Annotated in this window: 57 protein-coding genes (2 of these 57 running past the window's edge); 38 read left to right on the top strand and 19 right to left on the bottom strand. The window is 63.0% G+C overall.

Annotation, left to right across the window (positions count from 1 at the left end):
- From PCO31110_RS17040 to dut, 7 genes are all read left to right on the top strand, one after another.
- Positions 1-85, top strand: partial view of a bifunctional riboflavin kinase/FAD synthetase gene (locus PCO31110_RS17040; RefSeq protein ID WP_036663243.1) — the end only. The gene continues 908 nt to the left of window position 1, outside the view; only the last 85 of its 993 coding nucleotides appear in the window; its start codon lies beyond the left edge, outside the window; its stop codon occupies positions 83-85.
- A gap of 158 nt (positions 86-243) precedes the next feature.
- Complete coding sequence (ileS, locus tag PCO31110_RS17035) at positions 244-3081, top strand: isoleucine--tRNA ligase (protein ID WP_150690946.1); 2838 nt, start codon at positions 244-246, stop codon at positions 3079-3081.
- Entirely contained in the window at positions 3081-3623 is a 543-nt protein-coding gene (gene lspA / locus PCO31110_RS17030; protein WP_150690945.1) for a signal peptidase II, read from the top strand. The genes ileS and lspA overlap by 1 nt, the downstream gene beginning before the upstream one ends.
- Positions 3624-3758: 135 nt before the next feature.
- Entirely contained in the window at positions 3759-4970 is a 1212-nt protein-coding gene (gene coaBC, locus PCO31110_RS17025) for a bifunctional phosphopantothenoylcysteine decarboxylase/phosphopantothenate--cysteine ligase CoaBC (protein ID WP_150690944.1), read from the top strand.
- A 195-nt stretch (positions 4971-5165) separates the two neighbouring features.
- Entirely contained in the window at positions 5166-6386 is a 1221-nt protein-coding gene (locus tag PCO31110_RS17020) for an MFS transporter (protein WP_150690943.1), read from the top strand.
- 54 nt (positions 6387-6440) lie between these two features.
- Complete coding sequence (locus PCO31110_RS17015) at positions 6441-7481, top strand: LLM class flavin-dependent oxidoreductase (protein WP_010807115.1); 1041 nt, start codon at positions 6441-6443, stop codon at positions 7479-7481.
- Between the two features lie 71 nt (positions 7482-7552).
- Complete coding sequence (dut, locus tag PCO31110_RS17010; RefSeq protein WP_010807116.1) at positions 7553-7999, top strand: dUTP diphosphatase; 447 nt, start codon at positions 7553-7555, stop codon at positions 7997-7999.
- Positions 8000-8088: 89 nt separating this feature from the next.
- Here dut and clpA read toward each other — a convergent pair whose 3' ends face one another.
- Positions 8089-10386 (bottom strand): ATP-dependent Clp protease ATP-binding subunit ClpA, encoded by a 2298-nt coding sequence (gene clpA / locus PCO31110_RS17005; protein WP_150690942.1) that lies wholly within the window; start codon positions 10384-10386, stop codon positions 8089-8091.
- A complete protein-coding gene (gene clpS, locus PCO31110_RS17000) occupies positions 10383-10697 on the bottom strand; it encodes an ATP-dependent Clp protease adapter ClpS (RefSeq protein ID WP_010807118.1) in 315 nt (104 codons plus the stop codon). The genes clpA and clpS overlap by 4 nt, the downstream gene beginning before the upstream one ends.
- Before the next feature lie 441 nt (positions 10698-11138).
- On the opposite strand from clpS, the gene cspD reads away from it, so the two are divergent.
- A complete protein-coding gene (gene cspD, locus PCO31110_RS16995) occupies positions 11139-11345 on the top strand; it encodes a cold shock domain-containing protein CspD (RefSeq protein ID WP_010807119.1) in 207 nt (68 codons plus the stop codon).
- 578 nt (positions 11346-11923) lie between these two features.
- Here cspD and PCO31110_RS16990 read toward each other — a convergent pair.
- The 4 genes from PCO31110_RS16990 to PCO31110_RS16975 form a co-directional block, all read right to left on the bottom strand.
- Complete coding sequence (locus PCO31110_RS16990) at positions 11924-12238, bottom strand: non-heme iron oxygenase ferredoxin subunit (protein WP_010807120.1); 315 nt, start codon at positions 12236-12238, stop codon at positions 11924-11926.
- 13 nt (positions 12239-12251) lie between these two features.
- A complete protein-coding gene (locus PCO31110_RS16985; protein WP_150690941.1) occupies positions 12252-12725 on the bottom strand; it encodes an aromatic-ring-hydroxylating dioxygenase subunit beta in 474 nt (157 codons plus the stop codon).
- Between the two features lie 12 nt (positions 12726-12737).
- Complete coding sequence (locus tag PCO31110_RS16980; RefSeq protein ID WP_150691052.1) at positions 12738-13934, bottom strand: aromatic ring-hydroxylating dioxygenase subunit alpha; 1197 nt, start codon at positions 13932-13934, stop codon at positions 12738-12740.
- A 174-nt stretch (positions 13935-14108) separates the two neighbouring features.
- Positions 14109-15122: a 2Fe-2S iron-sulfur cluster-binding protein gene (locus tag PCO31110_RS16975; RefSeq protein ID WP_150690940.1), complete on the bottom strand. Its 1014-nt coding sequence runs from the start codon at positions 15120-15122 to the stop codon at positions 14109-14111.
- 162 nt (positions 15123-15284) lie between these two features.
- On the opposite strand from PCO31110_RS16975, the gene PCO31110_RS16970 reads away from it, so the two are divergent.
- Positions 15285-16196: a LysR family transcriptional regulator gene (locus PCO31110_RS16970; RefSeq protein ID WP_010807124.1), complete on the top strand. Its 912-nt coding sequence runs from the start codon at positions 15285-15287 to the stop codon at positions 16194-16196.
- A gap of 160 nt (positions 16197-16356) precedes the next feature.
- Entirely contained in the window at positions 16357-16785 is a 429-nt protein-coding gene (locus PCO31110_RS16965) for a hypothetical protein (protein ID WP_150690939.1), read from the top strand.
- Positions 16786-16886: 101 nt separating this feature from the next.
- On the opposite strand, the gene icd is transcribed toward PCO31110_RS16965, so the two are convergent.
- A complete protein-coding gene (gene icd / locus PCO31110_RS16960) occupies positions 16887-18140 on the bottom strand; it encodes an NADP-dependent isocitrate dehydrogenase (protein WP_150690938.1) in 1254 nt (417 codons plus the stop codon).
- A 277-nt stretch (positions 18141-18417) separates the two neighbouring features.
- Between icd and PCO31110_RS16955 the strand changes: the two genes are divergently transcribed.
- The 4 genes from PCO31110_RS16955 (at position 18418) to PCO31110_RS16940 (ending at position 20240) form a co-directional block, all read left to right on the top strand.
- Positions 18418-19008 carry a pseudouridine synthase gene (locus PCO31110_RS16955; protein ID WP_150690937.1) on the top strand — a complete coding sequence of 197 codons (591 nt, stop codon included), beginning with the start codon at positions 18418-18420 and terminating at the stop codon, positions 19006-19008.
- A gap of 52 nt (positions 19009-19060) precedes the next feature.
- Entirely contained in the window at positions 19061-19285 is a 225-nt protein-coding gene (locus PCO31110_RS16950; protein WP_150690936.1) for a hypothetical protein, read from the top strand.
- 127 nt (positions 19286-19412) lie between these two features.
- Positions 19413-19625, top strand: a complete 213-nt coding sequence (locus PCO31110_RS16945) for a hypothetical protein (protein WP_150690935.1) — start codon at positions 19413-19415, stop codon at positions 19623-19625.
- 204 nt (positions 19626-19829) lie between these two features.
- Positions 19830-20240, top strand: coding sequence for a DUF192 domain-containing protein (locus PCO31110_RS16940; protein WP_051126370.1), 411 nt, complete (start codon positions 19830-19832; stop codon positions 20238-20240).
- 24 nt (positions 20241-20264) lie between these two features.
- Here the strand turns inward: PCO31110_RS16940 and PCO31110_RS16935 are convergent, their stop codons facing one another.
- The 3 genes from PCO31110_RS16935 to xseA all read right to left on the bottom strand — a co-directional run bounded on the left by PCO31110_RS16935 (position 20265) and on the right by xseA (position 23393).
- Positions 20265-20996: an HD-GYP domain-containing protein gene (locus PCO31110_RS16935; protein WP_010807131.1), complete on the bottom strand. Its 732-nt coding sequence runs from the start codon at positions 20994-20996 to the stop codon at positions 20265-20267.
- Between the two features lie 241 nt (positions 20997-21237).
- Positions 21238-21816 carry a superoxide dismutase [Fe] gene (gene sodB / locus PCO31110_RS16930; protein WP_150690934.1) on the bottom strand — a complete coding sequence of 193 codons (579 nt, stop codon included), beginning with the start codon at positions 21814-21816 and terminating at the stop codon, positions 21238-21240.
- Between the two features lie 203 nt (positions 21817-22019).
- Positions 22020-23393 (bottom strand): exodeoxyribonuclease VII large subunit, encoded by a 1374-nt coding sequence (gene xseA / locus PCO31110_RS16925; protein WP_150690933.1) that lies wholly within the window; start codon positions 23391-23393, stop codon positions 22020-22022.
- 450 nt (positions 23394-23843) lie between these two features.
- Between xseA and PCO31110_RS16920 the strand changes: the two genes are divergently transcribed.
- From PCO31110_RS16920 to PCO31110_RS16885, 8 genes are all read left to right on the top strand, one after another.
- On the top strand, positions 23844-24458 hold the full coding sequence (locus PCO31110_RS16920; protein ID WP_010807134.1) for a MotA/TolQ/ExbB proton channel family protein: 615 nt from the start codon (positions 23844-23846) through the stop codon (positions 24456-24458).
- A gap of 15 nt (positions 24459-24473) precedes the next feature.
- Entirely contained in the window at positions 24474-24935 is a 462-nt protein-coding gene (locus PCO31110_RS16915; protein WP_010807135.1) for an ExbD/TolR family protein, read from the top strand.
- A 53-nt stretch (positions 24936-24988) separates the two neighbouring features.
- Positions 24989-26005 carry a tetraacyldisaccharide 4'-kinase gene (lpxK, locus tag PCO31110_RS16910; protein ID WP_150691051.1) on the top strand — a complete coding sequence of 339 codons (1017 nt, stop codon included), beginning with the start codon at positions 24989-24991 and terminating at the stop codon, positions 26003-26005.
- Positions 25986-26192, top strand: a complete 207-nt coding sequence (locus PCO31110_RS16905; protein ID WP_010807137.1) for a Trm112 family protein — start codon at positions 25986-25988, stop codon at positions 26190-26192. The genes lpxK and PCO31110_RS16905 overlap by 20 nt, the downstream gene beginning before the upstream one ends.
- On the top strand, positions 26189-26980 hold the full coding sequence (gene kdsB, locus PCO31110_RS16900) for a 3-deoxy-manno-octulosonate cytidylyltransferase (protein ID WP_150690932.1): 792 nt from the start codon (positions 26189-26191) through the stop codon (positions 26978-26980). Before PCO31110_RS16905 ends, kdsB begins: the two co-directional genes overlap by 4 nt.
- 305 nt (positions 26981-27285) lie before the next feature.
- Complete coding sequence (adk, locus tag PCO31110_RS16895) at positions 27286-27951, top strand: adenylate kinase (protein ID WP_010807139.1); 666 nt, start codon at positions 27286-27288, stop codon at positions 27949-27951.
- 130 nt (positions 27952-28081) lie between these two features.
- Complete coding sequence (locus PCO31110_RS16890; protein ID WP_010807140.1) at positions 28082-28840, top strand: SDR family NAD(P)-dependent oxidoreductase; 759 nt, start codon at positions 28082-28084, stop codon at positions 28838-28840.
- 169 nt (positions 28841-29009) lie between these two features.
- Positions 29010-29504, top strand: coding sequence for an Mpo1 family 2-hydroxy fatty acid dioxygenase (locus PCO31110_RS16885; protein WP_010807141.1), 495 nt, complete (start codon positions 29010-29012; stop codon positions 29502-29504).
- Between the two features lie 97 nt (positions 29505-29601).
- Here PCO31110_RS16885 and PCO31110_RS16880 read toward each other — a convergent pair whose 3' ends face one another.
- A complete protein-coding gene (locus PCO31110_RS16880; RefSeq protein WP_010807142.1) occupies positions 29602-30468 on the bottom strand; it encodes a SirB1 family protein in 867 nt (288 codons plus the stop codon).
- 46 nt (positions 30469-30514) lie between these two features.
- Positions 30515-32065: a murein biosynthesis integral membrane protein MurJ gene (murJ, locus tag PCO31110_RS16875; protein WP_150690931.1), complete on the bottom strand. Its 1551-nt coding sequence runs from the start codon at positions 32063-32065 to the stop codon at positions 30515-30517.
- A gap of 179 nt (positions 32066-32244) precedes the next feature.
- Here murJ and rpsT point away from each other — a divergent pair, with 179 nt between their 5' ends.
- Complete coding sequence (rpsT, locus tag PCO31110_RS16870) at positions 32245-32517, top strand: 30S ribosomal protein S20 (RefSeq protein WP_010807144.1); 273 nt, start codon at positions 32245-32247, stop codon at positions 32515-32517.
- 451 nt (positions 32518-32968) lie between these two features.
- On the opposite strand, the gene PCO31110_RS16865 is transcribed toward rpsT, so the two are convergent.
- Positions 32969-33283, bottom strand: coding sequence for a DUF3579 domain-containing protein (locus tag PCO31110_RS16865; protein ID WP_150559827.1), 315 nt, complete (start codon positions 33281-33283; stop codon positions 32969-32971).
- 352 nt (positions 33284-33635) lie between these two features.
- On the opposite strand from PCO31110_RS16865, the gene argF reads away from it, so the two are divergent.
- The 3 genes from argF (at position 33636) to PCO31110_RS16850 (ending at position 36705) form a co-directional block, all read left to right on the top strand.
- Positions 33636-34562, top strand: coding sequence for an ornithine carbamoyltransferase (gene argF / locus PCO31110_RS16860; RefSeq protein ID WP_010807146.1), 927 nt, complete (start codon positions 33636-33638; stop codon positions 34560-34562).
- Positions 34563-34941: 379 nt separating this feature from the next.
- The gene (gene ppnP, locus PCO31110_RS16855; RefSeq protein WP_010807147.1) at positions 34942-35265 is read left to right on the top strand and encodes a pyrimidine/purine nucleoside phosphorylase; all 324 of its coding nucleotides are present in this window, start codon (positions 34942-34944) and stop codon (positions 35263-35265) included.
- A gap of 87 nt (positions 35266-35352) precedes the next feature.
- A complete protein-coding gene (locus PCO31110_RS16850) occupies positions 35353-36705 on the top strand; it encodes a patatin-like phospholipase family protein (protein ID WP_144265844.1) in 1353 nt (450 codons plus the stop codon).
- Here the strand turns inward: PCO31110_RS16850 and murB are convergent.
- Positions 36695-37711, bottom strand: a complete 1017-nt coding sequence (gene murB / locus PCO31110_RS16845) for a UDP-N-acetylmuramate dehydrogenase (RefSeq protein WP_150690930.1) — start codon at positions 37709-37711, stop codon at positions 36695-36697. The genes PCO31110_RS16850 and murB overlap by 11 nt on opposite strands.
- Positions 37712-37944: 233 nt before the next feature.
- Between murB and PCO31110_RS16840 the strand changes: the two genes are divergently transcribed.
- A complete protein-coding gene (locus PCO31110_RS16840) occupies positions 37945-38430 on the top strand; it encodes a YajQ family cyclic di-GMP-binding protein (RefSeq protein ID WP_010807150.1) in 486 nt (161 codons plus the stop codon).
- Between the two features lie 87 nt (positions 38431-38517).
- Here the strand turns inward: PCO31110_RS16840 and plsY are convergent, their stop codons facing one another.
- Both plsY and ybaK read right to left on the bottom strand, forming a co-directional pair.
- Entirely contained in the window at positions 38518-39120 is a 603-nt protein-coding gene (gene plsY, locus PCO31110_RS16835; protein WP_150690929.1) for a glycerol-3-phosphate 1-O-acyltransferase PlsY, read from the bottom strand.
- Positions 39121-39257: 137 nt separating this feature from the next.
- The gene (gene ybaK, locus PCO31110_RS16830) at positions 39258-39752 is read right to left on the bottom strand and encodes a Cys-tRNA(Pro) deacylase (protein ID WP_150690928.1); all 495 of its coding nucleotides are present in this window, start codon (positions 39750-39752) and stop codon (positions 39258-39260) included.
- A gap of 114 nt (positions 39753-39866) precedes the next feature.
- On the opposite strand from ybaK, the gene PCO31110_RS16825 reads away from it, so the two are divergent.
- A complete protein-coding gene (locus tag PCO31110_RS16825) occupies positions 39867-41432 on the top strand; it encodes a class I adenylate-forming enzyme family protein (protein WP_150690927.1) in 1566 nt (521 codons plus the stop codon).
- Positions 41433-41459: 27 nt separating this feature from the next.
- Here PCO31110_RS16825 and xerD read toward each other — a convergent pair whose 3' ends face one another.
- Both xerD and queG read right to left on the bottom strand, forming a co-directional pair.
- The gene (gene xerD / locus PCO31110_RS16820; RefSeq protein WP_051126374.1) at positions 41460-42347 is read right to left on the bottom strand and encodes a site-specific tyrosine recombinase XerD; all 888 of its coding nucleotides are present in this window, start codon (positions 42345-42347) and stop codon (positions 41460-41462) included.
- A 200-nt stretch (positions 42348-42547) separates the two neighbouring features.
- Complete coding sequence (gene queG / locus PCO31110_RS16815) at positions 42548-43804, bottom strand: tRNA epoxyqueuosine(34) reductase QueG (protein ID WP_081636309.1); 1257 nt, start codon at positions 43802-43804, stop codon at positions 42548-42550.
- Positions 43805-43812: 8 nt separating this feature from the next.
- On the opposite strand from queG, the gene tsaE reads away from it, so the two are divergent.
- Positions 43813-44337 carry a tRNA (adenosine(37)-N6)-threonylcarbamoyltransferase complex ATPase subunit type 1 TsaE gene (gene tsaE / locus PCO31110_RS16810; RefSeq protein WP_010807156.1) on the top strand — a complete coding sequence of 175 codons (525 nt, stop codon included), beginning with the start codon at positions 43813-43815 and terminating at the stop codon, positions 44335-44337.
- On the top strand, positions 44319-45797 hold the full coding sequence (locus tag PCO31110_RS16805; RefSeq protein ID WP_150690926.1) for an N-acetylmuramoyl-L-alanine amidase: 1479 nt from the start codon (positions 44319-44321) through the stop codon (positions 45795-45797). The genes tsaE and PCO31110_RS16805 overlap by 19 nt, the downstream gene beginning before the upstream one ends.
- A gap of 86 nt (positions 45798-45883) precedes the next feature.
- Here the strand turns inward: PCO31110_RS16805 and PCO31110_RS16800 are convergent, their stop codons facing one another.
- Complete coding sequence (locus PCO31110_RS16800; RefSeq protein ID WP_150690925.1) at positions 45884-46552, bottom strand: VTT domain-containing protein; 669 nt, start codon at positions 46550-46552, stop codon at positions 45884-45886.
- A 241-nt stretch (positions 46553-46793) separates the two neighbouring features.
- On the opposite strand from PCO31110_RS16800, the gene mutL reads away from it, so the two are divergent.
- The 8 genes from mutL to PCO31110_RS16760 form a co-directional block, all read left to right on the top strand.
- Positions 46794-48863, top strand: a complete 2070-nt coding sequence (mutL, locus tag PCO31110_RS16795; RefSeq protein ID WP_370855836.1) for a DNA mismatch repair endonuclease MutL — start codon at positions 46794-46796, stop codon at positions 48861-48863.
- Positions 48864-48870: 7 nt separating this feature from the next.
- The gene (gene miaA / locus PCO31110_RS16790; RefSeq protein ID WP_150690924.1) at positions 48871-49818 is read left to right on the top strand and encodes a tRNA (adenosine(37)-N6)-dimethylallyltransferase MiaA; all 948 of its coding nucleotides are present in this window, start codon (positions 48871-48873) and stop codon (positions 49816-49818) included.
- Between the two features lie 253 nt (positions 49819-50071).
- The gene (locus PCO31110_RS16785) at positions 50072-50947 is read left to right on the top strand and encodes an ABC transporter permease (RefSeq protein ID WP_246189870.1); all 876 of its coding nucleotides are present in this window, start codon (positions 50072-50074) and stop codon (positions 50945-50947) included.
- A 1-nt stretch (position 50948) separates the two neighbouring features.
- Positions 50949-52001 (top strand): ABC transporter ATP-binding protein, encoded by a 1053-nt coding sequence (locus PCO31110_RS16780; protein ID WP_150690923.1) that lies wholly within the window; start codon positions 50949-50951, stop codon positions 51999-52001.
- A gap of 65 nt (positions 52002-52066) precedes the next feature.
- A complete protein-coding gene (locus PCO31110_RS16775; protein WP_150690922.1) occupies positions 52067-53131 on the top strand; it encodes an extracellular solute-binding protein in 1065 nt (354 codons plus the stop codon).
- A gap of 26 nt (positions 53132-53157) precedes the next feature.
- Positions 53158-54069: an ABC transporter permease gene (locus PCO31110_RS16770; RefSeq protein WP_246189869.1), complete on the top strand. Its 912-nt coding sequence runs from the start codon at positions 53158-53160 to the stop codon at positions 54067-54069.
- A gap of 121 nt (positions 54070-54190) precedes the next feature.
- A complete protein-coding gene (locus tag PCO31110_RS16765) occupies positions 54191-55387 on the top strand; it encodes a M24 family metallopeptidase (RefSeq protein WP_150690921.1) in 1197 nt (398 codons plus the stop codon).
- Positions 55388-55461: 74 nt separating this feature from the next.
- Positions 55462-56657, top strand: partial view of a metal-dependent hydrolase family protein gene (locus tag PCO31110_RS16760; protein WP_150690920.1) — the 5' portion only. Its footprint extends 46 nt past the window's final position; 1196 of the gene's 1242 nt are visible here — the first part of the coding sequence; its start codon is at positions 55462-55464; the stop codon falls past the right edge of the window.

Here is a 56657-nt window from a genome sequence, read left to right as displayed (position 1 = left end):
CGCCTACTTCGCACACGCCCTCGACGCCAATAGCCCGAGTGCCCGGCGCGACTTCGCCACCTCGGCGACCGACCGAATTAGTTGATCTTCGCCCGCGTGCGCCGGCGCCCAGCGCCTCGCGCGCGGCCCGCGTGCGCCACTGGCACCTGCCCGAGCGTTGCACTCCCGGCCCACAAGGCCTGACGTCGACGCCACCGGCGCGAGCGCCCTACACCCGACATTCCAAATTCCTAGCGACTCACCATGAGCGAAAAGAAAGCCCCGAGCAAATATCCTGTCAACCTGCTGGACACGCCGTTCCCGATGCGCGGCGATCTGCCCAAGCGCGAGCCTCAGTGGGTCAAGCAATGGCAGGACAAGAAGATCTACGACAAGATCCGCCGCGCAAGCAAAGGCCGTCCGAAGTTCATCCTGCATGACGGCCCGCCGTATGCCAACGGCGACATCCACCTCGGCCACGCGGTCAACAAGATCCTCAAGGACATGATCGTCAAGGCACGCAGCCTGGCGGGCTTCGACGCCGCCTATGTGCCGGGCTGGGATTGCCACGGCATGCCGATCGAAATCCAGATCGAAAAGCAGTTCGGCAAGCACCTGCCGGTGCGCGAAGTGCAGGAAAAGGCGCGCGCCTACGCGGCGGAACAGATCGAACGCCAGAAGCCCAACTTCAAGCGTCTGGGCGTGCTCGGCGACTGGGACAATCCGTACAAGACCATGAACTTCTCGAACGAAGCGAACGAGCTTCGTGCGCTCGCGAAGATCATGGAGAACGGCTACGTCTACCGTGGACTGAAGCCGGTGAACTGGTGCTTCGACTGCGGCTCGGCACTCGCCGAAGCGGAAGTCGAGTACAAGGACAAGACCGATCTGGCCATCGATGTCGGCTTTGCCTTCGCCGAGCCGGAGAAAGTCGCGAAGGCCTTTGGCCTGCCGAAGCTGCCGCACGAAGACGGCCACATCGTCATCTGGACGACCACCCCGTGGACGATCCCGTCGAACCAGGCGCTCAACGTTCATCCGGAAGTCGAATACGCGCTGGTCTCGACCGAGCGCGGTCTGCTGATTCTGGCAAGCGAACGCGTTGAAGACTGCCTGAAGACTTACGGCCTGCACGGCGACATCATCGCCCGCACGAAGGGCGAAGCGCTCTCGCTGATCCGCTTCCGTCATCCGTTGTCGACGGCCGACGCCGGCTACGAGCGCACCTCGCCGGTCTATCTCGGCGACTACGTGACGACCGAGACGGGTACGGGCATCGTCCACTCGGCCCCCGCCTATGGCGTGGAAGACTTCGTGTCGTGCAAGGCGCATGGCATGTCCGACGCGGATATCCGCATGCCGGTGCTGGGCGACGGACGCTATCAGGACAGCCTGCCGCTGTTCGGCGGCCAGTCGATCTGGGACGCCAACCCGCAGATCGTCGAAGCCCTGCGCGAAGCCGGTACGCTGTTCCACTCGTTCAAGTACACGCACAGCTACATGCACTGCTGGCGTCACAAGTCCCCGATCATCTACCGCGCCACCAACCAGTGGTTCGCCGGCATGGACGTGAAGCCGGCCGACGGCGCACCGGGTGAGGGACAGACCCTGCGCGAGATCGCGCTCGCCGGCATCGAGGCCACCGAGTTCTTCCCGGCGTGGGGCAAGCAGCGTCTGCACAACATGATCGCGCACCGCCCGGACTGGACGCTCTCCCGCCAGCGCCAATGGGGCGTGCCGATGGCCTTCTTCGTGCACAGGGAAACCGGTGCGCTGCACCCGCGCACCCCGGAACTGCTCGAAGCGGTGGCCAAGCGCGTGGAAACCGAAGGCATCGAAGCGTGGCAAACGCTCGACCCGGTGGAACTGCTCGGCGACGAGGCCAAGGATTACGTGAAGAACCGCGACACGCTCGACGTGTGGTTCGACTCGGGCACGACGCACTGGCACGTGCTGCGCGGCTCGCACGCGCATGAGCTGGGCTTCCCGGCCGATCTGTATCTGGAAGGCTCGGATCAGCACCGCGGCTGGTTCCATTCGTCGCTGCTCACGGCCTCGATGATCGATGGCCGCCCGCCGTACAAGGCGCTGCTCACGCACGGCTTCACGGTCGACGGTCAGGGCCGCAAGATGTCGAAATCGATCGGCAACACGATTCTGCCGCAAGACATCGCAGACAAGCTCGGCGCCGAAATCATCCGCCTGTGGGTGGCGTCGACCGATTACTCGGGCGAGCTGTCGATCTCGGATGAAATCCTCAAGCGCGTGACCGAAGGGTATCGCCGTATCCGCAACACGCTGCGCTTCCTGCTCTCGAATCTGGCCGATTACGACCACGCGAAGCACGCGCTGCCGGCCGACCAATGGCTGGAAATCGACCGCTACGCCGTGGCATTGGCGCAGTCGCTGCAAACCGAAGTGCTGAGCCACTACGACCGCTACGAATTCCACCCGGTCGTGGCCAAGCTCCAGACGTTCTGCTCGGAGGATCTCGGCGGCTTCTACCTCGACATCCTGAAGGATCGTCTGTACACGAGCGCACCGGACGCCCCGGCACGCCGCGCCGCCCAGAACGCGCTGTACCACATCACGCACGGCCTGCTCAAACTCATGGCGCCGTTCCTGTCGTTCACGGCGGAAGAAGCGTGGCAAGTGTTCCAGCCGGGCAACGACACGATCTTCACCGAGACGTACTACGCTTATCCGGAAGTCGCGGAAGGCACGCGCCTGCTCGAGAAGTGGTATCTGCTGCGCGCGGTGCGCGGCGACGTCACCAAGGCGCTCGAAGAGGCCCGCGCGGCCGAGCAGATCGGCTCGTCGCTGCAAGCGGAAGTGGACGTGCGCGTCTCGGGCCGCAAGTTCGAAGTGCTGGCGAGCCTCGGCGACGATCTGCGCTTCGTGCTGATCACGTCGGCGGCGGCCGTCACGCAGGTTGCCACCGAGGCCGAGGAAGGCGTGCTCGTCACGCCGTCGTCGCATCAGAAGTGCGAGCGTTGCTGGCACTATCGTGAAGACGTGGGGGCAGACGCCGCTCACCCGACCCTTTGCGGGCGCTGCGTGTCGAATCTCTTCGGCAGCGGCGAACACCGGAGCGCGGCATAATGGCAGGCAAAGCAGGCGCTCGTACGGGCGCACGACGTAGCAACAACGGTGGCGCCCGCGGGGGCGCCACGTACGGCCTGGCCCCGTGGCTCGGGATCGCGATCGTTGCAATCCTGCTCGATCAGGTCACCAAGCTCACCATTCTGAAGACGTTCCAGTACGGCGAATTCCGTCCTCTGACCTCGTTCTTCAATCTGGTGCTGGTGTACAACAAGGGCGCGGCGTTCAGCTTTCTGGCGGCCGCAGGCGGCTGGCAGCGCTGGTTCTTCACGCTGCTCGGCATCGTCGCGGCAACGGTCATCATCTGGCTGCTCAAGCGTCATAACGGCCAGAAGATGTTCTGTCTGTCGCTCTCGCTGATTCTCGGCGGCGCGCTGGGCAACGTGATCGATCGCGTGATTTATGGTCATGTGGTGGACTTTCTGGACTTTCACGTCGGCGGCTGGCACTGGCCGGCGTTCAACGTGGCCGACTCGGCCATTTGCGTGGGCGCAGTGCTGCTGGTGATCGACGAGTTGCGACGCGTGCGGCGCGGCAAGTAGTGCACACGGCATAGGCACCGCAGCGTCTGCGGTGCGATTCGCTCACGCTGCCACGGCACGTGTTGCGGATTCGAAGCAAACACCGTCGCGGCGCCCCGGAGGCGCCGCGCGGCACTTTGGAGGAGGCATTTCCCTATGGAACGCGGTGAACTTGCGGGCAAAACCATCGTTCTCGGCCTGACGGGCGGCATCGCCTGCTACAAGTCGGCCGAACTCACCCGGCTGCTCATCAAGGCCGGCGCAACGGTGCAGGTCGTCATGACCGAAGCCGCCACGCAATTCATCACGCCGCTCACGATGCAGGCGCTCTCGGGGCGCCCGGTCTTCACCAGCCAGTGGGACAACCGCGTCGATAACAACATGGCGCACATCGACCTCTCGCGCGAGGCCGACGCCATTATCGTCGCGCCCGCCTCCACCGACTTCCTCGCCAAGCTTGCGCACGGCATGGCCGACGATCTGCTCTCGACGCTGTGTGTGGCGCGCGACTGCCCGCTGCTGGTCGCGCCGGCGATGAATCGCCAGATGTGGGCCAACCCGGCAACCCAGCGCAATGCCGTGACCCTGCGCGGCGATGGCGTCACGATTCTCGGTCCCGGCAGCGGCGATCAGGCATGTGGCGAAATCGGCGACGGACGCATGCTCGAACCGGAAGACCTGTTCGAGGCACTCGCCGGTTTCTTTCAACCGAAACGCCTCGCCGGACGCCACGTGCTGATCACCGCCGGCCCGACCTTCGAACCCATCGATCCGGTGCGCGGCCTGACCAACCTGTCCAGCGGCAAGATGGGCTTCGCGCTCGCGCGTGCCGCCGCGCAGGCGGGCGCCGACGTGCATCTGATCGCCGGCCCGACCACGCTGGCGACGCCCTACGGTGTCACGCGCAGCAACGTGCAAACGGCGCAGCAGATGTACGACGCCGTGATGGCCGACGTGGCGCATCGCGACCTCTTCATCGCCGTGGCCGCCGTGGCCGACTGGCGTGTGCGCGAAGTGGCGCACGACAAGATCAAGAAGACTGGCGATGCCGATGTGCCGACGCTCGAATTCGTCCAGAACCCCGACATTCTCGCGGCGGTGGCGCAGTTGCCGAAGCCGCCGTATTGTGTGGGCTTCGCCGCCGAATCGGGCGATCTGGAAACGCACGGCGCGCAAAAGCGCAAACGCAAGCAGGTGCCGCTGCTCGTCGGCAATCTCGGTCCCGCCACGTTCGGGCAGGACGACAACGAAGTCATTCTCTTCGACGACGCCGGGCAGAAACGCCTGCCGCGCGCCGACAAGCAGTCGCTCGCGCGCAGCCTGATCGCCGAAATCGCCGCGCGCCTGCCCTCGCGCACGCCCGATTGACGCGCGCACCATCGCACCGCTCTCCCGCTTTTCCGTCTGTCATCGTCGTTGTCCGGCGACGCTGGCAGACTGCCGGGAACGTCCGGCTCACGGCTTTACCGAATCAGCGCATCACAGCACCACAGCATCACGGCATCGGGACCTGACGCCTTCAGCATTTCGGCCCTCGGGCCATTGCACACGATAACAATCAAAATGACGCAACCTCCTACGACCGCGCGGCCGGTTGTCAGTGTCTACGGAACACTGAGCATGCTCGCCGCGATCATGTTCTTCGGCTTCATGACGATCGGCATGCCGTTGCCCGTGCTGCCGGTCTACGTCCATGAAACGCTCGGCTACGGCTCGTTCGTTGTCGGTGTGACCATCGGCATTCAGTCGGTCGTCACGCTGCTGTTGCGCTCTTACGCCGGACGCACGGTCGACACCCGTGGCCCGCGCCGCGCGGTGCTCACCGGCCTGTGCGGGTGCGCCGCAGCGGGCGTGCTGTATCTCGTCGCATCGATCGTGCCGGACCCCGCGCTCGCGCTGGGCATCCTCATCGCCGGACGCGTGGTGCTGGGCTTCGGCGAGAGCCTGATCCTGACCGGTGGCATGTCGTGGGGCATCGGTCTGCTGGGCGCGGCTCACGCGAGCAAGGCCATTTCGTGGCAAGGGGTGTCGATGTACACGGCGCTCGCCATCGGCGCGCCGTTCGGGGCTTACCTGCTACAGGCGGCGGGCTTTACCGTGGTCTCTCTCGTGAATATCGCCCTGCCCGCCGTCGCGTTCCTCATCGCGCTGCGTCTGCCGGCCGCCGCCCCTGTCGGTGGGCACCGCCTGCCGTTCCTGCGCGTCGTGGGCCTCGTGTGGCGTCCGGGTCTGGCCATGACGCTGGGGAGTATCGGCTACGCTGTCATCGCCGCGTTCATCACGCTGTACTACGCGAGCCACGCTTGGTCCGGGGCCGCCTACGCGCTGACGCTCTACAGCGCCTGCTTTATCGGCATGCGCATTCTGCTAGCGCACGCGGTCGATCGCTTCGGCGGACGCCGCGTCGCCATGGGCTCGCTCGTGTTCAGTGCCATCGGCCAGTTCCTGCTGTGGGGTGCGGTGAGCCCGAATATGGCCCTCCTGGGGGCAGGGCTGACGGGGGTGGGCTTCTCGCTGGTCTTCCCCGCCTTGGGCGTGGAAGCCTTGCGACAGGTGCCGCCGCAAAATCGTGGTGCGGCGCTGGCGGCTTACTCGGCGTTCTTCGATCTGGCCCTCGGCCTGATCGGGCCGATGGCCGGCCTCGTCGCCAACTATTTCGGCTATGCCTCGATCTTCCTGTGCGGCGCACTCGGCGGGATCGTGGCGATTGTGATGATTGCGCGCCTGCCGCATGCAGGCCCCGGCACGGCACCGGTGGACGCGTCCGCCGGGAGCGGTCACTGATTTTCACGACTAGGTGTCGACGTGCGGGTGCCGTCGACCTGGAGCATCGAACTCATGACACCAACGACTTCTGCACGTATCAAGCTGTCGATCCTCGACCAGACACCTGTGATTCACGGCCATAGCGTGGCGGATGCCATCGCGGCGACCGTCGAACTGGCACAAGCCGCCGACGACCTCGGCTACACACGCTACTGGTGCGCCGAGCATCATGGCCTGCGCGGTGTTGCAAACCCGGCGCCGGAAGTCATGATCGCGCGGCTGGCCAGCGTGACGAAGCGCCTTCGGGTCGGCTCCGGCGGTGTCATGCTGCCGTACTACAGCCCGTTCAAGCTGGCCGAACAATTTCTGATGCTGGAGGCGCTGTTCCCGAATCGAATCGACCTGGGTGTAGGACGCGCGCCCGGTGGCGACATGCGCACGGCGCGCGCCGTCGCGAAAGGGCCTTACGATGCAGGCGAGAACTTCCCGCAACAGGTCGCCGAGCTGGCGGGCTTGTTCGGCGGCACACTGGCCGACGATCATCCTTACCGTGGGGTACTGCTGCAACCGGCGATAGAAACGCGCCCCGAGTTGTGGGTGCTCGGATCGAGCGAATTCGGCGGCCTGCTCGCCGCACAGCTTGGCCTGCGATACTGCTTCGCGCACTTCATCAACGCGCACTACGGCCATCGCGTGACGCAGGCGTATCGCGAACGCTTCACGCCGGGACAACTTGAAAAGCCCTACTGCTCAGTGGCGCTCTTTGTCATCTGCGCCGATACCGACGCAGAGGCCGAAGCACTGGAAGCCGGTGTCGATCTACGTCGCGTGCAGATGGCGTACGGCATGAACGAGCCGATTCCGAGCATCGAACAGGGTGCCGAAGCGAAACCGCAATATCGTGACCGGGAGTTGTCCGTCATCGCGCGTGAGAAGCCGCGTAGTATCATCGGCACCCCGGAGCGCGTCACCGCGCGCGTGATGGAATTGCAGGAACAGTTCGAGGCCGACGAGATCGTCGTGTTGACCGTGGCCGGCAGCTACCGTGCCCGCCTGCGTTCTCACGAATTACTCGCGCAAGCGTTCTCGCTGCGCGCGCCCGATGGCGATTGAGCGCCCTCTGAGCGCGCCGCCTCCCCGAACGAACTTTCGACCGATTACGCCTTTTCCAACGCCATAACGCCATGAAACTCGACGTCAAGATTCTCGACGAACGCCTGCGCTCGCAGTTGCCCGCCTATGCCACGCCGGGCAGCGCCGGGCTTGATCTGCGTGCCTGCCTCGACGCGCCGCTGACCATCGCCCCCGGACAGACCGTGCTCGTGCCCACCGGGCTGGCGATCCATCTGGCCGATTCGGGCTATGCGGCGCTGATTCTCCCTCGCTCGGGCCTCGGCCATAAGCATGGCATCGTGCTTGGCAATCTGGTCGGGCTGATCGACTCGGATTACCAAGGCCAGTTGATGGTCTCGACCTGGAACCGCGGCAACGAGCCCTTCGTGCTCAATCCGTTCGAGCGTCTGGCGCAACTCGTGATCGTGCCGGTCGTACAGGCCGAATTCAATATCGTGGATGAATTCCCCGAGAGCGATCGCGGTGCCGGTGGCTTCGGCAGCACCGGTAAGCACTGACGTCACGCCGCTGCGTCAACCGCACGCCGTCACAAAAAGAAAAGCGCCGCATAAAGCGGCGCTTTTTTTGCTGCAAATAGCGTTGAGGATTACTCGACTTCGGCAGCTTCCGGCTGTGCACGGGTGTTGCCGTCCTCGGGGAAGGACAGTTGCACCTGATCGTGCTCGTCCAGATCCACCGTGACCCGGCCACCGCTGGTCAGACGCCCGAACAACAACTCGTCGGCCAGTGCACGACGGATCGTGTCCTGAATCAGACGCTGCATCGGACGCGCCCCCATGAGCGGATCGAAGCCCTTCTTCGCGAGGAAAGCCCGCAGCTTGTCGCTGAAGACCACTTCGACCTTCTTCTCGTGCAGTTGGTCCTCCAACTGGATGAGGAACTTGTCGACCACGCGCAGGATGATCTGCTCATCGAGCGGCTTGAAGCTGATGATCGAGTCCAGACGGTTGCGGAACTCCGGCGTGAACATGCGCTTGATATCGGCCATTTCGTCGCCGGCCTGACGCTCGTTCGTGAAGCCGATGCTCGCCCGGTTGATCGTCTCGGCGCCCGCGTTGGTCGTCATGATGATGATGACGTTGCGGAAATCTGCCTTGCGACCATTGTTGTCCGTCAGCGTGCCGTGATCCATCACCTGAAGCAGCACGTTGAAGATGTCCGGATGCGCCTTCTCGATTTCGTCGAGCAACAGCACGCAGTGCGGCTTCTTCGTGATCGCCTCGGTCAGCAAGCCGCCCTGATCGAAACCGACATAGCCCGGCGGCGCGCCAATCAAACGGCTCACCGCGTGACGCTCCATGTACTCCGACATGTCGAAGCGAATCAGTTCGATGCCCAGCGTGAACGCGAGTTGCTTGGCGACTTCGGTCTTGCCCACACCGGTCGGGCCCGAGAACAGGAAGGCGCCGATCGGCTTATCCGTCTTGCCCAGCCCGGCACGCGACATCTTGATCGCGGCGGACAAGGCGTCGATGGCCGGGTCCTGACCGAACACCACGCTCTTCAGGTCGCGGTCGAGCGTCTGGAGCTTGCCGCGGTCATCCGCCGACACGCTCTGCGCCGGAATACGCGCAATCTTCGAGACGATCTCTTCGATCTCGCCCTTGCCGATCGTCTTCTTCTGCTTGGACTTCGGCAGAATGCGCTGAGCGGCACCGGCTTCGTCGATCACGTCGATGGCCTTGTCAGGCAGGTGACGGTCGGTAATGAACTTGGCGGACAACTCGGCAGCCGCCGAAAGCGCACTCGACGAGTACTTCACGCCGTGGTGCTCTTCGAAACGCGACTTCAGCCCACGCAGAATCTGCACGGTCTGTTCGACGGTCGGTTCGTTCACGTCGATCTTCTGGAAACGGCGCGACAGTGCCGCGTCCTTTTCGAAGATGCCGCGATATTCGGTAAAGGTCGTCGCACCGATGCACTTGAGCTGTCCGGACGACAACGCCGGCTTGAGCAGGTTCGAGGCATCGAGCGTGCCGCCCGATGCAGCGCCCGCACCGATCAGCGTGTGAATTTCGTCGATGAACAGGATCGCATTGTTGCGCTCCTTGAGTTCCTTGAGCACGGCCTTCAGGCGTTGCTCGAAGTCACCGCGATACTTGGTGCCGGCGAGCAGCGCGCCCATGTCCAGCGAGTAGACGGTGGCGTCCTGCAGAATCTCGGGCACTTCGCCGCGCGTCACGCGCCAGGCGAGGCCCTCGGCAATGGCCGTCTTGCCTACGCCGGCTTCGCCGACGAGCAGCGGATTATTCTTGCGGCGGCGGCACAGTACCTGCACCACGCGCTCGACTTCCGGTTCGCGCCCGATGAGCGGATCGATCTTGCCGTCGCGCGCCATCTGGTTAAGGTTCTGGGTGTACTGCGCGAGCGGGCTTTCCTTGGTGTTGGCACCCTCTTCACCCTCGGCACTCCCTTCGCCGGCTTTGGCCGACTCGCCGGACGCGCCGGTCTTGGTAATGCCGTGGGAGATGAAATTGACGACGTCCAGACGCGTCACGCCCTGCTGTTGCAGGTAGTAGACGGCATGGGAGTCCTTTTCACCGAAGATGGCGACCAGCACGTTCGCACCCGTGACTTCCTTCTTACCGTTGGAAGTGGATTGCACGTGCATGATGGCGCGTTGAATCACGCGCTGGAAACCAAGCGTGGGCTGTGTGTCGACCTCATCGCTACCCGGCACCGTCGGCGTATTGTCGGCGATGAAGTTGCGCAGGTTCTGCCGCAAATCGTCGAGATTTGCCGCGCAGGCGCGCAACACTTCGGCAGCGGTCGGGTTATCCAAGAGGGCAAGCAACAGGTGCTCGACCGTAATGAATTCGTGTCGTGCCTGGCGCGCTTCCATAAACGCCATGTGCAGGCTGACTTCCAATTCCTGGGCAATCATGCTTCCTCCATCACGCACTGCAGCGGGTGCCCGGACTGCCTTGCATGGCTAACAACTTGCTCAACTTTGGTCGCCGCGACGTCGCGCGTAAAGACCCCACAAACTCCCCTGCCCTCACGGTGAACCTTGAGCATGATCTGCGTTGCAGACTCCCGGTCCTTATTAAAATATTCCTGAATGACCATCACCACGAATTCCATCGGGGTGAAATCGTCATTCAACAGTACCACCTTGTACATCGATGGCGGCTTGAGCTGCTGCTCTTGCCGCTCCTGTACGGTGTCGTCATGCGTTGTCGGTAAGGTTGCCATACGTGGATTCTAAACAACTCCCGGGCGCAGGAAGCAATCGGAGCCCCTATTGCCGCCTGCCGTCCGGTAGTCCACCGGAATGCCAACACTCGCCGATCGGCGCGCGCGTTGTCCAGCAAGGCGCCGCAGCCCCGACCATCGGGGGTGCCACACCCATATGAGTCAGCTTAACCCAAATTTCAAGGGCGTGTCTCTGCACGCTATATACACGCCCAGGCATAAGGGTAAAACCTGATCGAACACAACTTCTATCGTTCAAAAAGGGCTTGACACTATTGGCAGTTAGCGAAAACAATCATCGTGGCGCTTTTCCTCTATAAGTGTTTTAAAAGAAAAGATGCCTGGGTGAGCCTAAGAAGCCGCCGCCAGCCGGCGGGTTTTTCAGATGTGCTCGTTGTTGCGGTGATATGTAGTAGTAGTAATTGTTTAGGGGAAGTTTGTATGGCAACCGGTACGGTCAAATGGTTTAACGATGCCAAGGGTTTTGGTTTCATCACGCCGGATGAGGGTGGCGAAGATTTGTTCGCTCACTTCTCGGCGATCCAGATGAATGGTTTCAAGACCCTCAAGGAAGGTCAGAAGGTGCAGTTCGAGGTCGTCCAAGGCCCGAAGGGCAAGCAGGCTTCGAACATCCAGGCGGCTGCCTGAGAGTAGCGCCGTTCGATGCATTAGAAACCCGGCTTCGGCCGGGTTTTTTATTGCATCGCAACAATGCACGCACCATGGTGAAACATTTTGGATCCGTTTTTGGATGCAAAATAGAACGCAACTTTCCGCTCCGCCCCCTGAACTTCTCGAAATTTAACTGCGCTTAATCTCTTATAAATTTTCATTAACCGCAATATTCCACTCCGTTATTAAAATAATGCCCGGCACTCCTGATTTGCGGAAATCAATTACGCAATTCGCCGAACCGACTAAGTATTCCTACGCAGTCGCATACTCAACCGGTTTCATGAAGTCATACACCGGGCACCGCGAAGAAATCGTCTTTATAACGACACCCAAAGCGAAACCGGCAGCGGCCGGGGGCACGGCAAGACTGACCATTTGTTTCACATATGACACAAATGATCCGGCCGAATCCTCCTGCCCGGACACACGCCAGGCCGCCCCCACAGACGGCCGCCTCCCGTCGTGCAAATGCGACGGGCCGCCCGCAGGCGCCCCGTTTGGACGGCTTCCACTAATGTGGACACGACGCCAGCCCAGCGACGGCAGTCCCGTCAGCCCAGATCGACGTAGACCTTGTCAGCCTCGATCCGAATCGGATAGGTTTTCACGGCCTCAGTGAGCGGCGCGCACATGGCTGCGCCGGTCCGCACGTCGAATTTCCCTTGATGCAGCGGGCACTCGATCTCATGCCCCTCCAGAAACCCATCGCACAGACGCGCGTTTCCGTGGGTACACACGTTATCGGTCGCGAACACTTCGCCGTCTACCCCGTACAGGGCAACGTCCCGACCCGCCACGATCACGCCGATCACATCGTCCTCGGGAATCGCGTCACGCGACGCCGCCTCGATCCAGTTACCGCTCATGATGTTCCTCGCTTCAAATGGGGTAGATCAGCGAGTTAGGAATCATCTCGCTGTCAAATATGCATTGGCGCGACGCGAACTTCCATCCGTCGCCGGTTCGTTTGACCACATCCAGATAGCGCCCGACCGACAGGATGTCGGTGAGTTGATCCGGCTTCGTGCGAAACACCGCGTAGTTGGCTTCGACGTGCAGCGTGTCGTCGTCAAGCTGCCGGATGGAGGGCAGTCCGATCACGTGACGCTGGTAGTACGGGTCGTGAAACAGCGTGTCGCGAATGCCGTAGATGCGATCGCGCAGCATCCCCTTGCTCTCGAACGACAGCGTGGCCAGCGGCAACCCCATGTCGAAGTTCTCGCGCGGCTGAATGCGGTACACGCAGTCGTCGAGGAAGAAGTCGGGCCAGGCATCCCATTGCTGCGCATCGAGCGCCGCCGCATAGGCGGCATTGAGTTCGATCACGGCCTGAAACGTTGCAAAGTCCACCATCGTGTCGCCTCCTCAAACGACCATGACGCGGCGCCAATAGGCGTACATGCCGCGAATCAGGGTTTCCGTGACCATGTGGTCGGTGTTCTCCACACCGGTGCCGCCCAATTCGGCGATCGTGCGATGCCATGGCTTTTGCGCGAAGCCCTCCTGCGAGCACTCGATCGCCTCGCCGTCGTCGGCCGACACGAAGCCGGCCGGCCCGAACAGATTTGCCTGACGCAAACGGCGCTGCGTCATTTCCTCGGTGTCGTCTTCGAAGCCGAAATGCGTCCAGACGAAATCGAATGCATCGGGTCCGCGCGGCTGGATATGACGCGTCGACACGGAGTTGACCTGCTGTTGCAGGATCACGCTGGGAAAGAGTGTCATGAGCACTGCCGTCGGCCCCTTCCACCAGTCTTCCTGCACGATGTCGAGAAAGCGCATGTCGTTGAGCGACATCGACGCCTTGAAGCTCGACACCCCCGATGTCACCTCGCCGCCACCACCCTGCCCGCGCGTGGAGATCATTGCGGCGTGCCGTCCGTGTTCGTCCATCACCAGACGCGACTTGTTATCCGCGCGCCACAAGCCGAACGTCACGAACCATGTGTGCAGAAGGCCCGGGTGATACGGATCTTTGATGTTCTCCTGCATCAGCTTCCAGTTCCCCGGAATTCGCTGCTTGTTGTAGCCGAGGAGTTTCAGCTTCCTGCCATCGAACAGACGGTCGAAGTACGCGCAGATATCCGGGCCGAGAAAATCTTCGAGCGATTCCACGTCGTGATCGAACGACGAGAAAATCACGCCACCGCGCGTGGCGACCTTCAGTTTGGTAAGGCCGTGATCTTCCGGCCTGAAGTCCTTCGGCATGCCGCCGTTGACCTTGCCGTCCTGCTTCACGCCGCGCCGGAACGGCACACCTTGCAGATTGCCCTTCAGGTCGTAGTTCCACTGGTGATATGGACAATGAAAGTCCGTGCGATTACCCCGTTTTTCGCGGCAGAACTTCATACCGCGATGCGCACAGACGTTTTCCACGACGTTGACCTCACCCGACGCGTCGCGCGTCACGATGACGGAGCGCTCGCCAATCACCGTGCGTTTGAAATCGCCCGGATTCGGCACTTCGGCTTCCAGAGCGACGTAGTTCCAGTGATTGCGATAGAAGCACTCGTCCAGCTCGCGCCGATAGAGTTGCGCGTCGGTATAGACGCGAAAGGGAATGCGGCTCGAGCCCTCGGCAGGCCAGAGATCCGAAGGCTCAGCGCCGGCGGACTGCGCCGGGTCGAACCCGGTCTGCGGTGTTGTACTCACGATCGTCTCCTGAGGGGGATGCGGGGAACGCGGGCAATACAAGGGAACGGGAGGCACATGAACCTGCGGGAAATGCCCGCTCCGTCATGCCGCCTTCGCGTAGAACGCGTCGGCGTAGATATGTGCACCATCGATGCCGCGCTCGCGCAGAAGCCGCGTGGCGGCGTCGACCATCGGTGGTGCACCGCAGAGGTACGCACGCCAGCCGGCCAGCGCATCGGGTGCGGTGTAGTCGGCCGCGAGCGCGTCGGTGACATGCCCCAGACGGAACGCGTGATCCGCTTGCCCCGGCGTACCGGTAGTCGTCACGACATGCAGACGAATGCCGTCGTGTTGCGACGCGAGTTCATGCAGCCACGCGAGGCCGTACACGTCTGCCAGCGAGCGCGCACCGACATAGATTTCGATGCGGTTGGTCATGCCACGCGCGAGCGCGCCACGCACGATCGACAGCACAGGCGCAAGCCCGGTGCCCCCGGCAACGCAGAGCATCGGGCCGTCGTGACGCGTACGCAGATACGAAGTCCCAAGCGGCCCCGACACCCGCACGGCATCGCCCACCTTGAGTTGCTCGTCGACGTAGCCGGTGACGGCACCGCCAGGCACCCGGCGAATGTGGAATTCGAGCGTGTCGTCGGCATCGAGTCCGGCCATCGAGTACGGGCGGATATGCGCGGGCGTGAATTGCAGCGTGGCGTACTGACCGGGCGAGAAGCTGAGCGGCTTCGCGGGCTTGAGCACCAGACGCCTGATGTCGTGCGTCAGCGGTTCGACGGCGAGCACCGTCGCCTTGAGGATCCTGGCGGGATGCACGACGACTTCGTCCACCTCCGGCAACTCGATCTCGCAATCGCCATGCAAGGTGGACTGACAAGCCAGCACATACCGCGCCGGGTCCGCATTGTCGTCGTGGTGACGGTATTCAACGCCTTTGGCTTCCTGCACGTCCCCCGAGATCACCCGGCAGCGGCAAGTGCCGCAGCGCCCGGACAGACAACTGTACGAAATCGGGATCTGACGATCGGTAAGCGCTTTCAGCAGGTTGTCGCCGGGCGCGACGTCAAGGCGCTCGCCAAGCGGCTGCACGTGGACTTGCATGGGGATTGTCTCCGTTATGACAGCGCTCGCCGGGCGCCGCATCTGGCGTTCAAACGCCGTTTTCAGGAAGCATCGCGCAACCCGCGATATAAACCAATAGAATCTCGTTTATATCGCCCATAAATTTCAGTGATTTCACTGCTCGCCGAGACATGTCGCCCCATGGACCTGCATTCCGTCGACCTGAACCTGCTGGTGGTCTTCCAGCATCTGTACAACGCGAGACGCGTTTCCCGCGTCGCGGAAGCCCTTGGCGTTACGCAACCTGCGGTCAGCAATTCGCTCGCGCGGCTACGCAAGTTGTTCAACGACGAGCTATTCATCCGCACTTCGCGGGGCATGCTGCCAACGCCAATGGCGATCGAACTGGCCGCTCCGGTGGCAACCGCGCTGGACGCGTTGCATGGTGTCTTCAACCGCCAGCCAGCCTTCGATCCGGCAACGAGTCAGCGCGCGTTTCAGATCGCCATGACGGACATCGGCGAAGTGCACTTTCTGCCGAAGCTCATGCACGCGCTCGGTGAGCGGGCGCCGGGCATCACGGTCAGCACGGTGCGCAACACGGCCGTCAATTTGCGCGAAGAGATGGCGGCAGGTCAGGTGGATCTCGCCGTGGGGCATCTGCCCGATCTCACGGCCGAGTTCTTCCAGCGGCGCCTGTTCCGGCAGAAGTATGTGTGTATGTTTCGTCCGGGGCATCCGCTCGACAAACCGAAGAGGACACGCATGGCGCGGGAGGATTTCGAGCGGGCGGAACAGGTCATGGTGATCGCCGCAGGTACGGGGCACGGGCAGGTCGACGACCTCATGGCGCGCGCCCACGTGCAACGCAACATCCGGCTGCGCGTGCCGCATTTCGTCGCGCTCGCCGACATCCTGCATGCCACGGATCTCATCGCGACCGTCACGGAAAAGTTCGCGCAGCGCAGCGCGCGGCACTTCGGCTTGCGTTACGTCGACCATCCGCTGGATTTGCCGGAAGTGCAGATCAACCTGCTCTGGCATGCACGCTATCACCAGGAACCGGCGAGTCAGTGGATGCGTACGCTGTTATTCGATCTGTTTTCGGAGTGACGTATGGAAAACACGCGAGAAGCCTGGCACGCTGACCTAGCGCATCCGCTCCTTGCGTTGCATGCACGCATGCACTGTAATAAAAGCGTCGTGCCGATGGTTGGTAGAGGCCAAGAGAAGAGGTCTACGTGTCGGCCGCAGAGGGGGCGGGAGGTCCACCATGGACACCACAGGAATGACGTTGCGCACGATGGCGTTCATCGCGTGCGTGTTGAGCGCGAGCGCGGTGCAGGCGCAAGCGGCATACCCTCCGCCAACCCTTGAGGTCAGCGTTGCCGTTGGCCAGAAGATCGCGATCTGGATACAGCCCAACTACAGCGTGCTGTGCCGCTCTCTTGGCCAGCCGACATTCCAACTCGATTCGACACCAACGCTCGGTGACGTCTTGCCGGAATGGGTCGACTACACGGTGCCCGACGGGCGGCGTTGCGAGACCATGCGTTTTCCCGGCCTGATCGTCTGGTATCAGGCTGGGCAGGTGCCAGGCACGGACGTCGTTGTCTGGACCGTCGGATTCCCGCGCGAACTCACCAGCCGTGTGCCCAGCTCGGGCGATCATCGCGTAACTACCACCATCGTCGTGCGATAGCGGGCAGCCCCTCTCAGGGCGACAATGAAAAAACCCCGGCAAGCATCGCTACACCGGGGTTTTCCGAGGGCTAACGCGTTAGGCACGAGGGCCGCAACGCGTCACATATTCTCGATCATCACGCTGCCAAAACCTGAGCACGACACTTGCGTCGCGCCTTCCATCAGGCGAGCGAAGTCGTAGGTCACCTTCTTCGACAGGATCGACTTTTCCATGGACGCGATGATCAGATCCGCCGCTTCCGTCCAGCCCATATGCCGCAGCATCATTTCTGCCGAGAGGATCTCCGACCCCGGATTCACGTAGTCCTTGCCCGCATACTTCGGCGCCGTGCCGTGCGTCGCTTCGAACATCGCGACCGAATCGGACAGATTCGCACCCGGTGCGATACCGATGCCACCCACCTGCGCCGCAAGTGCGTCGGAGATGTAGTCACCGTTCAGGTTGAGCGTGGCGATCACGTCGTACTCGGCCGGACGCAGCAGAATCTGTTGCAAGAAGGCGTCGGCAATCGAGTCCTTGATGACGATGTCTTTGCCCGTCTTGGTGTTTTTCACTTTGCACCACGGGCCACCGTCGATCTCCGTTGCACCGAATTCCTTTTTGGCAAGTGCGTAGCCCCAATCGCGGAACGCCCCTTCCGTGAACTTCATGATGTTGCCCTTGTGCACGAGCGTGACCGTGTCGCGATTGTTGTCGATCGCGTACTGAATGGCCTTGCGCACCAATCGTTCCGTGCCTTCGCGCGACACCGGCTTGATGCCGATGCCCGAGGTCTGCGGAAAGCGGATCTTGCTCACCCCCATTTCACTTTGCAGGAACGCGATCAGCTTCTTCGCCTCGGCCGACTCCGCTTCCCATTCGATTCCCGCATAGATGTCTTCGGAGTTCTCACGGAAGATCACCATGTTGATCTTCTCGGGGTGGCGCACCGGCGACGGCACCCCTTTGAAGTACTGCACAGGGCGCAGACACACGTACAGGTCGAGTTGCTGACGCATTGCCACGTTGAGCGAACGGATACCGCCCCCCACCGGCGTCGTCAGCGGCCCCTTGATCGACACGACATAGTCCTTCACGGCCTGAAGCGTCTCGTCGGGCAACCACACGTCCGGGCCATAGATACGCGTCGACTTTTCGCCCGCATAGATTTCCATCCAACTGATCTTGCGCTTGCCGCCGTATGCCTTCTCCACGGCGGCATCGACAACCTTGAGCATTACCGGCGTAATATCCACGCCCGTGCCGTCGCCCTCGATGTACGGGATGATCGGATTGTCCGGCACGTTCAGTGAGAAATCCTTGTTGACGGTGATCTTCTCGCCTGCCGGGACCTTGATGTGCTGATACGACATGGTGGGGCTCCAATTGATGGATCGGACTGCGCGCATCGAACCGGATGAGGAGTGACCGCTCGACGCATCTCCGCCCTATTGTAGTCATAGCGCCAGTGAATGCATGTGACGCAGATCAAGTCTTATATAAGATATAAGACTTATGTTTTCGATTATGCATTAACATGTCGGGGCTGACCAGAGGAGCGAGTCATCGCGTCATGCGTTCGGGTATTCGGAGACGCCATGCAATATCGCACATCGCTGTCTCGGCAATTTCCGATTTTCTTCCCCCGGTATGACACTTCTCGCGCTCAACAAACCCTTCGGTACGATTTGCCAGTTTTCGCCGCACCCGACGCGTCCCACGCTCGCCGAATGTGTGACACGTCCGGGGGTCTATCCGGCGGGACGCCTGGATGCCGACAGCGAAGGACTCCTGCTGCTCACCGACGATGGCCGCCTGCAAGCACGCATCGCCGAGCCGGAACGCAAGCTCCCGAAGACCTATTGGGCGCAGGTGGAAGGTGCGTACGACGAAGCGGCCGTTGCGCGGCTGCGTGGCGGTCTCGATCTGGGTGACTTCGTCACGCTGCCGTGCCAGGCGCGGGAAATCCCTGAGCCAGCCAGTCTATGGCCGCGTCATCCACCGATCCGCTATCGGGCAAACATCCCGACGCATTGGCTGGAGATCACGCTCGTGGAAGGCAAGAACCGTCAGGTCAGACGCATGACCGCCGCCGTCGGCAAACCGACCCTGCGGCTGGTCCGCGTCGCCATCGGTCCGGTCGACGTCTTTGCATTGAACCTCGCGCCGGGCCAATGGTGCGAACTACCGCAACAAATACTTACACTTTCCGGTCAACCTCGCAGTCGTTCATCTCGTTGAGGGAACAGGTGCGCAACATACGCACCACTAACTGAAACGAGGAAACCAAGTCATGAACAAACTGCTGCTCGCACTGACCGCCGGCCTGATTGTGTCCGGCGCCGCGATGGCCCAACAATCGGCGCCGGCTACGGCGCCTGTCGCCCCGGCGGCGCCTGCAGCAGCAGCGCCTGCTGATCAGGCTGCCCCGGCGAAGAAGGCCACACACAAGAAGCATCATCACAAGAAGTCGGGCAAGAAGGCGATGAGCCAGCCGCCCGTCGGTAACAAGCCGTAATACTAGCTTTTGAAAAAATCCGCAGGTGAGTTGTCAACCGATGTCCTGAACGGACGTTAAAGGAAATGACTCACTTCGCGGGTCAACGAGTACACCACCCCAACATCGAGCTTCAACGAGGAATGTCATGAAAAAACTGATCGCTGCCCTGGTCGCTGGCCTTTTCGCAACTGGCGTTTTCGCCCAAGCATCGGCTCCGGCTCCGGCCACTGACGCTGCTGCTGCTCCGGCCGCTGCTAGCAAGCCGGCTGCCAAGAAGAAGTCGTCGCACAAGAAGTCGACCAAGAAGTCGGCTAAGAAGGCTGCCGCTGCTGAAGCTCCGGCTGCTGCCAGCAAGTAAGTACCGCGCTGCGCGGCTTGCCGCGCAACGTACGGTAATAAGCAGGTTGCTTATGCAACCTGCTTTTTTTTCGTCCGGCGGCTACAATGATCCGCCACGTATCTGACGTTCCCCCGATCGTCCCAGGAGCCGTTTGTGATCCGGATTTCGCGTCAACTGGCCGCGCTCGCCGCCAGCGCCACGTTTGCCACCACCGCTGCCGTCATGGCACTCGCGCCAGTGAGCGCCGCCGCGCAAATCAAGCAGCCCGGGCAGTTCCCGACCGTTCAGCTCTCTGCCGGCATGTACCTCATCAAGGCCGAAGTCGCCGCCAATGAGGCAGACCGCGAACAAGGCCTGATGTATCGCACGACAATGCCCGCCAACGCCGGCATGCTGTTCGTGTTCGAACAACGCGCCGGTCATTGCTTCTGGATGAAAAATACCAATCTGCCGTTGTCCATCGCATTTCTTGCCGACGATGGCACGATCGTGAACATCGAAGACATGGCGCCACAGACCGAAGACAATCACTGCCCGCGTGCGGCGGTGCGCTATGCGCTGGAAATGAATCTGGGCTGGTTCAAGAGCAAGAATCTCGGCCCGGGCGCGAAGATTTCGGGCTTGCCGCGCTGACCCCGTGCATTCGACGGCGCGCGCTCAACGGGCGCCGCCCGATATCTCCAACGCGGACCCAAGCGAACGCTCGAGAAATCGATCCAGCAGCCACGGATCGAAGTGACGCCCCCGCTCGGCGAGCATCGCCGCAACAATCTGGGCCGGACGCAGTGCCGATCGATACGGCCGGTGACTCGCCAGCGCGTCGAATACGTCGACCAACGCGACGATCCGTCCTGCCAACGGAATACGATTCCCCGACAGACCATACGGATAACCGCCGCCGTCATAGCGTTCATGATGCGTGCGAGCGACGGTTGCCGCCAACGTGCATGCCGCACCGCCGATAGCGCCCAACATATCGGCCCCCAATTGCGGATGCATACGCATCACATCCATCTCATCGGGCGTCAGCCTGCCCGGCTTTTCCAGTATCGCGTTTGAAATGCAAAGCTTGCCGGTGTCGTGCAGCGCCGCTGCCAGCCCGAGGGCCTGCGCTTTAACGGCAGGCATGCCGAGCGCTTGCGCGAAACGCCAGGCCAGCGCGCCGACGCGCCACATATGCGTGGCAGTGCTACCTCGCTTTTGTTCGGCCAGACGGAAGAGTGTCCATGTGGCTGGCGGCAGGCTGCTCATGAGCCGGGCGTCGGCGAGCCAGTAGCGATGATGGGGATCGTTGTTACGGGATTCGGGGCGACAGGTGTCGCGCGAGGCGTCAGGGGCGAGCGAAAGAGTGGTGGCGCAGATGTCGCGCGCTGGCGCAGGGTCAGGCATACGTTGTCCGTTCTGTTTGAAGTGTTTACTCTAACGACGGCGACATACGCAAATCTTGATGGCGGTCAAGCAAAACGCACGAGACGGTAATCCTGTGACCGCTGAAAACAAAAAACCCACCGCAAGCGGTGGGTTTTCGTTTCGCCGCCAACGCCAGACGCTCGGGTTGGGCGCCTGACGTTCCCTTCAGCGAGTTTCACTGAAGTGGATTGTATCGGCCGGCAAAGTCCGGGAGGCTCGATTACGCGAAATTCTTCGCGGCGAAGTCCCAGTTGACCAGATTCCAGAATGCCTCGACAAACTTCGGACGGGCATTGCGGTAGTCGATGTAGTAGGCGTGTTCCCACACGTCGATGGTGATCAGCGGCTTGTCGGCGCCGGTCAGCGGTGTGGCGGCGTTGCTGGTGTTGACGATGTCGACCGAACCGTCGGCCTTCTTCACGAGCCACGTCCAGCCCGAACCGAAGTTGCCCACGGCCGACTTCGAGAAGGCTTCCTTGAAGGCGTCATACGAACCGAACTTGGCGTCGATGGCCTTGGCCAGATCGCCCGACGGTGCACCGCCGCCCTTGGGCGACAGGGTGTTCCAGAAGAAGGTGTGGTTCCACACCTGTGCTGCGTTGTTGAACACGCCGCCCGACGACTTCTTGATGATGTCTTCGAGGCTGGCGTTTTCGAACTCGGTGCCCTTGATCAGGTTGTTCAAGTTGGTCACATAGGCTTGGTGATGCTTGCCGTAGTGATACTCCATCGTTTCCTTGGAGATGGTCGGCGCCAGTGCATCGATGGCGTACGGCAGTTCAGGGAGCTTGTGTTCCATGGCAATTGTCCTTTGTGCTCTGAGGGGAACCCGATTTTGCATTATCCGGAGCCATCGATTCTAGGGCAGATGCGAAAACCCCGCAAACCGCACGGTTACTTGATTTACCCCACTATGCGATATCTCTGTGACGATTGTTTGCCAATCCCGGCTAATCGACGCACGATGGCTGCGATTTGTCAGTATTGTCGAACCGGGTCCCGCTAAAAAGTATCGTCTAGCCTGACCTGAACATCACCAATGCCGACGTCGGCGGCACCATCGGCCAAGTGCATCGTCACTTGCTGGCCCCGATGCAATTTTCTCGGATCGCGAACCGGCTGGCCCTTCCCATCGAGCACGGCGGCATAGCCGCGCTGTAGCGTGCGGCGCGGATTGAGTAACTCGAGCTGCGCTGTGGCATCGGCGAGTCGTTGGGCAGCGCGCTCTTCCCGGCGCGACATTGTGTTTTGCAGGCGCTGCAAGAGTAACGAGACACGCTCGTGCTGGGGCGCGACATCGGGTACCGCACGCGTCAGGCGAAGGCGCAACATCTCGAAACGGCCACGGCGCTGGGCCAGCGGACGTTCCAACGCGTGTCGCATCCGGTCGCTCAAGTGCGCCAGTTCGCCGCGCTGACGTGCCAGACGCTCACGAGGCGAAACCAGCCCGCGAGACAAACTGTCGAGCTGCTGGCCACGCTGTTCCAGCATGCGCCACATCGCCCGGGTCAGCCGCTGGCGTTCCCGGTCGATCTCGCGCAGGCATTCGTCACGGGCCGCACTAATCAGTTCGGCAGCCGCCGTCGGGGTTGGCGCACGCACGTCGGCCACGAAATCCGCGATCGTGAAATCGGTCTCGTGCCCCACACCGGAGACAACGGGTAGCTCGCTGCGCGCAATGGCGTGGGCGAGCACTTCCTCGTTGAACGCCCACAGGTCTTCGATGGAACCACCGCCACGGCACAGCAACAGGGCGTCGACCTCGCGGCGGGCGTTGGCCGTATCGAGCGCCGCCGCCAGCCGTGTCGCCGCATCCGCCCCTTGCACGGGCGCCGGATAGACCACCACCGCAACGTGGGGGGCACGCCGGGCGAGCGTCGTCAGCACGTCGCGCAACGCGGCGGCCTGCAACGACGTGACAACGCCTACCCGGCGGGCATACCTCGGCAAAGCACGCTTGCGCTGGGCGTCGAACAACCCTGCGGCGGCGAGCTTCTCCTTGAGTTTCAGAAACGCCTCATACAGATTGCCCTGCCCTGCGCGGCGGATCGCCTCGACATTGAGCTGGACCTCTCCGCGTGGCACGTACATGGAGAGCAGCGCACGAACCTCGACGCGATCGCCCTCTTTCGGCGAGAAGTCGGCGTGCTGCGCGCGGCCGCGGAACATCACACAGCGCATTTGCGCTTGCGCGTCCTTGATCGAGAAATACCAGTGGCCGCTCGCCGCACGCGTGAAGTTCGAAATTTCGCCGCTGACCCATGCCAGCGGAAAGCTCCGCTCCAGCACGCCGGCCACGGCTTTGTTCAAATCCGAAACACTTAGCACGCGATCCGCACCACTAATGGGCCGGGCGTCGTCGAAAGATGGGTTCATACGTATTCGCTGACAAAAAAGCTGTCCACAGGCCCGCTAATTTAAGGGTTTTCGCGCCCACATGCCCGATATTTCCTGCATCGCGACGCCAAACCCTTGATTTATCGGGCTGTGCGGTCGCCTTTACCGTGATGCCGTGAGGTCATTCCGGGAGGATCGCCAAGATATATGCTGAGGAGGCGACATGTGCACATAGTTATCCACAGGCTGCACGCCATTTCTTGGGAATCGTGAGCTTGCGGCAGTGTTCATTTCTGAAACAAATTGCTGCCCATTCTTTAATCACGAACTAAAAAGTACAGTCGGGTCAAAGAGTTGCCGAACGTATCCCAAGGTTGTCCACATCCTTGTGCTCGGATGATGTGGAAAACGGTGCTTGCCCATCCCCACCCTGCACGCTACAGTTCGGACTCGTTTGCCCCATCCCCCGCACCAAGCAAGAGGTCGTCTTTGTTCGCCGTTATCCAGGCCGCCGGCTGGCCCATCTGGCCACTTCTCATCGCTTCCGTCATCGCCCTTGCCCTGATCGTCGAGCGCGCCCTGTCGCTGCGCCGCGCGCGCGTACTGCCAAGCGGGGTGCTCGAAAACGCGATCACGCTTGCCCGCCGCGGTTCGGCCAAACAGGATGCCACCGAAGCGTTGGCGCGCGGCTCGATGCTCGGGCGCGTATTAGCCACCGGTGTTCGTTTCGTCGCACACAACCCGCAAGGGCCGCGCGAAAGCGCCAAGGAGGCGCTGGAAGAGACCGGGCGAGCAGTCGCGCATGAACTCGAACGCTTCCTGCCCGCGCTGGGCACCATTGCCTCGGTCGCACCTTTGATGGGGCTATTCGGCACGGTCATCGGCATGATCGAGATCTTCGGCGCGCAAGACGCCACGGGCACCGACCCGGCGCAACTGGCACACGGCATTTCGGTGGCCCTGTACAACACCGGCTTCGGTCTGATGATCGCGATTCCGGCGATGATCTTCTATCGTTACTACCGCACTCGCGTCGATGCGTTTCTGGTCGAACTCGAGACGCAAGCTGTCCATTTTCTCGATGCCACGCTGCCGCGGCACTGATCCGAGAGACACGCGATGAATTTCCGTCGAGGTCTCTCCACGCGCGACGAGCCGGAGATCAATCTGATCCCGCTCATCGATGTGCTGCTCGTCATCCTGATCTTCCTGATGGTCACTACGACCTATACGCGATACACGGCGCTCAAGGTCAATCTGCCGACAGCCGATGCAGAAAAGGCTGTCGTGCCGCCGCGTCAGATCGTGGTATCGATCGGTGCCGACGGCAGTTACGCCATCGACCGGCACCCGCTCGGGCAGCGCGATGTCGCCAGCCTCACGGCTGCGCTGCGCCAGGCGGCAGGCCCCGCGAATAGCAGTGCCGAATCACCGGTCATCATCATTAACGCCGACGCCAAGAGCACCCATCAGTCGGTCATCAACGTGATGGAAGCTGCCCGCGAGGCCGGTCTGTCGCGACTGACCTTCGCCGCGCGCTCGACTGCCGCCCGCGGCGAGGCACCCTCCCGCTCCCGATGACCACGCCGCTATCCCCCTCAGGCCAGACCAACGGCACGCGTTCGCGTGCATTGGTGCCGCGCCTGTCGGGCTCGCTTGTGCATTGGGTGAGCGCGCAATGGCAACGACGGGGACTTGTTGCCTGGCTATTGTGGCCCGTGTCGTGGGTTTTCGGCGCCATTGCGGCATGGCGGCGCCTGAGCTTTCGACAGGGCTGGAGGACGTCGACGCGGCTGCCCGTGCCTGTCGTCGTGGTCGGTAATCTGACCGTCGGCGGTACGGGCAAGACCCCGACCGTCATCGCGCTCGTCGGCGCGCTGCGTGCACACGGTTATACGCCGGGGATACTCTCTCGCGGATACGGGGCAACACTGTCTCATCCGACCGAAGTCGGCGTGACGGCACGGCCCGAAGACGTCGGCGACGAACCGCTGCTGATTGCCAAGCGCACCGGCGCACCCGTGTGGGTGTGGCCGTCGCGGGTCGAAGGCGGCCGTGCGTTGCTCGCCGCGCATCCGGCGTGTGATGTCATCGTTTGCGACGATGGCCTCCAGCATTACGCACTGGCACGCGACGTCGAGATCGCCGTCTTCGACCATCGCCTGGGCGGCAACGGTTTCCTGCTGCCCGCCGGGCCGCTGCGCGAACCGCTGTCGCGTCAGCGCGATGCCAATCTCATCAACGATCCCTACGGCCGAACGCTGCCCGAATGGCCGCACACGTGGCGCCTCACGCTCACGCTGGGCGACGCATGGTGTGTGAGCCAGCCTGGGCTCACCCGGGCGCTTTCGCACTTCGCAGGTAAACGCGTGCTGGCTACGGCCGGCATCGGCGCGCCTGAGCGCTTCTTCGCCGCGTTGCGGGCCGCCGGTCTGCAAATCGAGACGCTCGCGTTGCCCGATCATTACGATTTTGCGTCGAATCCGTTCGACGGCGTGGCCGCCGACGCCATCCTGATCACCGAAAAGGATGCAGTAAAATGCGTCACCTGGTCCGACCCGCGGGTGTGGGCCGTACCTGCCGAGGCCTCGCTCGATGCGCGCCTCGTATCACTGGTAGTGGAGAAATTGCGTGGACAACCGACTGTTTGAGATTCTCGTCTGCCCGTTGTGCAAGGGCCCCCTGGAGTACGACAAGAAAGCCCAGGAGCTGATTTGCCACGCAGACAAGCTCGCCTATCCGATTCGCGACGGCATTCCCGTCATGCTGGCCGATGAAGCACGCCAGTCAGTCGAGGGTACCCCCGTTCCCCTGAACGACGACAAGTCTGCATCGTGAGCGATTCGATCAACACCGTCGACTTCGTCGCTGTGGTGCCGGCGCGCCTCGCATCGACACGTCTGCCCAACAAACCGCTCGCGGATATTGGCGGCAAGCCGATGGTCGTGCGTGTGGCAGAGCGCGCGCGTGAGTCGGGCGCGTGCCAGGTCGTCGTCGCCACCGACGCTCAACGCGTGGTCGATGCCGTCTCGGCGCATGGCTTCGACGTGGTGCTGACGCGCGCTGATCACCCCACGGGAACCGATCGTCTTGCCGAGGTGGCCGTTCAGCAGGGGTGGTCCGACGACACCATCGTCGTCAACGTGCAGGGTGACGAGCCGCTCGTCGATCCGCGGCTGATTCATGCGGTGGCCGCGCATCTGGCGGAGCATCCGGAATGTGCGCTTTCGACCGCCGCGCACCCGATTACCGACAACGCGGAGATTTTCTCTCCGAACGTCGTCAAGGTCGTGCTCGACGTGCACGGCCGGGCACTCTACTTTTCTCGCGCGCCCATTCCCTGGTCGCGCGACGCATGGTCCGCCGGGCTTACCCATGCGGCAAGCCTGCCGGCGGCGACCACCCCCATCTTTCGTCACATCGGGCTTTACGCCTATCGCGCCAAGTTTCTGCGCAGCTATCCGAACCTGCCGCAAGCGCCGATCGAGACCGCCGAGTCGCTCGAGCAACTTCGGGCGCTCTGGCATGGCGAACGCATTGCGGTGCTCGTGACCGACGATGCGCCGCTACCGGGCGTCGACACCGCCGAAGATCTCGAACGCGTTCGCGCACTGCTGCAAAACTGAAGTCCGATCTCGTGCGAATTTCGGGGTTGCCGCACCGGCGCGAAACGCACGCAGGTGTCCCGGAAATCGCACCGGCAGGACTTCCACGACGCGGCAAAACGCCGACGGGCGGGCGCGTCGTGGCATAATCGCTCTAATTCTCGCGAGCAGACCCCCGGTCGCGCGCGCCGCGCCCCGCCGAGCGCGGCGTCTGCGCGCAGCGCGGCTGGCCGGTCACAGGACCCGCCACCGCCGCAGATCGCCGGAGACGCACCGGCCTGCCGCACGCACAGCATTCACAAATCACAAACTTTCAGGAGTCATCAATGCGTCTGATTTTGTTGGGGGCACCCGGGGCCGGCAAGGGCACCCAAGCAACATTCATCAAGGAAAAATTCGGCATTCCGCAAATCTCGACCGGCGACATGCTGCGCGCCGCGATCAAGGAAGGCACCCAACTCGGCCTCGAAGCCAAGCGCTTCATGGATGCAGGCGACCTCGTGCCGGATGGCGTCATCATCGGCATGGTGCGTGAGCGCCTGACTGCCGACGATTGCAAGAACGGCTATCTGTTCGACGGTTTCCCGCGCACGATCGCGCAGGCGGAAGCCATGAAGGAAGCCGGCGTCGCCATCGACTTCGTGCTTGAAATCGACGTGCCGTTCGACGAGATCATTACCCGCATGAGCGGCCGTCGTACGCACCCGGCATCGGGCCGCACGTATCACGTCACCTTCAACCCGCCCAAGGTGGAAGGCAAGGACGACGTGACCGGCGAACCGCTCGTGCAGCGCGAAGACGACAAGGAAGACACCGTCAAGAAGCGCCTCGCCGTCTACGAATCGCAAACCAAACCGCTCGTCGCCTACTATTCGGATTGGGCGAAGCATGGCAGCCCGGGCTCGATTGTCGAGGCACCGCAGTATCGCAAGATCTCGGGCCAGGGCAGCGTGGACGACATCCGCGCGCGCGTGTTCGATGCACTGAAGTAAGCACGTCGGCGCCGCCCCGCATGACCCGGTGCGACACTTGGCGCGCCCGGTCGGGTGAGCCTCAATGACGCTTTAGAAAAAGGCGGCCAGTTCACACTGCGCCGCCTTTTTTGCCAAAGGAGGATGACGCATGGAAATTCAGGGCAATGTGTTTCTGATCACCGGTGGCGCCTCGGGCCTGGGTGCGGCCGCCGCGCGCTGGCTTGCCGGACTCGGCGCAAAGGTCGTGCTCGCCGACGTGAACGTCGATGAGGGTGAAGCGCTCGCTGAGAAGCTCGGCGGCAAGTTCGTCAAATGCGATGTCACGCGCGAAGACGACGGCAAGGCGGCAGTGGCAGCAGCTAGCGCTCTCGGCACACTGCGCGGCCTCGTCAATTGCGCGGGTATCGCAATTGGCGGCAAGACCGTCGGCCGCGACGGCCCCCACCCGCTCGACACTTTCTCCCGCGTCATCCAGATCAACCTGATCGGCACGTTCAACATGATTCGGCTCGCCGCCACCGCGATGAGTCAGAGCGAACCGAACGGCGAAGGAGAACGCGGCGTGATCGTCAATACCGCCTCGGTCGCCGCTTTCGACGGTCAGATGGGGCAGGCCGCGTATGCGGCCTCCAAAGGTGGCGTGGCAAGCCTGACGTTGCCGGTGGCGCGCGATCTGTCGCGCAGCGGAATCCGTGTGATGACTATCGCACCGGGCATTTTCGAAACCCCCATGATGCTCGCCATGCCGGCCGAAGTGCAGGCGTCGCTCGGCCAAATGGTGCCGTTCCCGCCCCGGCTGGGCAAACCGGCAGAATACGCGATGCTCGTGGAGCAGATCGTGCGCAATCCGATGCTCAACGGCGAAGTCATTCGGCTCGACGGCGCGATCCGCATGCAGCCGAAATAGGATCGGAAATGCCGGCACGCGGCATCCGAGTCACTTTGCCGCGGCGCAGCAAAATATCGTTTCGACTGTGACTACAATGGAATGCCGACCGCATCTTGCGGTCGGCTTAGACGCCGGTTCCATCGCTGGCGCCCTTGCAGTGTCCCCGTCCCCGAGGCAGGAGGCTGGCATGAAATCACTGGCGCAACAGATGTCGTTTTATCAGCGCTATCACCGCAGTCCCAAGAATCGTCTTACCCATTTCTTCGGCGTTCCCATGATTATTCTTGCTGTGATGCAGGCGTTCTCGTGGGTGCCGCTCGGCCCGAGCGGCCTGAACGCCACGCATGTGATCGTGCTGGTGCTGCTGATGTATTACTTCCTGCTCGATGTCCCGCTGGCACTAGCCATGACCGCTTTTTTCGCCGTGCTGCTGGCGCTCACGCAACATCTGGCCCGACTGCCATGGCCTTGGGCGCTGACCGTCTTTGGCGTGCTGTTCGTCGGCGGCTGGATCATCCAACTGATCGGGCACCATTTCGAGGGCCGTAAGCCTGCCTTGCTCGACAACCTCTTTCAGATATTTATCGCACCGATGTTCCTGATGGCCGAAGTGTTCTTCCATTTCGGTTATAAACCGGGATTGCAGCGGCGAGTTCAGGAACTCGCGGCGCAGTCGGTGTGAAAAGCCAAACACCTCGATCATCGATGTGAAAAAGCGAAACGCCAGCCGGTCAGGCTGGCGTTCTTCATACGACGCACGAAAAGGGAGCGCTCGAGCGCTACCCGTGGCTTCCCGGACGACGGCTCAGGTCGTCGAGCACCTGACGGATGGCTTCGGCGTCGTCTGCATCGGGACGCTTGCCCAGATAGTGTTCGAGATCGTCCTGTGCCGGACGTACCAGTCCGAGACGCGCATAAGCCAACCCGCGATCCCGCTTCTCGACAGGCTGGTCGGGCAAGACCAGCACCATGCGCTCCTGCACGGCGAGCAAACGCTCCCATCGTTCGCTCTGCGTGTAGATCGCTCGCAGATTACGCAGCATCCGGGCGAGGATTTCGCGCGGGGTCGCAGGCTCCAGAAACGGGTGCAGCAGCGCCCACAACGCCAATTCCTGAATCGGCTCGGCGCTTTCGTCGCGATAGTGCTTCAGATACGGCTCGACCATCTCGAGCAGCCGTTGCGGCGAGAGCGAATTGCCCGAGAGCGGGTCGATGACCACGTCGCCAGCCGGCACGGCAAGCCGCAGCAGGAAATGCCCCGGGAACGACAGGCCACGCAAAGGCAAGCCGATCTGGTGACCGATCTCCATGCAGAGCACAGCCAACGAGATGGGGATGCCACGGCGACGATCCAGCACAACATGCAAGTGGCTGTTGTCCGGGTCGTAGTAGTCGTTCTGGTTGACCGCGAACCCGAGTTCGCGGAAGAAATAATGGTCGAGCAGTTGGAGCTTTTGCAGCGGCCCGGCATCTGGCGGCAGACGCTTGGCCAGACGCGCGGCAAGCGCATCGATCTGGGTCAGCGTGTCCTGCACGTCGAGATCCGGATAAACGTCTTGCGCGATTGCGATGGCCGCTTCGGTAAGCGGCAGACCGTCGTCGGACGCAACCAGCGCAGCAAAATACTCGAGAATTCGATTTGCCATGCGGTATCCGTGGATTCTGCCGTTTCAGCGGCCCGCTAATGCGGCATTAGCGAGTGCGTCGGCGGAAGAACGAGAAATTGAAACCCATGAGGAATAATGCCCCGAAATACACCACGGCGCATAGAACCAGACTGGCGCCAAGCAGCGCAATGCGCGAGAGCGGCCGAGCCCCGAGCGCGACCCAGTCGAAACTCTGCGTGAACCACAACAGCACGCCGGCCAGAATCAGGCAGGCGGCGAGCAATTGCACGAAGAACAGCCGCCAGCCCGGCGCCGGTCGGTAAATGCCGCGTTTGTGGAGTCCGGCGAACAGCAGCGCGGCATTCATGCATGCGCCGACACCAATCGACAGCGACAGCCCGGCATGAGCGAACCAGCGCACGAAAAGCAGGTTCGAGAGCTGTGTGGCGATGAGCACGACAACGGCGATCTTCACCGGCGTCTTGATGTCCTGCTTGGCGTAGAACCCCGGTGCCAGAATCTTGATAAGAATCAGGCCGACCAGCCCCACGCCATAGGCCGTGAGCGCATGCGCCGTCATCGTGACGTCGGTCGCGTCGAAACGGCCATATTGGTAAAGCGTAGCGGTCAGCGGTTCGGCATAGACGAAGAGTCCCACGGCGCTCGGCATCGCGAGCAGGAACGTCAGGCGCAGCCCCCAGTCCAGCAGCGCGGAATACTCTGCGGCGTCGCCGTCGGCATGGGCGCGCGACAGACTCGGCAGCAGGATCGTGCCCAGCGCCACGCCCAGCAGCGCTGTCGGGAACTCCATCAGCCGGTCGGCGTAAGCCAGCCACGACACACTGCCCTGCGCGAGACGCGACGCGATGTTCGTATTGATGATCAGGCTGATCTGGGCCACCGATACCGCCAGCGTTGCCGGCACCATCTTCGCCAGCACCCGCTTCACCCCGGCGTTGCGCAGGGCCGCTGCCACGTTGAGGGTGATTCGCGGCACCATGCCGATACGCGCGAGCGCCGGGAGTTGGATCACCAGTTGCAGCACGCCCCCGACGATCACCGCGTAGGCCAGCGCGTAGACCGGTGTCTCCAGATGCGGGGCGACCCACAGCGATGCGATGATCGAACTGACGTTGAGCAGTACCGGCGCAAACGCGGGCATCGAGAACTGACGCCAGGTATTGAGCACCCCGGCGGCAAGTGTCGTGATCGAAATAAGGGTGATGTACGGGAACATCACGCGGGTCATGAAGACAGCGGCGTCGAACGTACCGTTCTCGTGCGCGAGACCCGTGGCTACCGCGTAGACAACACCCGACGCGCCAAGCACCCCGGCAATGGTGATCGACAGCAGTACCCAGAACAGCACCGTCGTGACTGAATCGACAAGGGTTTTCGTCTCTTCTTCACTACGCTGCGATTTGAATTCGGCCAGAATCGGCACGAATGCCTGCGAAAACGCCCCTTCAGCGGACAAGCGGCGCAGCAGATTGGGAATGCGGAACGCGACGTTGTAGGCGTCGGTCATGGGACCGGCACCAAACATGCGCGCGATAAGAATTTCACGGACCAGACCGGTGATGCGCGAAAGCATCGTGAAACCGCTGACCGTAGCGAGAGCTTTGAGCAAATTCATGTTGCGCGTATTATACGCACAGCGTTGCAGCAAAGAAGTTGCAATTTCCGTTGGCCTTCGGCTATAATCGACGGTTTCGAAGTCAATGGATTGCTTCCTGGCCACCGTGTCTCCCAGGGAGCCGAGCCAAACTGCATAGAAGCCGCATCAGGCGGAGCAATTCAAGGAATTCACCGAACATGGCAAATACCGCACAAGCACGCAAGCGCGCGCGTCAAACCGTTAAGATCAACGCCCACAACTCGGCACTGCGTTCGCGCCTGCGCACGGCTGTGAAGGCTGTCCGCAAGGCTATCGCCACTGGCGACCAGGCTGCTGCGAAGGAGGTCCTGCGCACGTCGGCCAAGACGATCGACATCATCGCTGACAAGAAGATCGTTCACAAGAACACCGCTGCTCGTCAAAAGAGCCGCCTGTCGGCCGCCATCAAGGCGATGTCGGCTGCTGCCTAAGACAGCGCAAGCTGCAAAGCAGAACAAGTTGCTTGCCGGTTCCGACTACGGTCGGGACACTAAAAAGCCCGCTTTATGCGGGCTTTTTTCTTTTGTCTGTGCGCCAATCGATCAAAACGCGTAGACGAGACCGACACGACCTGCCTGCGTATTGCTGATTCCCCACGCTTCGGCGGATTACTCCCACGGCCGGACGCACCTTGAACGCCGAGGGCAAACTCACGTTGTCTGCCGTCTTCGTCCAGTTCCCGCCCGACAGCTTGCCACCGCTCGCCCGCGCAACGTTGGCACCCAAATCGCCATAACTATCAACGCCGGTAACACATTCGCGAATCTGGAAAGGCGGCGGGGGGAGAACTTTGGGAGGGTACGGGAGCAGGTCGAGCGCTAGACGGTGAGTCAGGGCCAAAGGCCCGGCACTCACGTCTGGCCGAAAAACAATCGAGGGGAATTACTTGACGTCGGGGACGAAGCAGGCTTCGGTCAGTTGCAAATCGTTGTCACGCGCGAAGTTCATCACGAAATCGAAAGCCATCGGCTCGATGTCGCGCAACCGCTCGTCAACGACGACGCATTTGACGTCACCCACCATAATCGGACGCACATAGGGGGAGTACTGCATGTATGCGTTCGGGCCGGTATCACTCCGGCCGCAGAACGACACGGCGCCGCACAGACGCTCCGCCCAGTCACTCGGCCGGAACTTCTTGCCACCCCGGGTGAGCCCCTGGATGAAATACTCGCGCGCGGAAACCTGGTCGGTCATATCGCTCAATCACCTCAAAAAACACCTGGACGGCCATACCGCGGGTAGCGCAGCCGACAGAGACAGTATTATATCTTATATAAGACTCAAACCCGTCCCCCTCCATTGCTGCAGATGTTTTTTTCGGTCTTGCCAGCCGTTTTCGGCTGTGCAGCAGCGGGCTCGATCATACGCTTTTCGTGTGACGGCAAAACGATTTGGTAGACTAGGGGCTGTTCCCCTGAAGCCAGCAACCGGTAGAACACCTTCACGAGCCTGCCCGGGGGACAGGCCTCAAGGCTTGTTCGTCGTGCCGTAAGCGAGCGAGTTCCCTTCGAATTCCCGCAATATCGGCCTCCAGCAGAACATCCAAATGACCACCGCCAAACCCATCAAGCATTACCTTCAATTCTCGGATCTGACGCTCGACGAGTATGACTACGTGCTCGAGCGCACTCGCATCCTCAAGAAGAAATTCAAGAACTACGAAACCTACCACCCGCTGCACGACCGCACGCTGGCGATGATTTTCGAGAAAAGCTCGACGCGCACGCGCCTGTCGTTCGAAGCCGGGATTCACCAGTTGGGCGGCCACGCCGTGTTCCTGAACACGCGCGACACGCAGCTCGGCCGCGGCGAGCCGATCGAGGATGCGGCTCAGGTGATCTCGCGCATGACCGACATCATCATGATCCGTACCTTCGGTCAGGAGATCATCGAGCGCTTCGCGCAGCACTCGCGCGTGCCCGTGATCAACGGTCTGACCAACGAGTACCACCCGTGTCAGGTACTGGCCGACATTTTCACGTACTACGAGCATCGCGGCCCGATCAAGGGCAAGACCGTGACCTGGATTGGCGACGCGAACAACATGTCGTACACATGGATTCAGGCCGCCGAGATCTTCGGCTTCCAGTTCAACATCTCGACGCCGCCAGGCTATCGCCTCGATCAGGCGATGGTGGCCGAATCGAGCCGTCCGTTCGTACGTGAGTTCGACGACCCCCGCAAAGCCTGCGAAGGTGCCGACCTCGTGTCGACCGACGTGTGGACGAGCATGGGCTACGAAGCCGAAAACGAAGTGCGGAAGGCAGCTTTCGCTCAATGGTGCGTGAATGCCGATCTCATGCAGCAGGCCAAGGCCGACGCCCTGTTCATGCACTGCCTGCCCGCTCACCGGGGCGAGGAAGTCTCGGCCGACGTCATCGACGGTGCGCAAAGCGTCGTCTGGGACGAAGCCGAGAACCGTCTGCATGTGCAGAAGGCGCTCATGGAGTACCTGATGCTGGGCCGCGTGTAATCGCCATCGCGCCCTCGCCCGGGCGACGCAATGTCGTCCGGACAGCCTCAGACATCCCCCTCCTCGCTCGCCTCCATCGTCCTGCTTTCCCCTGCCCGAAACACCGCCGTCCCCCATCGCGATTGACGTTCCGCTATCATCGCTGACGCGCCAGCGTCCTTCATGGACGCGCGTTTCATGGCAGCGCGACACAGTTCGGGCCATCCGTCAGAACATTTCGCAATTTGCACCACAACAGGGCAAATTCGTTGTGCAATGCACAAAAGTGCGACGAGTGGACGTTCGAAACGTGCTAGCATGAATTCACGCTTGTCCCAGCAGGGCAAGCCTATCGACCTTCCATCGCGACTTTCCATCGCATTCGACACCGCATTCGGTCATGACGCAAAACGCAACGCAGTTCGACAACGTTTCCGTAATCAAGCGCGCCAACATTTATTTCGACGGCAAGTGTGTTTCCCACACCGTGCTGTTCCCGGACGGTACGCGCAAGACGCTGGGCGTGATCTTCCCGGCCACGCTCCAGTTCGGTACCGATGCACCGGAAATCATGGAAGTCACGGGCGGTCGTTGCCACATCCGTCTGGCCGGTCAAACCGAGTGGCAGGAATATGCCGCCGGTCAGCAGTTCTCCGTGCCGGGCAATAGCAAGTTCGATATCGAGGTCGTCGAGACGCTCGATTACGTCTGCCACTACGGCTAACCGACTGGCCAGCATCGCGATGGCGCGCAACTTCTCGCGCCATCGCCCTCTCGGCCGGTTCAGCGCGGCCCGGCGCCGCTACTCACTATGTCGCGTCTTCCCCCCGAATCCGCCGACGATGCTGCCGGTGACAAGTCTTCTGCAATGCCTGCCGATACGCAGGCGTCATTCCAGCCCTCTCTGACGGCCGACGCCGTTGCCGCGCCGGCGAACGGCACGAGCACGGACCTCGAGCCGACGGATGTCCCGCTGCTTCCCCCTGACGGCACCGGCGACACCATCGCCACCCGAGGCAGCGCAGAAACGTCCGATGCCACGCAGGCCGGCGCCCCCGCCAAATCCACGAAATCCGCGCGCAGCCGCCGCGACAGCCCGAAGCGAAAAGGCATCGATCTGGGTCTGCAAGGGGGTGGCGCTCACGGCGCGTACACATGGGGCGTGCTCGACAAATTGCTCGAAGACGGGCGTCTCGAGTTCGAAGGCATCAGCGGCGCATCCGCCGGGACGATGAACGCCGTCGTGCTCGCGCACGGTCTGCTCGACCGCCCGGGCGTCGATCCGCGCGAGAAAGCGCGTGAATCGCTGCACAGTTTCTGGCTCGGCGTGTCCCAAGCCGGCTCGTCGGCCACGGCGTGGGCGCAAACCGTCTTCAGTTGGCTCAACGGCCGTCCGACCGAGTACCCGGTCTGGCACGACTGGATGCAGAGCATGCAGCAGTGGATGCTGCCGTTCTCGCAGCCCACGGCCGAAATCAACCCGCTGCGTACCGTGCTCGAAGCGCAGGTCGATTTCGATCGTTTGCGCGAAAGTACGGAGACGCACCTGTTTGTCTCCGCGACCAACATCCGCACCGGTAACATTCGCATCTTCCGCACACACGAAATTACGCTCGACGTTGCGATGGCGTCGGCCTGTCTGCCGTGGCTGTTCAAACCGGTGAAGATCGACGAGGACTTTTATTGGGACGGCGGCTATCTCGGCAACCCCCCGCTGTATCCGTTCTATTACGAGACGGTCACGAGCGACATTCTGATCGTGCACATCAACCCGATCGAGCGCAAAGAGAAGCCGGTGTTGCCGGGGCAGATCATGAACCGCGTGAATGAAATCACGTTCAACGCGTCGCTTCAGCGCGAATTCCGCGCCATCTCGTTCGTGCACAAACTGCTCGACGAAGGATGGCTCAAGCCGGAGTTCCGCAAGCGTCTGAAGTACCCGCTGATTCACTCGATTCGAGCGGACAAGGAGCTGTACGACCTGTCCTCATCGACGAAATTCGTCACCGACTGGAATTTCCTCACGACGCTGCGAGACCGCGGCCGTGAGGCGGCGAGCCGATGGCTGGAGGCGCACTTCGCAGACGTAGGCGTGCGCTCCACCGTCGACTTGCGGCGCGACTATCTACAGCGTCTTCCCGACGCCACCGCCATCAAAGCATGAGCGGTTCGGGCTCGAGCGCGACGCCGAAGCGCTCCTGCACGCTGGCTTGCACGGCACGCGCGAGCGCCACGATATCGGCCCCCGTCGCGCCGCCGCGATTGACGAGCACCAGCGCCTGACGTTCATGCACGCCGGCCTGGCCGAGTGACTTGCCTCGCCATCCGCATTGGTCGATCAGCCAGCCCGCCGCGACCTTCCACGTGCCGTCAGGCTGGGCATAGCCGACCGTCTGCGGAAAGCGCTCACGCAGTGCGGCAAACGTCGCCGCCTCCACGACGGGGTTCTTGAAAAAGCTGCCCGCGTTGCCGAGTTCGAGCGGATCGGGCAGTTTGCGACGGCGAATGTCCGCCACCGCATCGAAGATCTGCCGGGCATCCGGCCGATCGATACCCGCCTCGGCAAGCGTGCGCGACACATCCGCATAGCCCGTGACAGGCTGCCATGGCTGCGGCAGCCGCAGCGTCACGCCAACGATGATGTAACGCCCCGGTTCGCGTTTGAACAGTGAGTCGCGATAGCCGAACGCGCATGCCTCGCGAGTAAGCCTGACGAACAACCCCGTAGTGGTATCGAGCGCGCGCACTTCAGCCAAGCGTTCGGCCAGCTCCAACCCGTAGGCCCCGATGTTCTGAATCGGCGCCGCGCCGAGCGTGCCGGGAATCAGCGCGAGGTTTTCCAGACCGGGACAGTCCTGCGTGAGCGTCCAGTCGACGAATTCGTGCCAGACCTCGCCCGCGCCGCCACGTACGTAGCGCGCGTGGGCATCATCGGCAAGCCGTTCGCGCCCGCGAATGGCCATCCGCAAGACAACGCCATCGAAGTCACGCGTGAGCACCACATTGCTGCCGCCGCCCAGTACCAGACGCGGCAAGCCTGCCAGTTCGGGCATGGCGAGTGCCTCGACAAGCGCCGCCTCGCTGTCGATGGTCACGACGAAGCGGGCGGTAGCCGGCAGGCCAAAGGTATTGAGTTCGCGCAGACTGACGTCGCGTTGCAACTGGAGCATGGAATAGGGAGAAGCCAGTGGGCGCCGCCGTGCCGGACATCGTCCGGAAGGGACGCGGGACCGACGGCTGAATTACAATGTCGGGCGAAAGAATTTTGCGCATCATTATACCGGCCGCGCGGCCGTGCCCCGCGCCGTTCGGCGCCCCCGGACGGACACGCCACCGCCGCCGTATCATCCCGGCACGCCGGGCGTGCCGTTTTCACGAACCCTTTGCATTTCAGGAGAGCCAGATGCCATCGTTTGACGTGGTTAGCGAAGCCAACATGGTAGAGGTCAAGAACGCCATCGAGCAGGCCAACAAGGAAATCTCGACGCGATTCGACTTCAAGGGATCGGACTCGCGTGTCGAGCACAAGGAGCAGGAACTCACGCTCTTCGCCGACGACAACTTCAAGCTCGAACAAGTCACACAGGTGCTCGTCAGCAAGATGGCCAAGCGCAACGTGGACGTGCGTTTCCTCGACTATGGCAAGGTCGAGAAGATCAGCGGCGACAAGGTCAAGCAGGTCGTCAAGGTGAAGAAAGGCGTCGAAGGTGACCTGGCCAAGAAGATCGTGCGTCTGATCAAGGACAGCAAGATGAAGGTACAGGCAAGCATCCAGGGCGACAGCGTTCGTGTCTCGGGTGCCAAGCGCGACGACCTGCAAAGCGCCATGGCGCTGCTGCGCCGCGACGTGACGGACACCCCGCTCGACTTCAACAACTTCCGCGACTGACACGCGCGGCAGGCACGAAAAACCCGCAGACTCGCTGCGGGTTTTTTATTGTCCGAAACCGACTCGCATCGGGCCGGAATACCGGTCTTACTTCTTCTGACCGATGCGGCTTTCCTTGCCCGCCATCAGCTTGCCGATGTTCGCGCGATGCCGGTAGATCAACAGAATCGCCATGACGATCACTGCCGGCGCATAAGGCCCTAAGCCGAACATGAACACGTAGTACAGCGGCGCGAATACGGCGGCCACCAGCGCGGCGAGCGACGAATAGCGGAAGAAGATCGCGATGATGAGCCACGTGGCGATCACCGCCAGACCCAGAATCGGATCGATGGCGAGCAGCACGCCCGCCGCCGTCGCCACCCCCTTGCCGCCCGCGAAGCGCAGGAAGATCGGGTACAGATGGCCGACGAAGACCGCGAGGGCCACGGCCGCCAGACCGAAGTCACCCACGCCCCAGGCGTCGGCAAAGCGTTCCGCGAGGAACACGGCAAACCAGCCCTTGAAGGCGTCGCCGATCAGCGTGAGCACCGCGGCCTTCTTGTTGCCGGAGCGCAGCACGTTCGTGGCGCCCGGATTACCCGAGCCGTAGCTGCGCGGATCGGCAAGCCCCATCGTGCGGCTGACGATCACCGCAAACGGCATCGAGCCGATCAGATACGCGAGAACGATAAAAACCAGTGTGGCCATGAACTTCGTTAGTGAGCAGAATTTGTCTTGGCCGCCATTCTACTTGAGCGGCCCGGTCACCCCATTCTGGCAAACACGGGGTTGCGCCGAGGCGCAAAGTGCCGGGCTGGCGGCCGTCCGATAAGGGTTTTAGGGGGTCACTCGTCGCGCAATGCGCACGACACCGGCTTGGCCGCCAGCGTATTGAGCAACACGGACGGGGCAATACCGATGAGATATCCCCGCCGCCCGCCATTGATGAAAATCTGCGGCAGATCGAGAATCGATGCCTCGACGTACACCGCCATCACCCGCCTGGTGCCGAACGGCGACGTGCCCCCCACCTGATAGCCGGAATGACGCTGAGCGACCTCCGGCTTGCAGGGCTCGACACGCTTGGCGCCGATCTGGCGCGCGAGATTCTTCGTCGAGACCGTCCGGTCGCCGTGCATGAGCACGATCAACGGCCGGGCTTTTTCGTCTTCCATGACGAGGGTCTTGACGACGATATGCTCGTCCACGCCCAACTGACGCGCCGATTCACCGGTGCCGCCATGATCGACGTACTCGTAGACATGTTCCGTGAAAGCCACTTTCTTTTGCTTCAGAAACTGCGTGGCCGGCGTTTCCGAGACGTGTTTGGTCTTGCTCATGGGCGCCTATTGTAATGAAACGCACCGGCGCTGCGGTCCCGGAATACGCGCGGCGCGTCACGAGGCCAGCCCCCCTGCGCGGCCTCATGACGGCCCCCGCATTACAATGCGGTCATGTCTACCCCTCTCGACACCCCGCTTCAGGACACCTTCGCGGCCACGCTGCTCGCGAATCTGCCCGCACGCATCGACACCCTGCCCGCGCGCATTGCCGCGCAAACGCCCGGCCGCATCGCCCTGATCGACGACTTCCGCCGTCTGACCTACGGCGAACTGGCGAGCGCGGTTGCCGCCAGCGCCGAGCGTCTGCGCGCGCATGGCGTGCGGGGCGGCGACCGCGTGATGATCGTCGGTGAGAACGGCATCGCCTACGTGGTACTGCTGCTCGCCGTCGCATCGCTTGACGCCTGGCCGCTGCTGAGCAACGCGCGGCTCTCGCCGACGGAGTTGAGCGTGATCCGCGATCACGCGCGCCCGCGCTGCACCGTCTACACGATCGACGCGTCCCCCGACGCTGCCGCTCACGCCCGGGCGGATGCCGCCAAGGTCGTCTGGACCGAACTCGCACTGGGAGCCATGGCGGCGTCCGACGTCAATCCCGACAGTCTCGCCGAACCGGTGCAAGCCGACCCGGCGGCGCAATGCGCGGCGCTCATCTACACCACGGGCACGACGGGCACGCCCAAGGGCGTTCGCCTCTCGCATCGCAATCTGATGTTTATCGCGGCAGTATCCAGCACGCTGCGACGCGTCGGTGCCGACGATATCGCTTACGGTGTGCTGCCGATCTCGCACGTCTATGGCCTGACGTCGGTGTGTCTCGGCACGCTGTACGCCGGCGGCACGCTGCGCCTTGCTGCGCGCTTCACCCCCGAGGCCGTGCTCGACTCGCTCGCTCACGATGGACTGACGATCCTGCAAGGCGTGCCCGCCATGCACGCCCGCCTGATGGCCTACGTGGCAATGCAAGGCGCCTCGCTCATCGCGCCGCGTCTGCGCTTCGTCTACTCGGGGGGCTCACCGCTCGACGCCGCGCTCAAGGCGCGTGTCGAAGCGTTCTACGGCCTGCCGATTCACAACGGCTACGGGCTGACCGAATGCAGTCCGACCGTCTCGCAAACGCTGCTCGATGCCCCGCGCGACGATTGTGCAGTTGGCCCCGCGATCCCCGGTGTGACGGTACGCATCGTGGGTCATGACGGTCAGGATCTGTCCGACGGCGAAGTGGGCGAACTCTGGGTACGCGGCCCGAACGTGATGCTCGGCTACTACCGCGCGCCGGAACTCACGGCCGCGACCGTGACGGCAGACGGCTGGTTGCGTACCGGCGATCTTGCCCGTCGCGCCGCCGACGGTGCGCTCTTCCTCGTCGGACGCGCCAAGGAAATCATCATCCACTCCGGGTTCAACGTCTACCCGCTCGAAGTCGAGCAGGCGCTGGCGAGCCATCCGGATGTGCTTCAGGCCGCAGTGCTCGGCCGCCCCGAAGAAGGTAACGAGCAGATCATTGCGTTTGTGGAAGCGCGCCCGAGCCATACCATCGACGTGGCATCGCTGGCCGCATGGGCTGCGACGCGCCTTGCCCCGTACAAGCGTCCGGCGCAGATTCGTGTGCTGGACACCCTGCCCGCAGCGTCAACGGGCAAGGTGCTCAAGCACAAGCTCAAAGCGCTGTTTTGATGGCGCGGCATCCCCCGCGCAGGACGATCACCCTCTCGGATGATGCTGCGCGTGCAGCGATTTGAGGCGCTCGCGCGCGACGTGCGTATAAATCTGCGTGGTGGAAATATCGGAGTGCCCGAGCAGCAACTGCACCACGCGCAGATCGGCGCCGTGATTGATCAGATGGGTCGCAAATGCGTGCCGAAGCGTGTGCGGTGAGAGCGGTGCACGAATATCGGCCTGCGACGCATAACGTTTGATCAGATACCAAAACGCCTGCCGTGTCATGCCCTCGCCGCGTTGCGTGACGAACAACGTGTCGCAGGCGCGGCCGCCCAGCAGCACACCACGGCTCTCGGCCAGATAGCGCGTGAGCCAGCCATTGGCCTCTTCGCCGAACGGCACCAGCCGCTCCTTCGCCCCCTTGCCGAAAATGCGCAGCACCCCTTCGTTCAATCCCACTTCGATGGTCTTGAGCGAGACCAGCTCCGACACGCGCAGACCGCTCGCGTACATCAACTCGAGCATGGCGCGATCGCGCAACCCGAGCGGCTGCGTCAGATCGGGCGCAGCCAGCAGGGCTTCGACCTGTGCTTCGGATAACGTCGAGGGCAGTCGCTGCGCGCGCTTGGCCGACGCGATGCGCAAGCACGGGTCCTGCTGCACGATGTGTTCGCGCAAGGCCCACTGATAGAAGCGCTTGAAGACCGACAGACGGCGGTTCATGCTGCTCGCCAGACTATCGCGGCGCCACGCCAGATAGGCGGAGAGCGCCGCCTCGTCCACGCCATCGAGTGCGGTCTCGCGCTTGGCCGCCAGCCACTCTGCGAAGAGACGCAAATCACGGCGGTAGGCATCGAGCGTATTGCGCGAGAGCCCATCTTCGAGCCAGATCGTGTCGCAAAACGGGTCGATGAGCGCGATGCTGCGCACGAACGCGGCGCTGTCGGGATCGAATTCGAGCGGGGATGACGAGGCGCCGGCACGGCCGTGAGCGGCGTCGAGCGCCGCCTGTTCGAATGGTTCGTCGGCGTCGTCGAACGTGTCGAAACCGGCATCGCTCGCGCGATCGTTCACGTTGTCGATCTCGTCGCTCGTTGCGACGGTACCGGCCGATTGGCGTGCTCGCGTGCTCAAACCGTGACTCCTTCCTGGGCCAGCGCCCATTCGACATGTTCGCGCACGAGCGCAGAGGGATGATCACGCCGGGCCAGCAAGGCGTCGCGCAGGGGGATGCGCTCGCCGATGTCCGCCGTCTCGCGCAACGCGTTGCCGAGCCCGACGGCCAGATTGCGTAGCCATCGTTCATGACCGATGCGACGAATCGGGCTGCCCGCCAGCTTATCCATGAAATCCGTTTCGCTCCACGCAAAGAGTTCGACGAGCGAGGCGCAGTCGAGCCGGTTGCGGGGGGCGAAATCGGTCAGCGGCGACGGCTGGGCAAACTTGTTCCACGGGCAGTAGAGTTGGCAATCGTCGCACCCGTAGATGCGATTGCCCATCTTCGCTCGCAGGCCCTCGGGAATCGCGCCCTTGTGCTCAATGGTCAGATACGAGATGCACAAGCGCGCATCGACACGGAACGCTTCGGTAATTGCGCCTGTCGGGCAGACATCCCGGCATCGCTGACACTGCCCGCAGTGTTCGCCGCGTTGCATGCCGCGCTCGCCTTCGTTCGGCGCCATCGCGTCATCGACATCCACCGGCAAGGGGATGTCGACAAAGATTTCGCCGAGAAAGAAGAGCGAACCGGCGTCGCGCGAAAGCAGCAGCGTGTGCTTGCCGCGCCAGCCTAGCCCTGCCTTCTGCGCGAGTTCGACTTCAAGCACCGGCGCCGAATCGGTGAACGCGCGGTAGCCGAACGGCCCAACGGCCTGCGCAATGCGATCGGCCAGTTGTTGCAGCCGGTTGCGCATGACCTTGTGATAGTCGCGTCCGCGAGCGTAGACCGAGACGACCGCCTCGGCGGGCATTGCCGCACGCGCCGCTTCGCGCTGACGCCAACTCGCCGTATCGGTATCGCTTGGGAGATAGTTCATGCGCGCGCTGATGACGCGCACCGTGCCGGGAACCAGTTCGGCAGGCCGAGCGCGCTTCATGCCATGCGCGGCCATGTAGTCCATATCGCCGTGACAGCCGTCGTCGAGCCACTGTTGCAGGCCCGCTTCGGCATGCACGAGGTCGGTGTCCGTGATGCCGACCTTGCCGAAACCGAGCTCGCCCGCCCACGCACGAATCTGGTTGGCAAGGGCGTTCAGGCGCTCGGCATCGAGCGCCTGAGGCGTCGCATTGTCGCGCGAGGGAGACACTTCCGAGGGAGTCGGAAGCGCCGATAGCTCGACTTGTGCGGCGGTAGCGGGGAAAATCACGGAAGCTTTCATTGACTCCATTTTACGCAATGCCCGATCCATCGACGCCGTCACCGCTGGGCGAGCGCGTCTTCGCGCTGCCGGACGAAGCCGCCACCGAGGCCTTCGCTGCGGCGCTTGCGCGCGCCGTTTTGGCGCGCATGGCACACACCGACACCGCGCACGCGGGCCTGCATGTGCAGCTCTCGGGCGATCTCGGCGCGGGAAAAACCACACTCGTACGTGCGCTCCTGCGTGCGCTGGGCCACACGGGGCGCGTCAAAAGCCCCACGTACGCGCTGTGTGAACCATACAACATCGACACACCACAAGGCGTGCTGCCGGTCTATCATTTCGATCTATACCGCTTCGCCGATCCGGCCGAATGGCATGACACGGGCTTTCGCGAGCACTTTGCAGGCGACGCCCTGTGCCTCGTCGAGTGGCCGGAGAAAGCCGAAGGTCTCCTGGGCACCCCCGATTTGAGCCTTTGGCTGGAACCTGTTGGCAATAGCCGCCGTCTGACAACGAGCGCCTATACGCCAGCCGGTCTTGCTTGTCTGAACTCATGCTGATCAAACGCTTCGCCCGTACCGACGACGCTTCATCGCCCAATGCCGGCCGCCGCCGCGCACTGCGCGCCGGCGCATCGACACTGATTCTCGCCCTCACCGGCCCCCGCCTCGCGTTCGCCAATGCCATCGTGGCGGTACGTGTCTGGCCGGCCAGGGACTACACACGCGTCACGCTCGAGACCGACAACCCGGTCAAGTTCCAGCAGCAACTGATGGAGAGTCCGAACCGCTTCGTCATCGATCTCGACGAAGTGGATCTGAATCCGGCGCTGCGCGACCTCGTCTCGAAGATTCAGCCGAACGACCCGCAAATCATGCAGGTGCGCGTGGGGCAGTTCAAACCCGGCGTCGTGCGCATGGTCTTCGACCTGAAGGCCGGCGTGAAACCGCAGTCCTTCACGTTGCCGCCGGTCGCGGGCTACAAGTACCGCACCGTGTTCGATCTGTATCCGGCCGTCGAACCCGATCCGCTCATGGAACTGCTTGCCAAGTCCGGCCACAAGGCCGAAGCCTTGGCGCAAAACACGCCTCCCGCCTCGTCCGCACCGCGTTCATCGGGTGCAGGCACACCGAGTACGGAAGAAAGCGAAGCGTTCTTCCAGCGTTATGCACAGCGCGAACAAGGGCCGCGCCCTTCGCGCGCGGCGCCCACGCCGGCACCGGACAAGACACCGCCGCTCGCCCAGCGCAAGGACGACGATGACGACGGTCTGTCCACGCCGCTGCCGTCGCGTGGCCCGAAAACGGCGCGCCTGCTTACCATCGCCCTCGACCCCGGCCACGGCGGGGAAGACCCGGGTGCCATCGGCGGCAGCGGCACGTACGAAAAAGTGGTGGTGTTGCAGATCGCAAAGCGGCTGCGCGAGAAGATCGACGCTCAGCCCAACATGCGCGCGATGATGACCCGCGATGCGGACTTTTTCGTGCCGCTGGGCGTGCGCGTGCAGAAGGCCCGCCGGGTGGACGCCGATCTGTTCATGTCGATTCATGCCGACGCGTTCACGTCGCCATCCGCGAACGGTGCGTCGGTATTCGCGCTATCCGAGCGCGGTGCGACGAGTGCGACGGCACGTCTGCTGGAAAAGACGCAAAACGCGTCGGACCTGATCGGCGGCGTCAATATCAAGACCAACGACCGCGCCGTGGCGCACGCGCTGCTCGATATGTCGACGACCGCGCAGATTCGCGACAGCAAGGTGTTCGGTTCGGCATTGCTCGCCGAGATCGGCACGGTTGCGGACCGGCTGCACAGCAAGAACGTCGAACAGGCTTCCTTCGCGGTGCTCAAGGCGCCGGATATCCCCTCGGTGCTGGTCGAGACAGCCTTCATCAGCAACCCCAAGGAAGAGCAACATCTGAATGACCCCGCGTATCAGGAACGGCTCGCCAACGCACTCCTCAAGGGCATCAAGGCTTACTTCGCCAAGAATCCGCCCATCGCGAAAAATCGTACAGCCTGATCGTCGGCCACAAACCACGCCCCAAATGAAAATGGCGCGACCCGGTAACGGGACGCGCCATTTTCATTGACCCGGCAGGGTCGAGCTTACTCGCTCTGGCCCGGCGCCACGCCGCGGCGACCGCGCGTGAAGAGCTTCCAGAGGGCGCCGAGGGCAATCGGCACCACAGCCGCCGAGATTCCGACCAGCACGATGATGTTCAGATACTGCTTGACGACAGGCAGGTTGCCGAACAGATAGCCGCCTCCCACGAGCAACACCACCCAGATCAGTGCACCGACCAGGTTATAGAGTTGGAAGCGCGTCCACGACATGGCCGACACGCCCGCCACGAACGGGGCGAACGTGCGCACAACCGGCACGAAACGCGCCATCACGATGGTCTTGCCGCCGTGGTGCTCGTAGAAGTCATGCGTCTTGCGCAGCGCGTCGCGATCGAGAAAACGCCAGTTCTTCTCGTACACGCGCGGCCCAATCTTCGAGCCGATCCAGAAGTTCAGCGTATTACCGCTCACGGCGGCGATGAAGAGCAGCACGCCGAGCAGCCACGGATCCATTGCACCGGTGGCGGCGAAGGCGCCGCCGATGAACAGCAGGGAATCGCCCGGGAGGAACGGAAAGAGCACCAATCCTGTTTCCACGAACACAATCATGAACAGGAACAGATACACCCAGTTTCCGTACTGATCGATGAACACCCCCAGGTGTTTATCGATGTGGAGCACCATCTCCAGCAATTGCAACAGAGTATCCAAGACGATTCCTCAAGATAAAGGACGCCGGCCCGTCCCCGCGGGCGCACGACGAATCGCATCATACCAGCGCAGACGTCGGGCGTCGTTAAGTCCCCGTGACAGCCGGCCTCGGCCTGCCAAGGGCGCGCCGATCGCCCGCCCTGCGCCCTTGACCATTCCCATGATGGGAGACAATCGCATTTTGATGGGTATTGCAGGCTGAAACGTCGATCGACTTATGTCTTTGAGGGCAACCTTTATAATGGTTCCCATGTCTGCCACTCCGACCTCCGCCTCTGCGGCGCAAGACCTGGGCGCCGCGCCCGGCGACGCCAGCACCGACGCCCCCGTGCGCCGCCCCGGCCCCATGCCGGCGGGCCTCGCACCGGCTCGCGCCATCCGTGTCCTCCCCGATCAGTTGATCAGCCAGATCGCCGCTGGCGAGGTGGTGGAGCGCCCGGCGTCTGTCGTCAAGGAATTGCTCGAAAACGCACTCGACGCGGGCGCGCGAGCCCTCCAGATCAAGCTGGAGGAAGGCGGCGTGCGCCGCATCGCGATTACCGACGACGGCGGCGGCATGTCCGCCGAGCAATTGCCGCTCGCGCTCACCCGTCACGCGACCAGCAAGATCCGCACGCTCGACGAACTGGAGTCGGTGCTCACGCTCGGTTTTCGGGGGGAAGCGCTCGCCTCGATCGCGTCGGTCGCTCAGCTCACCCTGTCGAGCCGCCAGACCGATGCCCCGCATGCGACCGCTATCGACGGCAATACGGGCGCGCTGACGCCCGCAGCCGGCCCCGTGGGCACAACGGTCGACGTGCGCGACCTGTACTTCAATACCCCTGCACGTCGCAAATTCCTGAAGACCGAGCAAACCGAATTCGGCCATTGCATGGACGTCATTCGACGCAGCGCCCTGGCGCGGCCGGACGTCGGCTTCTCGATCCTGCACAACAACCGGGCGGTAGAGCACTGGAACGCCTCGGACGCCGCCACGCGTGTCTCGCGCGTGCTCGGCAACGATTTCGCCGATGCCCACCTCGCGCTCGACGAAGGCGCGGCCGAGTTGCGCCTGACCGGTTTCGTCGGTCTGCCGACGGCCAGCCGGGGCCGCGCCGACCAGCAGTTCTTCTTCGTGAACGGCCGCTTCGTTCGCGACAAGCTGCTCACTCACGCGGTGCGCGCCGCGTACGAGGACGTGCTTCACGGCGACCGCTATCCTGCTTACGTGCTGTATTTCGAATTGCCACCGCAGTTGGTCGACGTGAACGTTCACCCGTCGAAGATCGAAGTGCGATTTCGCGATGCGCGTAGCGTCCACCAGTTCGTGTTCCACGCCGTGCAACGCGCACTGGCGCGCGCGGCGGGCAGCGGTGGCGCAACGCACGCGGCGCATCTGAGCGAAGGCGGCGGTCTCGCCGCCGGGCCGGGTGCCGCCGGTGGCGGCAGCGGAAGTGGCTTCATGGCCGCGCGTCCGGCGGCGGGCTTCGGCACACCGGGCGGCAGCAGTTGGAATCCGCGCATGCAGCAGGGTTCTCTGCCGATGGCGCAACCGCTGTCCGTCTACGACAACCTGTTCGGGCGTGCCGCACCGCCCGCGCCGCGTCCGTATGGTCAGCCGGGCGTCACCGATGCGCCCTCGCCCCCTTACGGCACCGCCGGTGCGACGCAAGACGGCGCGGCGCCGGGCGGCGGGCCCGAGGCATTGCCTGCGAGCGCCGGCGCCGCCCCCGACGCCATGTCGCTGGAGCATCCGCTCGGCTTCGCGCTCGGTCAGTTGCACGGCATCTACATCCTCTCGCAGAACGCTCACGGTCTCGTGCTGGTCGATATGCACGCGGCGCACGAGCGCATTCTGTACGAACGCTTCAAGCAGGCCCTGGTAGAGCGCAGCGTGCCGGTGCAGCCGCTGCTCATTCCGGTGACGTTCTTCGCTGACCCGGTGGAAATCGGCACGACCGAAGAGCATCAGGAGACGCTCACCGCACTCGGCTTCGACCTCGCCGCCGTGTCGCCGACCACGCTCGCCGTGCGCGCCATTCCCGCGCTGCTCGACGGTGCCGATGCGCAAGCGCTCGCGCGTGCCGTGCTGGCCGACCTGCGTCAGTACGGTGGCTCGCGTGTGCTCACGGAGCGCCAGCACGAATTGCTGGGCACGCTCGCGTGCCACACGGCCGTGCGTGCCAACCGGCGTCTCACCCACGAGGAAATGAACGCCCTGCTGCGACAGATGGAAGCCACCGAACGCGCCGATCAATGTAACCACGGCCGCCCCACCTGGTACCAGCTCACGCTCGGCGACCTCGACAAGTTGTTCATGCGCGGACGTTGAGCGGTTCATGAAGGCAAATCCCCCGATCGTCTGTCTGCTGGGCCCGACGGCCTCCGGCAAGACGGCCGCCGCCCTCGCGCTGGCGCAAGACACACCGCTTGAGATCATCAGCGTCGACTCCGCCCTCGTCTATCGCGAGATGGATATCGGCACGGCCAAGCCGAGCGCCGCCGAGCGGGCCACCGTGCCGCATCACCTGATCGATATCATCGATCCGCGCGACGCCTATTCCGCCGCACAATTCCGCGAAGACACGCTGCGGCTTGTCGATGAAATCGCCGCACGCGGCCATCGTCCGCTGCTCGTCGGCGGCACAATGCTGTACTACAAGGCGCTCACGCAAGGCCTCTCGCCGTTGCCGTCGGCCAACGCCGAAGTGCGCGCCAGACTGGACGAAGACGCCGCCCGCGAAGGCTGGCCCGCGATGCATGAACGGCTCGCCGGCGTTGACCCCGTGACGGCCGCGCGCCTCGCGCCGAACGACTCGCAACGCATTCAGCGCGCGCTGGAGATTTTCGAACTGTCGGGCAAACCCATGTCGCAGTGGCTGGCCGAACAGGCGCAGACACCCGACACGCCTTCGGCCCACACATTCGTGCCGGTGGCACTGGAGCCGGGCGACCGTTCAGTGCTCCACACACGCATTGCCGAACGCTTTCGTCTGATGCTCACGGCCGGTTTCGTCGAAGAAGTCGAACGCCTGCGCGCGCGCGGCGATCTCGATCCAGGGTTGCCGTCGATGCGCTGCGTCGGCTATCGCCAAGTGTGGGAATACCTCGACGGCGAGATCGACTACGACACCATGCGTGACAAGGGCATCTTCGCCACGCGTCAGTTGTGCAAGCGTCAGCTCACATGGCTGCGCTCGATGCCCGAGCGCCACATCGTCGACTGCACTGCCACCGACGCCGCGCAACGTGCCCTCGCCACGGTGCGCGCCCTCTGGCGCCCCTGAGCACCGCCATCGATGCTTCGCTGCCGCAGCGGCGAAGCGTCCATCCACGCTTCATCACACACGTCGCGCCCGCCTCGCACCAGTCGAAACCTGCGCCGAGCATGCGTCGAACGCGCCCCCGACGCCGCACCCGCCTCCGTTGAAACCCTGACAGCTTTTCGGTTTGCACGATGATTTTGATATGCTAATTTGCATATCAACGTTTCGATCAATGCAAATTTGCATCGAATCCACGATACCGGAATGAACGCCAATGACGCAGACGTCGATGGAGCCGAGTGGGGTGACGGGTAATGTGCTGAGGCTGCCGGCAGGCGGACCACGGCGCTTGCCGGTCGCGAAATGGGCGGTGCGCGCAGGGGTCACGCTGATCTACCTGTTCATGCTCAGCCCGCTGATCTTCGTCGTCTGGCTGAGCTTCTTCAAGGACGCGATCATCACGTTCCCGCCGAGCGGCTATACGGTGTCGTGGTATCTGAATGCGTGGCGCAACGCCGCGTTCGCCAACGGTTTCCTGCTGTCGCTGCAACTCGCTGCCTGCGCCGCCGTTGGGGGTGTGATCCTCGGTGTGGCCGCCTCTCTCGCCCTCGCGCGATATCGCTTTCCGGGCCGCCGCACGCTGGGCAATGTGTTGCTGTTACCGCTCGTGGTGCCGGGCATCGTCGCGGGCATTGCCACTTACCTCTTCTATCTGCGCGCGGAGAACACCCTCGACGTGGACATCGTCGGCACCTTCGGCGGCCTTGTGGTCGCGCACATCTGCCTGACCATTCCGTGGACGATGCGCCTCGTGGGCGCGAGTCTCGCGCAGATCGACGACACCATCGAAGAAGCCGCCCGCAACCTCGGCGCCGGCCCGTGGCGCACGTTCTGGCGCGTCACGCTGCCGATGTTGCGACCGGCCATCGTGGCGTCCGTGTTGTTCAGCTTCATCGTGTCATTCGAGAACCTCGAACTCACACTGCCGCTCGTCGGGCCCGGTAAAACCACGCTGCCCATCGCGATCATGCAATACCTCGAATTCAACCTCGACCCGACGATTGCAGCGGTCTCCGCCGCGCAGATCGTGTTGCTCGGCATCGTCATGCTGATCACCGATCGCTTCGTCAAACTCAGCCAGGTGATCTGACATGGCCAACGTTTCCCTTCGCGGACTGCGCAAGCAATACGGCAATGCCGCTGCCGTGGCGGACTTCTCTCTGGAGATTGCCGAAGGCGAACTCGTCGCGTTCCTCGGCCCGAGCGGCTGCGGCAAGACCACGACGCTGCGCATGGTTGCAGGCTTCGTCGAGCCGACGGCCGGCGAGATCTGGATCGGCGGCAAAGAGGTCTCGCGCCTGCCGCCGAATCGCCGCAACACCGGCATGGTATTCCAGCGTTACGCGCTTTTCCCCCACATGACGGTGGCCGAGAACGTGGCGTTCGGGCTCGAGATGCGACACGTGTCGAGCGCAGAGCGCACCACGCGCATTCGTGAAGCGCTCGACATGGTGCGTCTCACGCCGCTGGCGGATCGCTACCCGCGCCAGCTCTCCGGCGGTCAGCAGCAACGTGTGGCGATCGCGCGAGCCCTCGCCATCCGTCCCGATGTCTTCTTGCTCGACGAACCGCTCTCCAATCTCGACGCCAAGCTGCGCACCGAAGTCCGCGAAGAGATCCGCGCATTGCAACGCCGGCTGGGACTCACGACGATCTTCGTGACACACGATCAGGAAGAAGCCCTGGCGATTGCCGATCGTCTGGCCGTCATGCACGACGGCTGCGTGCAGCAGATCGGCACCGCCGATGCGCTCTATGAACGTCCGGCCAATCCCTTCGTGGCGAACTTCCTCGGCAAGATGAATTTTCTCGCGGGCCGGATGACGGATGGCCACTTTGTGACCGCGAAGGGGGAACACCTGGCGTTGGCGACCGCCTCGCCGGATGCCACCACCCTCGGCATCCGTCCCGAACGCCTGCGCCTGACCGACACGCCCGCGCCGGACGAAACGGCCTTGCCGGTCACGGTCGATCAGACGATCTACCTGGGCTCCACGCTCGAACTGCGTCTGAAGAGCCCCCAAGGCGAGATGCTCGTGGCACACGTGCAAAACACCGCACGCGACGACGCGGGCCGTTATGCCCCCGGCCGTGCGCTCAAAGCCTGTTTCGCAAGTACCGACTGCCTGTTTTTCAACGCCTGACGACACCGCCTCACTCACCCCTTGCCTCGGCCTATGAACTGGCCAACGTTTTGAAGGATGACGACATGACGCACGCCCTGAATCGCCGCACGTTTCTGAAGACCGCTTCCGGTCTGGTGATCGCTCCCGCGCTAGGCCTCGACGCGCTCTCGGCGCAGGCGGCCGATGCGTGCCCGAACGTGGTCGTCGGCACCTGGGGCGGCGACTATCTGAATCTGCTTGAGCAAAACATCGGCAAGCCGATCATCGAAGCCGCAGGCGGCAAGGTCACTTACGACTCGGCCGATCAGGTCGCGCGCATGACCAAGCTGCGCGCCGAGAAAGCCTCGCGTCGCGGCTCGCTCGACGTGGCGTGTCTGGCCGATCTCGATATGTACGACATCAACCGCTCGGGCATTCTCGAACCCGTCGATGCGAAGCTCGTGCCGAACCTTGCCAACACGCTCGAAACGCTGCGCCGTCCGTACTCGATTCCGCATATCTTCAGCGCAATGGTGATCGTGTACAACCCGGAAAAGCTCGGCACGAAGCCCGACTCGTTCATGGCTGCGCTCGACCCCAAACTCAAGGGTAAGGTCGGCTTCTCCGACATTCTCTACAACTTCAACGTGGTGAGCAGTTCGCTCGCCGCAGGCCATAAAAACGGCGATACCGCCGGGGGCATGCAGTTCTTGCGCGAGTTGCGCAAGTCGCAGCAACCGAAGGTCTATCCGTCGAACGAAGCGGTGGCCTCTGCGCTCAAGAGCGGCGACATCTGGTTCACCTGCATGTGGAAGGCCCGCGCACTGCAATGGAAGAAGGCCGGCGTGCCCATCGATTATGTCGTTCCCAAGGAAGGCGCGGTGCCGGTGACGTTCGAAGCCGCGGTGCCCAAGAACTCGCAGTCCAAGCCGTGCGGCTTCAACTACCTGAACGCGATGCTCGACCCGCGCGCGCAGATCGGTTTCGCGGAGACGATGGGCTACGCGCCTACCGTGAAGAACGCGAATCTGCCGCCGTCGCTGCAACAGAGTGTGGGCTTCACGAATGCCGAACTCGACCGGATGGTCAAGCTCGACTATGCGAAATTCACCGCCGACAAGCCCGCGCTGCTCGACTTCTGGAACAAGGAATTCAAGGTGGGGCTGTGAACGTTGCCGACACTCCCGAGCCCGCGATGACCTCGCATCCGCCGTCCTCCCGAGCCGCCCAGGCCGCCACCGCACGCGCGGTGCGCGGTGCATTCACGGGCGGCTCGCTCGCCGCGCCGGCCACGCTTGTCGTGTTGCTCGTCATCGTGTTGCCCGGCCTGCAACTGGTGCGCTACAGCTTCAACCGGTTCGATCCCGTCGACATGATGCAGGCGGCACTGACCGGCGCGAACTATCTCAAGTTCTTCACCGATCCGTACTACCTGTCGGTGTTGTGGACGACGATCAAGGTCGCCTCGCTATGTACCGCGCTCGCGCTCGTGTTCGGCTTTCCCGTCGCGTACGTGCTCGCCCGCACGCAAAGCCGCTTCAAGAGCCTGCTCGTGATGCTGCTGGTCTTCCCGCTGCTTGTCGGCAACGTGGTGCGCGCGGCCGGGTGGATGGTCATGCTCGGCAACGCCGGATTCATCAACTCGTTGCTCGTGTCGTTGGGCATCGTGCCGCAACCGATTCGCCTGCTCTACACCCCGTTCGCGGTTGTCGTAGGCACCACGGCCGTGGTGCTGCCCTACATGATCCTCACGTTGCAGAGCGTGCTCGAAGGCATGGACTTTTCCGTCGAGGAAGCCGCGCGCAATCTGGGGGCGACATTCCGGCAGACGCTCACACGCGTGATTCTGCCGATGGCGGCGCCGGGCATCGCGGCAGGCACCATGCTCGTGTTCATTCTCTGCATGAATGCCTATGCCACGCCCGTGCTGCTCGGCGGCACCGGCATCACGATGATGACGCCCTCGATCTACGACCAGATCGCGAAGGCGAACAACTGGCCGTTCGGCGCGGTGCTCTCCATCGTGTCGATGGTCGTGACGTTCGCACTGGCCATCGCCTCGCACTGGGTCATCCACCGCCGTTATGCGAAGACGATGATGACCTGAGTTCCCCGACTGCGCTTGCCGCCCCGTGCGCCCAGCCGGCCCCGCTCGTATCTCGCCCGCGCCGTGCGTCGCGCCTGCGCTCCCTGAGATTGCGCAACATTTTGCAGACAAGGATTTCGCCATGCCGACACTCTCTCACGCCACACGCCAGTACCGTCGCAGTCTGATGAACGAGTTGATGGACCGCACTCGCGTCGATGCGCTCGTGTTTACCGCCGCAGACTTCTTCCAGTGGGCCACGAACTTTCACGTGGACGTGCAGACATGGGAGCGCCCGATTGCCATTTGCGTGCCGCGTAACGGCGAGCCTTTCGCGGTAATGAACGAACTGTCCACGCACCATCTGATGATGGCCCGCGAACGTGGCCATCTCTGGCTCGATCTCGATCTCGTCACGCTCTACGCCGAGCATCCGCGTGTGACGCAACGCCAGCCGCTGCTCGCCGACGTTCCCGCCCTGATCGCCGATACGCTGCGTGCTGCCGGTCTCGCCGGCTCGCGCATCGGTGTCGACGCGGCCGGTGGTCCGCTCGGGCGCGCCGGTGCGTTGCTGCCCGACGCGAAACTCGTGCCGATGCTCGCCGAGATGCGCGCGCTGCGCTGGGTCAAGCACGAAGAGGAAATCGCCGTCATGCGCGCGGCTGCCGAACTGGCCGACTGGGTGCAAGACCGCTATCGCGAAAACATTCGTCCGGGGCGTCTCGTGCAGGAACTCGATTATGCGATGGCCGCACTGATGGTCACCGAAGGCGCGAAGCGCTTTCCCGGCGAAAACCTCGAAGTCATGCGCTGCTGGACACTCTCCGGACCTGCCTCGGCCTCGCCGCACGGCGACGGCGCATCGTGCGGCGCGCGCATCGGCGCGGGCGACGGCATGGTCAACATCGTGATCCCGCGCCTGAACGGTCTCGTCATCGAGAACGAACGCACATGGTTCTGCGGCAAGCCGTCGAGCGAGCAGGCACGTTTCTATGAGGTCGCGCGTGCGGCCAATGAAGCCGCCGTGAACGCCGCCGTGACCGGAAAACCCGTGTCCGGCATCGACGCCGCCGCGCAGGCCGTCATCGAGAAGGCCGGTTGCGGCGAGTACATCCGTCATCGCACGGGACACGGCATGGGCATCATCGGCCACGAGTACCCGGACGACATGGCGTTCAATCATCGTCCGCTGCTGGCCAACGAAGTCTATTCGGCAGAGCCGGGCATCTATGTCTACGGCCTCGGCGGCTTCCGTCTGGACGACTCGGTCGTCACCGGCGACACCCCCGTGATGCTGACCAACACGCCGCGCACGCTCGCCCACGCCACGATCGATTGAGCATAAGACACGTTTGCCGGCCAGGCTGAGTGGCCTGAGTGGCAGACCAGACACATCATCCCGGAGGAGAGGTCATGGAGTCGATTCTGTTGTCGAATTGCGCGTTGCTCGACCCGGTCAAGGGCGAGCTGCGCGAAGACCACGCTGTTCTGATCGAGGACGGCCGCATCAAGGAAGTGTCCGACAAACCGATTCGCGCCCAGTCCGCGCGCGAGATCGACGCGCACGGACGCACCGTCATGCCGGGCCTGATCGATCTGCATGTGCACGTTCACGCCACGCAACTCAATCTCGCCGCGCAAGCGCATCTTCCGAACGTGCTCGTCACGCTCAAGTCGGTGCCGATACTGCAAGGCATGTTGCGTCGCGGCTTCACTACCGTACGCGATGCGGGCGGTGCGGGGTACGCCATCAAACAAGCGGTCGACAGCGGTCTGGCCGAAGGACCGCGCCTGTTCGTGTCGGGCCGCGCGATCAGTCAGACCGGCGGACACGGCGACGGACGCCCACGCACCGACTACATCGGCACCGACGGCCCCTGCCCGTGCTGCGTGCGCGTGGGCGCCCTGTCGCGCGTGGCCGACGGCGTCGATGAAGTGCGCCGTGCCGTGCGCGAAGAACTTCAGATGGGGGCCGACCAGATCAAGATCATGGCCTCGGGCGGCGTGGCGTCGCCCACCGATCCCGTCGGGGCGTGGGGCTATTCCGAAGACGAGATTCGCGCCATCGTCGCCGAAGCGCGCGCACGGGGCACCTATGTGCTCGCACATGCCTACACGGCGCAAGCCATCGAGCGCGCCGTGCGTTGCGGCGTGCGCACCATCGAGCACGGCAATCTCGTCGACGCCCCGACTGCGCGCTACATGGCCAGCCAGGGCGCTTACGTGGTGCCCACGCTGGTGACCTACGACGCCCTCGCCAACGAAGGCAAGTCGCTCGGTCTGCCAGACGATAGCGTGGCGAAGATCGCCGATGTGCATGCGGCCGGGCTGCGCTCGCTGGAGATCTTCCGCGAAGCGGGTGTGAAGATGGGATACGGCTCGGATCTGCTGGGCGAGTCGCAGCGCCTGCAAAGCGACGAATTCCGTTTGCGCGCCGAGGTGCTCTCCCCGGCGGAGATTCTGCGAAGCGCCACGGTCGTCGGCGCCGAGGTGCTCGGCCAGTCCGGGCAGTTGGGCGAGATCTTGCCCGGTGCGCACGCCGATGTGCTGATCGTCGACGGCAATCCGCTTGCGTCGCTGGACTGCCTGCTCGGTCAGGGGGAGCGGAT

It is taken from the genome of Pandoraea communis (assembly GCF_902459745.1).
Taxonomy (GTDB): domain Bacteria; phylum Pseudomonadota; class Gammaproteobacteria; order Burkholderiales; family Burkholderiaceae; genus Pandoraea; species Pandoraea communis.
The sequence above is the reverse complement of the archived record's forward strand: the minus strand, read 5'-3'. Positions and strand labels throughout refer to the sequence as shown.

Bases quoted from the DNA above. Each gene is read 5' to 3' on its own strand.
- ileS (WP_150690946.1), top strand. From the start codon at position 244: ATGAGCGAAAAGAAAGCCCCGAGCAAATATCCTGTCAACCTGCTGGAC.
- lspA (WP_150690945.1), top strand. From the start codon at position 3,081: ATGGCAGGCAAAGCAGGCGCTCGTACGGGCGCACGACGTAGCAACAAC.
- coaBC (WP_150690944.1), top strand. From the start codon at position 3,759: ATGGAACGCGGTGAACTTGCGGGCAAAACCATCGTTCTCGGCCTGACG.
- PCO31110_RS17020 (WP_150690943.1), top strand. From the start codon at position 5,166: ATGACGCAACCTCCTACGACCGCGCGGCCGGTTGTCAGTGTCTACGGA.
- PCO31110_RS17015 (WP_010807115.1), top strand. From the start codon at position 6,441: ATGACACCAACGACTTCTGCACGTATCAAGCTGTCGATCCTCGACCAG.
- dut (WP_010807116.1), top strand. From the start codon at position 7,553: ATGAAACTCGACGTCAAGATTCTCGACGAACGCCTGCGCTCGCAGTTG.
- clpA (WP_150690942.1), bottom strand. From the start codon at position 10,386: ATGATTGCCCAGGAATTGGAAGTCAGCCTGCACATGGCGTTTATGGAA.
- clpS (WP_010807118.1), bottom strand. From the start codon at position 10,697: ATGGCAACCTTACCGACAACGCATGACGACACCGTACAGGAGCGGCAA.
- cspD (WP_010807119.1), top strand. From the start codon at position 11,139: ATGGCAACCGGTACGGTCAAATGGTTTAACGATGCCAAGGGTTTTGGT.
- PCO31110_RS16990 (WP_010807120.1), bottom strand. From the start codon at position 12,238: ATGAGCGGTAACTGGATCGAGGCGGCGTCGCGTGACGCGATTCCCGAG.
- PCO31110_RS16985 (WP_150690941.1), bottom strand. From the start codon at position 12,725: ATGGTGGACTTTGCAACGTTTCAGGCCGTGATCGAACTCAATGCCGCC.
- PCO31110_RS16975 (WP_150690940.1), bottom strand. From the start codon at position 15,122: ATGCAAGTCCACGTGCAGCCGCTTGGCGAGCGCCTTGACGTCGCGCCC.
- PCO31110_RS16970 (WP_010807124.1), top strand. From the start codon at position 15,285: ATGGACCTGCATTCCGTCGACCTGAACCTGCTGGTGGTCTTCCAGCAT.
- PCO31110_RS16965 (WP_150690939.1), top strand. From the start codon at position 16,357: ATGGACACCACAGGAATGACGTTGCGCACGATGGCGTTCATCGCGTGC.
- icd (WP_150690938.1), bottom strand. From the start codon at position 18,140: ATGTCGTATCAGCACATCAAGGTCCCGGCAGGCGAGAAGATCACCGTC.
- PCO31110_RS16955 (WP_150690937.1), top strand. From the start codon at position 18,418: ATGACACTTCTCGCGCTCAACAAACCCTTCGGTACGATTTGCCAGTTT.
- PCO31110_RS16950 (WP_150690936.1), top strand. From the start codon at position 19,061: ATGAACAAACTGCTGCTCGCACTGACCGCCGGCCTGATTGTGTCCGGC.
- PCO31110_RS16945 (WP_150690935.1), top strand. From the start codon at position 19,413: ATGAAAAAACTGATCGCTGCCCTGGTCGCTGGCCTTTTCGCAACTGGC.
- PCO31110_RS16940 (WP_051126370.1), top strand. From the start codon at position 19,830: ATGGCACTCGCGCCAGTGAGCGCCGCCGCGCAAATCAAGCAGCCCGGG.
- PCO31110_RS16935 (WP_010807131.1), bottom strand. From the start codon at position 20,996: ATGCCTGACCCTGCGCCAGCGCGCGACATCTGCGCCACCACTCTTTCG.
- sodB (WP_150690934.1), bottom strand. From the start codon at position 21,816: ATGGAACACAAGCTCCCTGAACTGCCGTACGCCATCGATGCACTGGCG.
- xseA (WP_150690933.1), bottom strand. From the start codon at position 23,393: ATGAACCCATCTTTCGACGACGCCCGGCCCATTAGTGGTGCGGATCGC.
- PCO31110_RS16915 (WP_010807135.1), top strand. From the start codon at position 24,474: ATGAATTTCCGTCGAGGTCTCTCCACGCGCGACGAGCCGGAGATCAAT.
- adk (WP_010807139.1), top strand. From the start codon at position 27,286: ATGCGTCTGATTTTGTTGGGGGCACCCGGGGCCGGCAAGGGCACCCAA.
- PCO31110_RS16890 (WP_010807140.1), top strand. From the start codon at position 28,082: ATGGAAATTCAGGGCAATGTGTTTCTGATCACCGGTGGCGCCTCGGGC.
- PCO31110_RS16885 (WP_010807141.1), top strand. From the start codon at position 29,010: ATGAAATCACTGGCGCAACAGATGTCGTTTTATCAGCGCTATCACCGC.
- PCO31110_RS16880 (WP_010807142.1), bottom strand. From the start codon at position 30,468: ATGGCAAATCGAATTCTCGAGTATTTTGCTGCGCTGGTTGCGTCCGAC.
- murJ (WP_150690931.1), bottom strand. From the start codon at position 32,065: ATGAATTTGCTCAAAGCTCTCGCTACGGTCAGCGGTTTCACGATGCTT.
- rpsT (WP_010807144.1), top strand. From the start codon at position 32,245: ATGGCAAATACCGCACAAGCACGCAAGCGCGCGCGTCAAACCGTTAAG.
- PCO31110_RS16865 (WP_150559827.1), bottom strand. From the start codon at position 33,283: ATGACCGACCAGGTTTCCGCGCGCGAGTATTTCATCCAGGGGCTCACC.
- argF (WP_010807146.1), top strand. From the start codon at position 33,636: ATGACCACCGCCAAACCCATCAAGCATTACCTTCAATTCTCGGATCTG.
- ppnP (WP_010807147.1), top strand. From the start codon at position 34,942: ATGACGCAAAACGCAACGCAGTTCGACAACGTTTCCGTAATCAAGCGC.
- PCO31110_RS16850 (WP_144265844.1), top strand. From the start codon at position 35,353: ATGTCGCGTCTTCCCCCCGAATCCGCCGACGATGCTGCCGGTGACAAG.
- murB (WP_150690930.1), bottom strand. From the start codon at position 37,711: ATGCTCCAGTTGCAACGCGACGTCAGTCTGCGCGAACTCAATACCTTT.
- PCO31110_RS16840 (WP_010807150.1), top strand. From the start codon at position 37,945: ATGCCATCGTTTGACGTGGTTAGCGAAGCCAACATGGTAGAGGTCAAG.
- plsY (WP_150690929.1), bottom strand. From the start codon at position 39,120: ATGGCCACACTGGTTTTTATCGTTCTCGCGTATCTGATCGGCTCGATG.
- ybaK (WP_150690928.1), bottom strand. From the start codon at position 39,752: ATGAGCAAGACCAAACACGTCTCGGAAACGCCGGCCACGCAGTTTCTG.
- PCO31110_RS16825 (WP_150690927.1), top strand. From the start codon at position 39,867: ATGTCTACCCCTCTCGACACCCCGCTTCAGGACACCTTCGCGGCCACG.
- queG (WP_081636309.1), bottom strand. From the start codon at position 43,804: ATGGAGTCAATGAAAGCTTCCGTGATTTTCCCCGCTACCGCCGCACAA.
- tsaE (WP_010807156.1), top strand. From the start codon at position 43,813: ATGCCCGATCCATCGACGCCGTCACCGCTGGGCGAGCGCGTCTTCGCG.
- mutL (WP_370855836.1), top strand. From the start codon at position 46,794: ATGGTTCCCATGTCTGCCACTCCGACCTCCGCCTCTGCGGCGCAAGAC.
- miaA (WP_150690924.1), top strand. From the start codon at position 48,871: ATGAAGGCAAATCCCCCGATCGTCTGTCTGCTGGGCCCGACGGCCTCC.
- PCO31110_RS16785 (WP_246189870.1), top strand. From the start codon at position 50,072: ATGACGCAGACGTCGATGGAGCCGAGTGGGGTGACGGGTAATGTGCTG.
- PCO31110_RS16780 (WP_150690923.1), top strand. From the start codon at position 50,949: ATGGCCAACGTTTCCCTTCGCGGACTGCGCAAGCAATACGGCAATGCC.
- PCO31110_RS16775 (WP_150690922.1), top strand. From the start codon at position 52,067: ATGACGCACGCCCTGAATCGCCGCACGTTTCTGAAGACCGCTTCCGGT.
- PCO31110_RS16770 (WP_246189869.1), top strand. From the start codon at position 53,158: ATGACCTCGCATCCGCCGTCCTCCCGAGCCGCCCAGGCCGCCACCGCA.
- PCO31110_RS16765 (WP_150690921.1), top strand. From the start codon at position 54,191: ATGCCGACACTCTCTCACGCCACACGCCAGTACCGTCGCAGTCTGATG.